The organism is Pseudomonas sp. JAI111 (assembly GCF_024809425.1).
Lineage (GTDB): Bacteria > Pseudomonadota > Gammaproteobacteria > Pseudomonadales > Pseudomonadaceae > Aquipseudomonas.
Genome location: NZ_JANUCB010000004.1, coordinates 517,247 through 574,007 on the forward strand (window position 1 = coordinate 517,247; position 56,761 = coordinate 574,007).

General features: G+C 56.7%; 52 protein-coding genes and 1 pseudogene (2 of these 53 cut by a window edge). 23 read left to right on the top strand and 30 right to left on the bottom strand.

Annotated elements, in window-relative coordinates:
- A protein-coding gene (gene hisC / locus HNR03_RS16525; RefSeq protein WP_259154662.1) for a histidinol-phosphate transaminase crosses the window boundary here: on the top strand, positions 1-715 show its 3' portion. Its footprint begins 422 nt before the window's first position; the window shows 715 of its 1,137 coding nt (coding positions 423-1,137); the start codon falls outside the window, past its left edge; the stop codon is at positions 713-715.
- Positions 715-1,452, top strand: coding sequence for a histidine utilization repressor (hutC, locus tag HNR03_RS16530; protein WP_259154664.1), 738 nt, complete (start codon positions 715-717; stop codon positions 1,450-1,452). The genes hisC and hutC overlap by 1 nt, the downstream gene beginning before the upstream one ends.
- Positions 1,453-1,585: 133 nt before the next feature.
- Here hutC and HNR03_RS16535 read toward each other — a convergent pair whose 3' ends face one another.
- The 3 genes from HNR03_RS16535 to HNR03_RS16545 form a co-directional block, all read right to left on the bottom strand.
- Positions 1,586-3,001: an amino acid permease gene (locus HNR03_RS16535; protein WP_259154668.1), complete on the bottom strand. Its 1,416-nt coding sequence runs from the start codon at positions 2,999-3,001 to the stop codon at positions 1,586-1,588.
- Between the two features lie 176 nt (positions 3,002-3,177).
- Positions 3,178-4,233: an ornithine cyclodeaminase gene (locus tag HNR03_RS16540; protein WP_259154669.1), complete on the bottom strand. Its 1,056-nt coding sequence runs from the start codon at positions 4,231-4,233 to the stop codon at positions 3,178-3,180.
- Between the two features lie 50 nt (positions 4,234-4,283).
- The gene (locus HNR03_RS16545) at positions 4,284-5,318 is read right to left on the bottom strand and encodes a histone deacetylase family protein (protein ID WP_259154670.1); all 1,035 of its coding nucleotides are present in this window, start codon (positions 5,316-5,318) and stop codon (positions 4,284-4,286) included.
- A 119-nt stretch (positions 5,319-5,437) separates the two neighbouring features.
- Between HNR03_RS16545 and HNR03_RS16550 the strand changes: the two genes are divergently transcribed.
- A complete protein-coding gene (locus HNR03_RS16550; protein WP_259154671.1) occupies positions 5,438-5,938 on the top strand; it encodes an Lrp/AsnC family transcriptional regulator in 501 nt (166 codons plus the stop codon).
- Positions 5,939-6,022: 84 nt separating this feature from the next.
- Here the strand turns inward: HNR03_RS16550 and HNR03_RS16555 are convergent, their stop codons facing one another.
- The 3 genes from HNR03_RS16555 to HNR03_RS16565 form a co-directional block, all read right to left on the bottom strand.
- Entirely contained in the window at positions 6,023-6,385 is a 363-nt protein-coding gene (locus HNR03_RS16555) for a DUF6124 family protein (protein WP_259154672.1), read from the bottom strand.
- Positions 6,386-6,961: 576 nt separating this feature from the next.
- Complete coding sequence (locus HNR03_RS16560; RefSeq protein ID WP_157695042.1) at positions 6,962-7,357, bottom strand: hypothetical protein; 396 nt, start codon at positions 7,355-7,357, stop codon at positions 6,962-6,964.
- A 65-nt stretch (positions 7,358-7,422) separates the two neighbouring features.
- A complete protein-coding gene (locus HNR03_RS16565) occupies positions 7,423-7,821 on the bottom strand; it encodes a hypothetical protein (RefSeq protein WP_259154673.1) in 399 nt (132 codons plus the stop codon).
- Between the two features lie 468 nt (positions 7,822-8,289).
- On the opposite strand from HNR03_RS16565, the gene HNR03_RS16570 reads away from it, so the two are divergent.
- On the top strand, positions 8,290-8,784 hold the full coding sequence (locus HNR03_RS16570) for a cupin domain-containing protein (protein WP_259154674.1): 495 nt from the start codon (positions 8,290-8,292) through the stop codon (positions 8,782-8,784).
- 22 nt (positions 8,785-8,806) lie between these two features.
- Here the strand turns inward: HNR03_RS16570 and HNR03_RS16575 are convergent, their stop codons facing one another.
- The 3 genes from HNR03_RS16575 to HNR03_RS16585 form a co-directional block, all read right to left on the bottom strand.
- On the bottom strand, positions 8,807-9,898 hold the full coding sequence (locus HNR03_RS16575; RefSeq protein WP_259154675.1) for an alkene reductase: 1,092 nt from the start codon (positions 9,896-9,898) through the stop codon (positions 8,807-8,809).
- Positions 9,899-9,919: 21 nt separating this feature from the next.
- Complete coding sequence (locus HNR03_RS16580) at positions 9,920-10,942, bottom strand: LLM class oxidoreductase (RefSeq protein ID WP_259154676.1); 1,023 nt, start codon at positions 10,940-10,942, stop codon at positions 9,920-9,922.
- A gap of 105 nt (positions 10,943-11,047) precedes the next feature.
- On the bottom strand, positions 11,048-11,959 hold the full coding sequence (locus HNR03_RS16585; RefSeq protein ID WP_259154677.1) for a LysR family transcriptional regulator: 912 nt from the start codon (positions 11,957-11,959) through the stop codon (positions 11,048-11,050).
- Positions 11,960-12,047: 88 nt separating this feature from the next.
- Between HNR03_RS16585 and HNR03_RS16590 the strand changes: the two genes are divergently transcribed.
- On the top strand, positions 12,048-12,458 hold the full coding sequence (locus HNR03_RS16590; RefSeq protein ID WP_090185372.1) for a cupin domain-containing protein: 411 nt from the start codon (positions 12,048-12,050) through the stop codon (positions 12,456-12,458).
- Positions 12,459-12,580: 122 nt separating this feature from the next.
- On the opposite strand, the gene HNR03_RS16595 is transcribed toward HNR03_RS16590, so the two are convergent.
- Together HNR03_RS16595 and HNR03_RS16600 are read right to left on the bottom strand one after the other, a co-directional pair.
- Positions 12,581-13,522, bottom strand: coding sequence for an AEC family transporter (locus HNR03_RS16595; RefSeq protein ID WP_222587313.1), 942 nt, complete (start codon positions 13,520-13,522; stop codon positions 12,581-12,583).
- Positions 13,523-13,626: 104 nt separating this feature from the next.
- On the bottom strand, positions 13,627-14,733 hold the full coding sequence (locus tag HNR03_RS16600; RefSeq protein ID WP_259154678.1) for a mandelate racemase/muconate lactonizing enzyme family protein: 1,107 nt from the start codon (positions 14,731-14,733) through the stop codon (positions 13,627-13,629).
- Positions 14,734-14,995: 262 nt separating this feature from the next.
- Here HNR03_RS16600 and HNR03_RS16605 point away from each other — a divergent pair, with 262 nt between their 5' ends.
- Complete coding sequence (locus tag HNR03_RS16605) at positions 14,996-15,730, top strand: FadR/GntR family transcriptional regulator (protein ID WP_259154679.1); 735 nt, start codon at positions 14,996-14,998, stop codon at positions 15,728-15,730.
- A gap of 155 nt (positions 15,731-15,885) precedes the next feature.
- On the opposite strand, the gene HNR03_RS16610 is transcribed toward HNR03_RS16605, so the two are convergent.
- Positions 15,886-16,290, bottom strand: coding sequence for a hypothetical protein (locus HNR03_RS16610; protein WP_259154680.1), 405 nt, complete (start codon positions 16,288-16,290; stop codon positions 15,886-15,888).
- 229 nt (positions 16,291-16,519) lie between these two features.
- Here HNR03_RS16610 and HNR03_RS16615 point away from each other — a divergent pair, with 229 nt between their 5' ends.
- Positions 16,520-17,728, top strand: coding sequence for a sodium:proton antiporter (locus HNR03_RS16615; protein ID WP_259154681.1), 1,209 nt, complete (start codon positions 16,520-16,522; stop codon positions 17,726-17,728).
- A 63-nt stretch (positions 17,729-17,791) separates the two neighbouring features.
- Here the strand turns inward: HNR03_RS16615 and HNR03_RS16620 are convergent, their stop codons facing one another.
- Complete coding sequence (locus HNR03_RS16620) at positions 17,792-18,664, bottom strand: DNA/RNA non-specific endonuclease (RefSeq protein ID WP_259154682.1); 873 nt, start codon at positions 18,662-18,664, stop codon at positions 17,792-17,794.
- A gap of 292 nt (positions 18,665-18,956) precedes the next feature.
- Positions 18,957-19,856: a LysR family transcriptional regulator gene (locus HNR03_RS16625; protein ID WP_259154683.1), complete on the bottom strand. Its 900-nt coding sequence runs from the start codon at positions 19,854-19,856 to the stop codon at positions 18,957-18,959.
- 139 nt (positions 19,857-19,995) lie between these two features.
- Here HNR03_RS16625 and HNR03_RS16630 point away from each other — a divergent pair, with 139 nt between their 5' ends.
- The 5 genes from HNR03_RS16630 (at position 19,996) to HNR03_RS16650 (ending at position 23,398) form a co-directional block, all read left to right on the top strand.
- Positions 19,996-20,610: an FMN-dependent NADH-azoreductase gene (locus tag HNR03_RS16630; RefSeq protein WP_222587319.1), complete on the top strand. Its 615-nt coding sequence runs from the start codon at positions 19,996-19,998 to the stop codon at positions 20,608-20,610.
- A 126-nt stretch (positions 20,611-20,736) separates the two neighbouring features.
- A complete protein-coding gene (locus HNR03_RS16635; RefSeq protein ID WP_259154684.1) occupies positions 20,737-21,234 on the top strand; it encodes a GNAT family N-acetyltransferase in 498 nt (165 codons plus the stop codon).
- Positions 21,235-21,291: 57 nt separating this feature from the next.
- Positions 21,292-22,107 (top strand): diaminopimelate epimerase, encoded by an 816-nt coding sequence (gene dapF, locus HNR03_RS16640; RefSeq protein WP_259154685.1) that lies wholly within the window; start codon positions 21,292-21,294, stop codon positions 22,105-22,107.
- Between the two features lie 130 nt (positions 22,108-22,237).
- Positions 22,238-22,669 (top strand): hypothetical protein, encoded by a 432-nt coding sequence (locus HNR03_RS16645; protein WP_310504546.1) that lies wholly within the window; start codon positions 22,238-22,240, stop codon positions 22,667-22,669.
- Positions 22,670-22,852: 183 nt separating this feature from the next.
- Positions 22,853-23,398 carry an NMCC_0638 family (lipo)protein gene (locus HNR03_RS16650; protein WP_259154686.1) on the top strand — a complete coding sequence of 182 codons (546 nt, stop codon included), beginning with the start codon at positions 22,853-22,855 and terminating at the stop codon, positions 23,396-23,398.
- A 49-nt stretch (positions 23,399-23,447) separates the two neighbouring features.
- Here the strand turns inward: HNR03_RS16650 and HNR03_RS16655 are convergent, their stop codons facing one another.
- The gene (locus tag HNR03_RS16655; RefSeq protein ID WP_259154688.1) at positions 23,448-24,458 is read right to left on the bottom strand and encodes an aldo/keto reductase; all 1,011 of its coding nucleotides are present in this window, start codon (positions 24,456-24,458) and stop codon (positions 23,448-23,450) included.
- Between the two features lie 92 nt (positions 24,459-24,550).
- Here HNR03_RS16655 and HNR03_RS16660 point away from each other — a divergent pair, with 92 nt between their 5' ends.
- The 3 genes and pseudogenes from HNR03_RS16660 (at position 24,551) to HNR03_RS16670 (ending at position 26,970) form a co-directional block, all read left to right on the top strand.
- On the top strand, positions 24,551-25,450 hold the full coding sequence (locus HNR03_RS16660) for a LysR family transcriptional regulator (RefSeq protein ID WP_259154689.1): 900 nt from the start codon (positions 24,551-24,553) through the stop codon (positions 25,448-25,450).
- A 165-nt stretch (positions 25,451-25,615) separates the two neighbouring features.
- Positions 25,616-25,921: pseudogene (locus HNR03_RS16665) on the top strand (hypothetical protein); the annotation flags it as partial.
- 65 nt (positions 25,922-25,986) lie between these two features.
- A complete protein-coding gene (locus HNR03_RS16670; RefSeq protein WP_259154690.1) occupies positions 25,987-26,970 on the top strand; it encodes an LLM class oxidoreductase in 984 nt (327 codons plus the stop codon).
- A gap of 107 nt (positions 26,971-27,077) precedes the next feature.
- Here the strand turns inward: HNR03_RS16670 and HNR03_RS16675 are convergent, their stop codons facing one another.
- Positions 27,078-28,085, bottom strand: coding sequence for a zinc-binding alcohol dehydrogenase family protein (locus HNR03_RS16675; RefSeq protein ID WP_259154691.1), 1,008 nt, complete (start codon positions 28,083-28,085; stop codon positions 27,078-27,080).
- 109 nt (positions 28,086-28,194) lie between these two features.
- Here HNR03_RS16675 and HNR03_RS16680 point away from each other — a divergent pair, with 109 nt between their 5' ends.
- A complete protein-coding gene (locus HNR03_RS16680) occupies positions 28,195-29,085 on the top strand; it encodes a LysR family transcriptional regulator (RefSeq protein ID WP_259154692.1) in 891 nt (296 codons plus the stop codon).
- 183 nt (positions 29,086-29,268) lie between these two features.
- Here HNR03_RS16680 and HNR03_RS16685 read toward each other — a convergent pair whose 3' ends face one another.
- The gene (locus HNR03_RS16685) at positions 29,269-35,106 is read right to left on the bottom strand and encodes a DUF3320 domain-containing protein (protein WP_259154693.1); all 5,838 of its coding nucleotides are present in this window, start codon (positions 35,104-35,106) and stop codon (positions 29,269-29,271) included.
- Positions 35,107-35,384: 278 nt separating this feature from the next.
- Between HNR03_RS16685 and HNR03_RS16690 the strand changes: the two genes are divergently transcribed.
- The gene (locus tag HNR03_RS16690) at positions 35,385-36,014 is read left to right on the top strand and encodes a LysE family translocator (protein WP_259154695.1); all 630 of its coding nucleotides are present in this window, start codon (positions 35,385-35,387) and stop codon (positions 36,012-36,014) included.
- Between the two features lie 941 nt (positions 36,015-36,955).
- Here HNR03_RS16690 and HNR03_RS16695 read toward each other — a convergent pair.
- From HNR03_RS16695 to HNR03_RS16735, 9 genes are all read right to left on the bottom strand, one after another.
- Positions 36,956-37,702 (bottom strand): fumarylacetoacetate hydrolase family protein, encoded by a 747-nt coding sequence (locus tag HNR03_RS16695; protein WP_259154696.1) that lies wholly within the window; start codon positions 37,700-37,702, stop codon positions 36,956-36,958.
- Positions 37,699-39,135: a dihydropyrimidinase gene (hydA, locus tag HNR03_RS16700; RefSeq protein ID WP_259154697.1), complete on the bottom strand. Its 1,437-nt coding sequence runs from the start codon at positions 39,133-39,135 to the stop codon at positions 37,699-37,701. Before hydA ends, HNR03_RS16695 begins: the two co-directional genes overlap by 4 nt.
- Before the next feature lie 110 nt (positions 39,136-39,245).
- Complete coding sequence (locus tag HNR03_RS16705) at positions 39,246-40,379, bottom strand: aminotransferase class V-fold PLP-dependent enzyme (RefSeq protein WP_259154698.1); 1,134 nt, start codon at positions 40,377-40,379, stop codon at positions 39,246-39,248.
- 176 nt (positions 40,380-40,555) lie between these two features.
- A complete protein-coding gene (locus HNR03_RS16710) occupies positions 40,556-41,452 on the bottom strand; it encodes an allantoinase PuuE (protein WP_259154699.1) in 897 nt (298 codons plus the stop codon).
- A 54-nt stretch (positions 41,453-41,506) separates the two neighbouring features.
- On the bottom strand, positions 41,507-42,376 hold the full coding sequence (locus HNR03_RS16715) for a MurR/RpiR family transcriptional regulator (RefSeq protein ID WP_259154700.1): 870 nt from the start codon (positions 42,374-42,376) through the stop codon (positions 41,507-41,509).
- A gap of 36 nt (positions 42,377-42,412) precedes the next feature.
- Complete coding sequence (locus HNR03_RS16720) at positions 42,413-43,648, bottom strand: cysteine desulfurase-like protein (RefSeq protein WP_259154701.1); 1,236 nt, start codon at positions 43,646-43,648, stop codon at positions 42,413-42,415.
- Between the two features lie 20 nt (positions 43,649-43,668).
- Entirely contained in the window at positions 43,669-44,403 is a 735-nt protein-coding gene (locus HNR03_RS16725) for an amino acid ABC transporter ATP-binding protein (RefSeq protein ID WP_310504547.1), read from the bottom strand.
- Positions 44,400-45,077, bottom strand: a complete 678-nt coding sequence (locus HNR03_RS16730; RefSeq protein WP_095057972.1) for an amino acid ABC transporter permease — start codon at positions 45,075-45,077, stop codon at positions 44,400-44,402. Before HNR03_RS16730 ends, HNR03_RS16725 begins: the two co-directional genes overlap by 4 nt.
- Before the next feature lie 64 nt (positions 45,078-45,141).
- Positions 45,142-45,918 carry a transporter substrate-binding domain-containing protein gene (locus tag HNR03_RS16735; protein WP_259154702.1) on the bottom strand — a complete coding sequence of 259 codons (777 nt, stop codon included), beginning with the start codon at positions 45,916-45,918 and terminating at the stop codon, positions 45,142-45,144.
- Between the two features lie 259 nt (positions 45,919-46,177).
- Here HNR03_RS16735 and HNR03_RS16740 point away from each other — a divergent pair, with 259 nt between their 5' ends.
- Both HNR03_RS16740 and HNR03_RS16745 read left to right on the top strand, forming a co-directional pair.
- Positions 46,178-46,717 carry a kinase inhibitor gene (locus tag HNR03_RS16740; protein ID WP_259154703.1) on the top strand — a complete coding sequence of 180 codons (540 nt, stop codon included), beginning with the start codon at positions 46,178-46,180 and terminating at the stop codon, positions 46,715-46,717.
- 3 nt (positions 46,718-46,720) lie between these two features.
- Positions 46,721-47,539, top strand: a complete 819-nt coding sequence (locus HNR03_RS16745; protein ID WP_259154704.1) for a helix-turn-helix transcriptional regulator — start codon at positions 46,721-46,723, stop codon at positions 47,537-47,539.
- A gap of 176 nt (positions 47,540-47,715) precedes the next feature.
- Here the strand turns inward: HNR03_RS16745 and HNR03_RS16750 are convergent, their stop codons facing one another.
- Complete coding sequence (locus HNR03_RS16750; RefSeq protein ID WP_222587337.1) at positions 47,716-47,985, bottom strand: hypothetical protein; 270 nt, start codon at positions 47,983-47,985, stop codon at positions 47,716-47,718.
- A gap of 216 nt (positions 47,986-48,201) precedes the next feature.
- Positions 48,202-48,924 (bottom strand): cytochrome b, encoded by a 723-nt coding sequence (locus HNR03_RS16755; protein ID WP_259154705.1) that lies wholly within the window; start codon positions 48,922-48,924, stop codon positions 48,202-48,204.
- Between the two features lie 777 nt (positions 48,925-49,701).
- On the opposite strand from HNR03_RS16755, the gene HNR03_RS16760 reads away from it, so the two are divergent.
- A complete protein-coding gene (locus HNR03_RS16760) occupies positions 49,702-50,106 on the top strand; it encodes a hypothetical protein (protein ID WP_259154706.1) in 405 nt (134 codons plus the stop codon).
- 61 nt (positions 50,107-50,167) lie between these two features.
- Here the strand turns inward: HNR03_RS16760 and HNR03_RS16765 are convergent, their stop codons facing one another.
- Entirely contained in the window at positions 50,168-50,899 is a 732-nt protein-coding gene (locus tag HNR03_RS16765) for an NADPH-dependent F420 reductase (RefSeq protein WP_259154707.1), read from the bottom strand.
- 32 nt (positions 50,900-50,931) lie between these two features.
- On the opposite strand from HNR03_RS16765, the gene HNR03_RS16770 reads away from it, so the two are divergent.
- Positions 50,932-51,828: a LysR family transcriptional regulator gene (locus HNR03_RS16770; protein WP_259154708.1), complete on the top strand. Its 897-nt coding sequence runs from the start codon at positions 50,932-50,934 to the stop codon at positions 51,826-51,828.
- A 23-nt stretch (positions 51,829-51,851) separates the two neighbouring features.
- On the opposite strand, the gene HNR03_RS16775 is transcribed toward HNR03_RS16770, so the two are convergent.
- A complete protein-coding gene (locus HNR03_RS16775) occupies positions 51,852-52,430 on the bottom strand; it encodes a DUF4337 domain-containing protein (protein WP_222587339.1) in 579 nt (192 codons plus the stop codon).
- Positions 52,431-52,703: 273 nt separating this feature from the next.
- Here HNR03_RS16775 and HNR03_RS16780 point away from each other — a divergent pair, with 273 nt between their 5' ends.
- Together HNR03_RS16780 and HNR03_RS16785 are read left to right on the top strand one after the other, a co-directional pair.
- Positions 52,704-55,904: a glycogen debranching N-terminal domain-containing protein gene (locus HNR03_RS16780; RefSeq protein WP_222587340.1), complete on the top strand. Its 3,201-nt coding sequence runs from the start codon at positions 52,704-52,706 to the stop codon at positions 55,902-55,904.
- A gap of 141 nt (positions 55,905-56,045) precedes the next feature.
- Positions 56,046-56,761: the 5' portion of an oxidoreductase gene (locus HNR03_RS16785; protein WP_259154709.1), read on the top strand. It continues 118 nt past the right edge of the window; the window shows 716 of its 834 coding nt (coding positions 1-716); its start codon is at positions 56,046-56,048; its stop codon lies off the right edge, out of view.

Sequence of the window (56,761 nt, forward strand, 5' to 3'; positions counted from 1 at the left end):
GACCGACGAAGGCACTTTCGACGTGGCGGGCATGATCGCCGCGCTTACGCCCCGCACGCGTTTGCTGATGTTTTCCTGCCCGTCCAATCCGGTGGGCTGCACCCTGAGCGCCGATGAGTTGCAGCAGTTGCTCGACGCATTGCCCGCACAGTGTTTGCTGGTGTTCGACGAGGCCTATTACGAATACGCCCGATGGGAGGCCGAATATCCGGATTGCCTGGGCTTGATTCAGGCCAGTGGCAAACCGTTCATACTGCTGCGGACTTTCTCCAAAGCCTATTCCCTGGCGGGCTTGCGAGTCGGTTACGGAATCGTCAGCGATCCGCTACTGGCCGACCTGATCAACCGTCTGCGCACGCCCTTCAACGTTAACCGCGTAGCCCAAGCCGCGGCGGTTGCTGCGCTGGCCGACGATGATTATCTGAACAGCTGTCTTTCCCATGTCGCCAGCGAACGCCGCAGGGTGGCAGCCGCACTGCACGAACAAGGCGTCGCGACCGCACCCTCCATGGCAAACTTTCTGTACTTCCACACACCCTACCCTGCCGAAGTCATCAACCAGGCACTGCTACGCGAGGGGGTCATCATCAAGCCCTGGCGCGAAGCTGGATATTCTCAGCACTTGCGGGTATCCATCGGAAGCTGTGAGGATAACGACCTTTTCCTCCAGGCACTGGCAAGCGTCCTTGCCGCCCAAGAAACACGGACCGACTAATGATTAAAAATGCACCGCAAGCGCTCTATCAGCGCGCGAAGGATTTTGTGCAAGGCCAGCTTCGCGCGGGCGTTTGGAAACCGGGCGACCTGATCCCGTCAGAGAACCGTTTGGTGCAAGAACTGGGCATGTCGCGCATGACCGTCAACCGGGCATTGCGCGAGCTGACCGAAGAAGGACATTTGGTGCGGATTTCAGGTGTAGGCACCTTCGTCGCTGAAAGCAAACCGCAATCGAACCTGCTGAGAATCACCAACATCGCTGACGAAATCCTCGCCCGAGGTCACAGTTACACGTGCCGAGTCCTGCACCTGGGACGCGAGGCAGCCTCGATGCCGGTGGCCGCCGCGCTGGCGCTGCCCACCGGCTCTTCGGTTTTTCATCTGGTCTGCGTGCATTGCGAAGAAGGCGTACCGGTCCAGCTCGAGGATCGTTACGTCAATCCCGAGCTGGTGCCGGATTTTTTACAGCAAGACTTCGGCGAGCACCTGCAACCGGCCAGATATCTGCTGCAGGTCATCAGGCCCGATGAAATGGAACATATCGTCGAAGCCAGCCACCCCAGCAGCGATGAAAGCAAACACATGCAAATCGATGTCAATGAACCCTGCCTGGTCCTCATGCGCCGGACCTGGAGCCAGAGCAAAATCGTCACCTATGTGCGCCTGATTCATCCCTCCTCACGCTATCGCCTCGGAAGTCGACTGCCGGTGAATGGTGCACACCGAGACAGTTAAGGCCGGTGCATTGAAACCAGCGTGTCACAACTTCTCTTCAGTCCCTGGTCGGGTCAGGTAATTGCAGTGCCTGCGCGAACACAGACTGTAGGCGCCCGCCAGAGACTTTTAACCAACTCGTGCTATCAGCGCATCAGCTGTATTGGCTTGCTGAATCAGCAGCGACTTTGGACTTCCTGGAATGGGTCAGTTGATAGGCAATTGCCAACCATATGAACCACCCCGGCATGACCATCAAGGCAATACGGGTGTCAGGTCTTAGTGCCAGCAAACAGAGAACAAAGCCCAGAAACGCCAAAGAGAACCAGGCCATTGGCACACCGCCAGGCATCTTGTAGACCGATTGCGCATGCAGATCGGGCCTGGCTCTGCGATAGGCAATGTATGACGCGAGGATGGTCGACCACGTGAAAATCACCAGGATTGCCGACACGGTAGAGACGATGGTAAACGCGGTCATGACCTCTGGAACGATGAACAGCAGCAGTACGCCCACCAGCATCAACAAAGTGGTAAACGCCAGGCTCAGCAGAGGCACGCTATTGCCCGACAAGCGCCGGAAAATCCCAGGAGCATTGTCGTGACTGGCCAATCCGAACAGCATGCGGCTGGATGAAAATACGCCACTGTTGGCCGATGAGGCGGCAGACGTCAGCACCACGAAATTGACGATACCGGCGGCGGCGGGAAACCCTGCAACCAGAAACAGTTCGACGAAAGGGCTCTTGTTGGGCGACACCTGTTGCCAGGAAGTCACCGCAATAATGCAAGCCAGTGCCAGCACATAAAACAGGATGATTCTCAGCGGAATCGAGTTAATGGCTTTAGGCAGGGTCTTTTCGGGGGCGCGCGTTTCGGCGGCGGCAGTGCCGATCAGTTCGGTGCCGGCAAAGGAGAAGATTGCCATCTGGAATCCGGCAAAGAAACCGAACAGACCGTTGGGAAAGGCTGCCTGTTTATCCAGCAGGTGGTTCAGGGATGCAGTCACGCCACTGGGTGAAACAAAGGAGCTGGCGATCATCACTATGCTGACGCCAATCAGGGTGACGACAGCAATGATCTTTATGATCGCAAACCAGAACTCCACTTCGCCGAAAAGCCTGACAGTCAGCACGTTCAAGGCGAACAGCGTCATTAACATACCGATGGCCGGGATCCACGCAGGTACATCGGGGAACCAGTACTGAAAGAATCCGCCGACCACGACGGCATCGCCTACCACAGCGACACTCCAGCTTAGCCAGTACGACCAGCCGAGGAAAAATGCCGCTCGCGGGCCGAGGTAGGCACCAGCAAAATCGGCGAAGGTTTTGAAGTTCAAGTTGGAGAGCAACAGTTCGCCCATGGCGCGCATGACGAAGTAGACGAACATCCCGATGATCATATAAATGAGGATGATCGACGTGCCTGAGAGGGCAATGATCTTTCCTGAACCCATGAACAGGCCTGTACCGATGGCGCCTCCCATGGCCATTAATTGAATGTGACGATTGCTGAGCGTGCGCTGCAGCGCGGGCTGTTCAACCCGCTCGGACGGAGTCGATTTCATTACAAAACCTCTTGATTTTATGTTTTTGAGTTTTGGCAGAAAGGTGGGTGTCTGGCGTTCTTGTTAGAGGTACAACGGCTAATACCGGTGTTGTTTTGGGAGTGGCAGTGTTCCTCATCCACTCAACCCCGAGCGCCCCCCTTGGCGCTTTGCTCAGGGGGCGCCATCGATGGCTATCAGCTGGCGGTGCGCAGGCGCGAGGGGGCGATTGCGGGCGGCTGATCAAGCAGTTGGTAAAGATTTTTTATGTTGGCAGGCGTGGGCACCAGATGGATGCGCTCACCGATGGCATGCTCCCGTGCCAGATCGTGCACGTAGCGCAGGGATGAAAAGTCTTCCAGAGCGAAGCCCACCGAATCGAATACGGTGACCTGCGTGTCGCTCTCGCGGCCCGGGACTTCGCCCTGAACAATCCGGAAAAACTCGACGACGGGAAAGTCAGGCTCCAGTTGTTGAATATCGCCTTCAATCCGGGTTTGAGGTTCAAACTCAACAATGACCCGGGCATTGCGCAGAATGTCGGCGTGCAGTTCGGTTTTCCCGGGGCAGTCACCGCCGACTGCATTGATATGCATGCCAGGCTCGATCATCTCCGGCGTCAGAATCGTCGCATAGGCTTTGTCGGCGGTGACAGTGGTGACGATGTGCGCGCCCTTCACCGCCTCCTGCACCGAGCTGGCCAGAATCACCTCAATGTCCGGGAACGCGCACAGGTTGTGCTTCAGCTTGAGTGAAGCGTCGCGGTCGATATCGAAAATGCGCAGTTGCTTGATCGACAGCATTTCGTGGAAGGCAAGTGCCTGAAATTCGCTCTGCGCGCCATTGCCGATGATTGCCATGATGCTTGCATCGGGCCGCGCCAGGGACTGCGCCACCAAGGCAGAGGTCGCGGCAGTGCGTACGGCAGTGGTCAGCGTCAGTTCGCTGAGCAGCGTTGGATAGCCACTCTGGACATCGGCCAGGACACCGAAGGCCATGACCGTCAGCAAATTCCTTTGACCGTTATCCGGGTGACCATTCACGTATTTGAACGAGTACTGTTGGCCATCGTCGGTGGGCATCAACTCGATCACACCGTCGGCTGAATGATTGGCGGTGCGTGGCGACTTATCAAACTGTGCCCAACGCGCGTAGTCGGTTTCGATATACCCCGCCATTTCGTGGATTGCGCGGCGGATTCCCACCTTGGCGAACAGGCGTGCGGCATGATCGACATCTATAAAAAGAGTCATGTTTTTATTCTCCGATTTAATGTTTGAAGCGCTGCCATTCAGGGGGCGGATCAGGCGCGCTTACTCTCGTAGCCATGCAGCACGTTGACCGCATTGATCCCGATTTCATCGACCATGTAGCCACCTTCCATCACGAACAGAGTGGGGCTGCCCACGCTCGCTATCAGTTCGCCGATGCCGATGAAATCGTCGCTTTCCAGCAGGAAGTGGCTGATGGGGTCGTCCTTGAACGTGTCGACGCCCAGTGAAATAACCAGCACTTCAGGGGAAAATTGCTGGAGTTTCTTGCAGGCGTGGAGCAAGGCGTTGCGGTAGCTTTCCCAGGTGGTGTTCTTCGGCATTGGATAGTTCAAGTTGTAACCTTCGCCGTGGCCCGCGCCGACTTCGTGGCTGAAGCCTGAGTAGTACGGATAGGACACCGTCGGTTCGCCGTGCAGCGAGACAAACATGACGTCACTGCGCCCGTAGAAAATGTTCTGGGTACCGTTGCCATGATGAAAATCGACGTCCAGTACCGCGACACGCTTGGCGCCTTGGGTAATGGCCCTTTGTGCAGCAATGGCGGCGTTGTTGAGATAGCAGTAGCCGCCCATGTATTCACGCGCTGCGTGATGGCCGGGCGGGCGGCACAGGGCAAAGGCACTGTCGTGGCCTTCATCGATCAACGCCAGGCCAGTGAGGGCTATGTCTGCACTGGTTTTAACCGCTTGCCATGTCGTCGCGGTAATCGGCGAGCCAGCGTCCATGGCGTAGAAACCCAGTTTGCCGTCGATGAAGGCCGGTACTTGTTCGTTGGACAGATCGCGCACTGGCCATACCAGCGGCAGGGCATCGTGGGTACGTCCGGTCGCGCACCATTCTGCCCAGGCACTTTCCAGAAAGCTGACGTAGCGCTCGCTGTGCGCGTTGACGTAGCACGCGCGGTCAAAGGCTCGCGGCTCTACGATCTGGCCAAGGCCTACCTGCTTGACGCGGTTATGGACGGTATCGGCCCGACTGGGCTGTTCGAACGACGGCTTGAGCACGCCGTCTTTCAATTCGGTGCCGTGGTGCAAACGGTGGGAATCACTGAAAACTGTAAACATTCTGCGCATCCGTTAATGTGAGCCAGTGCAAATATTCTGTTCCGGCAGGGATGCGCTTTCTTTGCTTTGTTTTCGTGGTTTACTAGATTTTTCGGGTTTTTATACTCAGGATTTGCCAAATGCAGAAAAAATCATCCAAACGCATCAGTCTCGACGAGACGGACTTGGCAATACTCACGTTGCTGCAAGAGGATGCGAGCATTTCCAACGCCGAACTCAGCGAGCGCCTGTCGTTAAGCCTGACTCCTTGCTGGCGGCGGCGAAAGAGAATGGAAGAGGCGGGAGTGATAAAGGGCTACCAGGCAAACCTTGATCGACGCATGCTGGGACTGGACATCATGGCGTTCGTGCACATCCGTTTTTCCACCCACGCCGACCACGCTCCCGACGCCTTCGAGGCGGTGATTGCGCAATTGCCCGAAGTGTTGTCCTGTCACAAGATCACCGGGGATGCTGATTACGTGCTGCAAGTGTTGGCAGAGGATCTTGATAGCTATAGTGACTTTATAGAGCAGGTGCTCAGGCGTCAGGTGGGTATCGCATCCATCCAGTCCAGCCTGGCATTACGCGAGGTCAAGACCAGTAGCCGTATTGCGATACCCAAATCGAGCAAAGACTGAATGGGCCGAAGCGCCATCCAAACCCTGCCGACTTACCCTCCCCTCTGTGACGACGGACTCACCACCGTCACACAGGGTGTGCTCTTACTCCTTCACTTCAACCTGATCCAGCGCCTGATTCACCGCCAATTCTCCCAGCATCACCACCTGCGTAATCCCCAACAAAGTCTTGCGGTGTGAGTTGTCCAGCAACGCCGCGAAGTTGTTGAGCATGGTGGTGGCCGAGCCCAGTGATTCGCTGGCGTTGGCCAGCAGGGATTCGGTGTCGTACTTGGGATTGACGAGGAACATGCGCTCGGGCTCCTTGGCCGCGGCCATGATGAGGGCGCCTGGGTTGAGGTAATGGTCGAGGGCGCGCTCGGCGGCGTCGTGGAATTTCTTGGAATCGACGGATTCGTACGGGGATGCCGGATCGGTATCCGGTGGGTTGGGTGTTGGTTTGATCATGAATGAAGCTCTCTAGTTAATGCTTAAAAAGGAGCCTTCACCCTCGCTACCAAACGATGGGTGGCGGCCATACGCGGGTTGGTAGACCGGTAACTAGATAAACCCGGCGCCCCCGAAGGAGCCCTGCGCATGGCCACCATAAAGCAGAGACCTGAAAGGATCTGCAAACGGCGCGCTATGCGTCTAGTTATACCGGGCTACCAAACCCGATCACTGTTTTTCAGTGACCCAGCCACGATAGAACCCGTGCCCTGGACGCACAAGCCGGCGGATTCTGGCGTACGCGTAGGTAACGGCGCAAGGCGTTGTAGCCCTTAGGACGTAACACTGAGTGTCTTTAAACAGGCGACTTGAAACCTGTTTAAGGCATCAAACGTTGGGCCAATATTTCTTGGCTGAAATTGATGGTGTTGGGTCTGACGCCATCGCGGGCAAGCCCGCTCCCACATTGGGGGACGGGTTCAATTGTAGAAACCGGGGACATCCTTTACGTTTTAATCGGAAACTTCGGTACTGGCGCGCATTGCGCGCTTCATATGACGCTCACGGCGCTCATGACGCCGGAACAGGCCACGATCACTGTGGAGTCAGTGTGTAGTGGTAGTGGACTGCTCCCGTCTGTGGATGTACCAGCCAGTAATCATCCTTGTCTTTTTTTAATCGATAACATTCTTTGGGGATTTTGGGCGAGGTGAAACAAATCACCCCATCCTTGACGGTCCAGTATTCCGTCTCGGGTGGTTTGCCGGACAGTGTGAATATTTCGGTCCCATCGGCATTGAAACTTAACGTATAGGGTAGGCCTGAAGGGCCGATATTATTGAGTTTGTTCCCGACCAAGGTGCTGCGCACTTGCTCATCATCAAGCGCCACCGCTGAAGGAGAAACCGGCTTCACTGTATTTCCACCAGACGTAGCACACCCGGACAAGGCAAGTACCAGGAACAGGCAACTCCAACGTTCAATATTCATACCTCACCTCCACTGTCCGCAAACCCCGATAAAACTCATCAGTCAAATGACAACAGTCACAGCCTTTATTTGACTTTGAATTTGTTATTGGTTTTGTTATTCACGCTATCGACAAACCAGATTGCAACCCCATCAGTGAGTACTTTATTGCACTCCTTGCCATATTTCTGATAGGTCACACAGATAACATCCTCCATAATCACCCAATGACCCGCCTGCTCAGGATCGCTGGAAATCTGGATTACTGCAGTCCCATCAGGGTTTAATGTTTCAGTAAAGGGATAACCGGTAGACGTCACACTCGAATGCTTGCGACCTATCACCGTCGAGTTAATCTCGCTCCCACTTAATTGTTTCGCGTTTGCCGGCGCAGCGGCGTGGGCATCAGCCGCAGTTTGATGACCAGAAGAAGAGCAGCCCGTCATGTACAGCACGACTAGTGAATAAATAATTACCTTATTCATAACCTTCACCTTGGTCTACGGGTCCAATGCTTTGATGGTAGCCACTCAACAACCCGCAAATATATTTATTCACGATAAAGTTAATAGCGCAAAACCATCGAAGATGAATCATTCGTGAGACAAAGTTTAGGCGATAGGAATTAGAGGACAGGTTTATTCTTTTCCAGTTCGCTTGCTACAGTTATTGTGAGGTCGCCTCACCGTCAACCGATAGATCAAGAGTCCATCTGTCTTGTTCGAGCCAGCCGGTCGAACGCCGAATGACGGCGGTGTTTCAATGAGGGGCAGGACATCAGCTATTGATTACATTATGGATCAACTGAAATACGCATCGGCGGCGTTATCACAGCAATGCTCTACCGATAGATTACGCAGGATTTTTGTGTCTTCAGCGGCGACTCGCCTCACGTGTTTATAGAGAACCGGTGTCGATGCCGATTTACAGATGACGTAGCCAAGGTGCCTCTCATGATTCACAGCATTATGAAAACTGCCTGCCTGACCACCCTTCTTGTCGCGTGCGCAGCAATGCCGTTCGTTCAAGCGCAACCCTTGCCGCTCGGCAAACCCGGGGCCTTGCATAATGAGGATGTGGAGTGGCGCAGCTTTCCAGCGTTCCCGAAGGAAGTGAAGCTGGCGGTTGTGGTCGGCGACCCTGGTAAGCCAGGCCCTTACGTAGTGCGGGTCAAAGTGCCTGACGGCATTAAATTAATGCCCCATACCCATCCTGAAGACCGTATCTACACCGTCATGTCCGGTGTGTTTTATATAGGTTTCGGGTCTGTCTTCGATCCAGACAAGTTGGTCGCTTACGGTCCTGGCAGTGTTGTAGTGCTCCCGGCCAATACGCCGCATTTTCATTGGGCCAAGTCGGGGGAGTACATCTCTCAGGTGTATGGAACAGGTCCGTTGGGGCTTGAGTATATTGATAGTCATGACGACCCTCGTAATTCGTCAAAATGAAGAACCTGCGCGGCGGGGTCCACTATGCGCACTCTGCAACTGGCGACGAGTACGCGGGATAGTCGATGTAGCCGTGTGCTTCCCCACCGTAGTAAGCCTCCCTTCCCGCTTCGGCCAGTGGCCAGCCGTGGCGCAAGCGATTGACCAGGTCGGGATTGGCAATAAACGGCCGGCCAAACACCACCAGGTCGCTTAATCCTTCTTCGATGGCCTGCTGTGCTGTTTCACGGGTGAATCCGCCCGACACCATCAAGGTGCCGTCGTAAGCGGCACGGAAATCTTTTTGGAAACCCGGCGTGCCGAGATGGCTCGCATGCAAGTAGGCAATCTGGCGTTGCGACAGTGCTCCGGCCAGGGCAAGCCAAGTGGCCTCTTCGCCATCGAACGGGTGCAGATCCGCCAGATGGGCGAAAGGCGACACGCGCACACCTACCTTCGAACTGCCGATCTGCGCACTCACCGCGTCGACCGTCTCAAGCAGCAATCGCAGGCGATTGGCAATCGGTGCTCCACCGTAACGATCTTCACGCGTGTTGAAGCCGCCATTGATGAACTGTTCAAACAGATAGCCGTTGCCGGCGTGAATTTCGACGCCGTCAAAACCTGCCGACATGGCATTGGCCGAGGCAAGGCGAAACTCCGCAATGACCTGCCGAATACCCTCGGCATCCAAAGCCACGGGCGCACTCACAGGAACCTGGGCAGGCTTGCCGTCGCTGTCGTAAGCATGCACCAACGTTTGAGTGGCGAGCGTGGCCACGGGCGCGACAGGTGAGCGTCCCTCCAGCAAGGAAGAATGCGAGACGCGCCCCACATGCCAGAGCTGAAGGAACATGCGTCCCCCGGCTTGATGAACCGCATCAGTCACGCGCTTCCAGCCTTGAATTTGCGCTGCGCTGTGGATGCCCGGGGTGTACAGGTAGCCACGTCCCTGTGGAGAAACCTGAGCGCTTTCACTGATGATCAGGCCGGCTCCGGCGCGCTGGGCGTAGTAGGTCGCCATGTCTTCAGACGGCACGGTGCCCTCGACGCGAGCGCGGGTCATCGGTGCCATGACGATGCGATTCGGCAGCGGCTGACCCGCGAGGTCATAAGATTCGAAAAGTGATGACATGAGTGATTCCTCCGCGTGCTCTCAGGAATGTGACGGGAAGTACGGCAGCACGTACTCGCCGAGTTCGTCGAGGATTTCGCCATAGGGTTGACGGCTGACCTTGGGGTTGAGCGCGATATGCGAGACACCGGCAGATTGCGCTTGCTCCAGGTAATTGCGCAGGCCGTTTCGCCCCGCCCGGAAACCGCCCTGGATGCGCTGAAACGGCTGATCCGGGTTGTCGCTGAGGTCCAGATAACCACCCAGGCCCAACGGTTTGAAGGCATTGCGATTCTCTGCTTCCTGCACGGAGGCGCGCCAACTCTCGCCCAACGATGCCAACCGCTCTGGGCTTTGGACGCCGGCGAGATAGCCATCGAGGTGCTGTGCCAACCATTCGATGCTTTGTTGCGCCTGGCCAACAGCAATCGAGGGAACGCGGCCATACGGCGCTTTCGGCACCAGATCGAGGTTGCCCGGCGAGCCACCGAATCGCTCGGAACGGAAACGCGGGAAACTCTGTTCGATCAGGGTTCGAAACACCGAAAAGGCATCACGGTAGCGATCGCCACGGGATTCATAATCGATGCCCAGCATCGGGTAATCGCTGTATCGATCGCCCGAGGAAAGGCCCAACACCAGACGACCTTCACTGAGTTGATCGAGGGACGTCGCTTGCTTGGCCAGGTACATCGGATCACGGGTCGGCAGCACAATACCCGTGGTACCGAGGACGATGCTGCGGGTGGCGGCGGCCAGGTAGCCGATGTAGACCAGTGGCTCAAAGATCTGCGCCACATCGCCATACTCCGGGTCGTAGAAAGGTATGTCGCGCATCCATAACGCACCAACGCCAAGCGCTTCGGCGCGCTGCGCCATCTCCACGTGATCACGCATGGTCGGAGCTGGTCGGCCCGGGTGGGTTTCGAGGGGCAAAATCAGGCCAACCGTTAGCGCCTCCGGTTTGAACAAGCGTTGAAACCCGGGATGACGCTCAAGCGAAGGATGCGCGGTCGGTAAAGTGGCAGGTTGAGCGGGTGGCGAGAAATGTGTGGCGGTAGTCATGATGGCAGTCCCGTAAGTGACGATGACTGACATATTTATTGATTCCTCAGGCTGGATAAACAGCAGTTCGCGCCCTTTACACGGTCCTCTGAGTCCCCAATGGCGTTATCTTTCCCAAGGCACTCCCGTTTCCCACCGCTCAATCAACAGATCAATGAACTGGCGAACGCGGGGGGACAAGTGACGCTTGCTGGTATAGACGATTCGGATGGGGTCGGGAGGTGCGCGAAACGGTTTCAGCACTTCCACTAACGTGCCGTCGCGCAGGTCGTTACCGGTAATGTAGGTCGGCAGGTGAATCAGGCCGATGCCTGCCAGCGCCGCTTCTCGCGTGGCTTCGGAACTGTCGATGTTCAGTCGCCCAGGCTCTTCGTACAGATGAGGGCCGGCAGGTGTCTGGTAACGCCAGACGGTCGGCTGCTCGCCATTGAATAAAGCGATGGTGTCATGTTCGATAAGGTCAGCGGGTGTTTGCGGCACTCCGCGCTGGGCCAGATATGTTGGCGAGGCGCACGTCGCAAACTGCTGCCAAGCCACGGTACGGGTGAATAAATTTGAGTCATCTTTGGGCGCACCGATCCGTACGGCGATGTCGATGCCCTCTTCGATCAGATCAACAAAGCGATCGGTAAACCAGACGTCCGCCCGCAGTTCAGGCCACTGTTTCAGATAAGCACCCAGAATCGGCAGAATGTGACGCTGACCAAAAGACAGCGGCGCGGTGAGTTTGAAGGTCCCGGTTGGCCTTCCACGGCGCAAGGCCATGGTTGCGTCCACCTCATCCAGATCTTCGAGAATCTGCCGCCAGCGCTCATAAGCCACCTGTCCTTCATCAGTCAGGCTCAGTTTGCGCGTCGTGCGATTGAGCAGCCGTGCGCCCAGCCGGCTTTCCAGGCGAACTATACTTTTTCCCACTGCCGATCGGGTCAGGCCGAGTGAGGCCGCCGCTGCGGTGAAGCTTCCAGCCTTCACGGCGCAGACAAATGCAGCGATGTCACCAAATCGGTTAGCTTCCACGGGTAGCTTTACTCCAGAACATGCAGATAGTGTATGCGGAGCATAAAGCTCGCTGCGTTTCCTTTTCATTCATCAACAGGACTGGACCATGATCCTCAAGCGCGCAGGCTCGCAGCCATCGATAAAAGCCCCGGAAGCTTACTTCACGGGCACCGTCCGCATGGACCCGATCAACACCCCTCCTGAACCGGCCCGAGCGTCCATCGTCAGCGTTACCTTTGAACCCGGTGCTCGTAGCGCCTGGCACACCCATCCGCTGGGTCAGACGCTGATCGTCACTGCAGGCTGCGGCTGGACGCAGTGTGAAGGCGAACCGATCGTGGAAATTCGTGCCGGCGATGTGATCTGGTGCCCACCGGGTCATAAACACTGGCACGGCGCGAGCGCCACCACTGCCATGACCCATATTGGGGTCCAGGAAGCGTTGGATGGTGTGAGTGTTGTCTGGATGGAAAAGGTCACCGACGAGGAATATAACGTCGGCCCGACGGGCGAATGATTTGACCTGTTGAGTGAACCGGCCAGTTGAAACCGAATGGATTCAGGGGAAGCGCGGCGTGGTATTCGGCACACATGCCGCAATCCACGCCAGCCCATCCCTACGTTTTGCGGAAGCCGCCATCAAGCGGCGGCGAGGCCTCCATCAATAAAGTAGATCGCCGCAGAGAACGTCACGATCGACAGCACGGTGCTGACCAGAATGGAGGTCGCGGCTTCACTTTGATAGGCGCCGGTCTGGTTCGCAAACATCGCCGGGATCGTCGCCGATGGAAGCGCGCAAAGCAGGATCATTTGTTGTGCGTACAGGCCACGAGTGCCCAGCAGGACCGTCGCGCCGAACATCAGCACAGGGTGAATGAACAGCTTGAGCCCAAGGTTGCCCCAGACTTCACCGGACATTTTCAGTTTCTCTGACGACATGATCAGCCCCAGGCACAGCAGGGATACGCCGGGCGTGGCCTTGCCGAGAAGAGTGAGGGACTCGGCAGCAAGCGGCGGCAACTTGACCTGCAGCACGGAAAGCAGAATCCCCAATGCCGGCGCCCACATCAGTGGACGACGTACTGCCCCTGAAAGGCTGGACACGAACGCCTGGCCGCCACTGGCCTTTCCATCGGCGATGGTGAGCAACATGGTCGTCAGCGGAATCATCACCAGGCTCGCGACCAGGTTCAGCACCAGCACCGAGTAAATGCTGCCCGCGCCGAACATTGCGCCCAGGATCGGGATGCCCATGAAGGCAGCGTCCGGATAACCGTTCACGAAACCTTTGAGCGTCGCCACCTTGAGATTGCGAGAGCTGAACCAGCCGATCGCCAACGCCATCGTGTACATGCCCATGATGCCGATGAAAGTTGCTACGATGAACTTGAAGTCGAACAGCTGTTCACGGGGCGTGCTCGCCATACCGACGAATAGTAACGCCGGGAATATCCAGCCAAGCACCAGCCGACTGATCAGCAGGCTGTCCGAATGGGTAAGTCGTCCACGCTTGCCGGCGATGTAGCCCAGCGCGATCACAAAGGCGACGGGTAAAATCGGTCCTACGATCCTGTCTAACATGTCATCAATCCTCGTATTTGTTTTTATCAAGAATGTCGTCATGACTGATCGAGGCCGACACTTCGGCTTCGATCAACTCGGCAATGAACAAGCGGCTTTTGGGGTCAAGGTTTGAAGCGGTAGTCCCGAATCACGTCCGGGTCCGGCTCGATGCCGAGCCCCGGCCCTTGCGGGACGTCGATGCGGCCGTTACGCGGAATGATGGCGTCGCCATAGAGTTGCGCTTCGAGATCGAAGTAACGCCATTCGACCAGTGACTTGGCGCCGCCCAGGGCCGCACTTCCATGCACCGCCGCCAGCAGGCCGGGGCCGTCATAAAAGGCGTGGACCATCACGGTGACGCCATGGGCGTTGGCCAGCGCATAGACTTTTTGCAGTTCGGTGATGCCGCCCATCTTGGCGGGGCTCGGCTGCACGAAATCCACCGCACCGGCCTCAAGCAGGTGCTGGAAGTCCATGAGCGTCGAGGCATTCTCGCCGGCTGCCACCGGAATCCCGCCGTGCGCGCGCACCCTTGCCAGCCCTGAATAGTCTTCCGGTGGCCACACCGGTTCTTCGATCCAGCGCAGGTTCAATGGGCGAAGTTTCTCGGTCATGTCCAACGCTTCGCGCACCGTCCACGGAGCGTTGACGTCGAGGGTGATTTCCACGCCAGGACCGGCGGCCTCACACGCCGCGCGGATGACGTTGATATCCACCTCGTGCAGCTTGAGGTGACGGAAACCGCTGTTGACCGCGCGCTGCACATTGATGCGGATGAGTTCGGGATCGGCGTAACGGATCAGGCTTGCATACGCCGCAAGAGACGTCGCCTCACTGCCACCCAGCAGTTGGTAGATCGGTTTTTCGGCGGCTTTGCCGGCGATATCCCACAGCGCAATGTCTATCGCCGAGAGGCCATAGATAAACGCGCCGCTGCGACCGAAAACGTGAAATTTCTTCTGCAGATCGCCCTGTAACTTCTCCCGTCGAGTGACATCACTGCCGATCAGCTCAGGCGCAAGGATCGTGTCGATCACCACTTTGACAGCTGGGATCGCGGTGAAGCCGAAGGTTTCGCCCCAGCCAACGATACCGTCGTCGGTGGTGATCTTGACCACAAGAGAATCGACCATTTGCAGGTCTTTCGGCCCCCAGACCCCGCCGGCTGACGGGCCACCGGTGGTGAAGGGAATACGAAGCGGAATGGTTTCAATGCTGGCAATTTTCATAAGACTGCGCCTCAAGCGGGTTGCGAAGCTGGCACAGCGATTTTTTGAATTCGCCCGTGTCAGGTTGAGAACAACGTACATGACGTCCTGTTGTCCTTCAACTGAACAACTGAGTGATTTCGACGGACTTTGGTCTATATTTCTGTCAACTCATTGTTTTTATTGATTTTTATATTTTATGCGTTTAGCGAAATTCAGTTTTAACTGTCAGGAACAAGTCTTCTGATGTAGATTAAGAAGACAAGTGAGGGGATGAAAAAGAATGAGTGAAATGAATGTGCAACCCGTAGCGCGGCGACCTCATCTGGCCGAGCACATCGCCCGCTCGTTGAGCGACGAGATCGCTTCCGGGCGGCTGCGACCGGGTGACCGCTTGCCCACCGAACAGTTTCTCTCGCAGAACTTCGGCGTCAGCCGCAACGTGGTGCGTGAAGGCATCGCCACGCTGCGGGCGCAGGGGCTGATTCAGTCACGCCAGGGCGTAGGTGTCTTCGTCTCCGAGCCCCCGCAATCGTCGGAGCCTTTGGCACCGCGCGCGAGTGCGCCGATGCTGGACGGTGACAACACCATTCGAAACATGTTTGAAGTGCGGGCAGTCCTGGAAAGCCAGGCCGCCGCCCTCACCGCCTCGCACATGACTCCCGCCAAGCTGAAAGTCATTCAGGCAGCGGTCTTGCGTATGCAATACGAAGGCGAGCCGACCCTGGAAACCGTCAACGCCGATCTCGATTTTCACAGGGCCGTGGCGGCAGCGTCAGGCAATGATTATCTGGAGACGATGATTCGCACGGTGCTCGAGCCGATGCGCGCGCTGATCACGATGACCTTCGCGCGCCGAGGCCCGGTGTTCAGCAACATTCCGCATGCGGCTCGCGGAGAACATGAACAGCTCGTACAAGCGTTCATCGATCGCAATGCGACGGCGGCACGCCAGATCATGGGGGAACATATCGTCAACGCAGCCTCTCGATTCGGCTACGAGATCAACTTTTTCTAGCAGAGCGTGCGGCAGGGCTCTTGTCTCGTTGTTCTACAAGGCAGGCACGTTGTTCTTTTGGTGGTGCGAGCAGCGAGTGAGCGAACAGTTAGCCGACAAAATCGTCAACTGCTCGCCGCGGGCACAACCAGGCGCGTATCAATAGATCCATCCCGTTACTTCGTTGATGGACTGAGCCTCAAATGCGCGTTGATTTTCCCGTTTGTGGGATCGACCAACCAGTACTCATTGTTAGTCACCTTCACTTGGCTGCATTCCGTTGGATAACCTTTCGCTATAACGCAAACAACACCGTCGTTAAGCGTCCAGCGCTCTGTCTCGGGCTTGTTAGGCGCCATCTCGAACACATCTGCTCCATCAGGAAAGAAGGTGATCGAATACGGATGACTGCCTTCTCGGGTGGTTCCGTATAGTTTCTTGCCCATGAACGTACTGTGGATCTGTTGATCATTTAACGTTGCTGCAGATGCCGGCACTGGCGGTGGTTGATACGGGGGGCTGGTTGCGCATGCGGCCAAAGAGAAGAAAAAGATGAACGTGCCGAACTTAAATAAATTCATGCCACACCTTCCTTGTATTTGCCGAAACAATTTCCGGTGAATCAAGCATAGATAACCGTGGCGGATGGCCTGATCGAGGCGCCGAGCGGGCAAGGCTCATGAATGTAATCGTCAACTGCTCGCTACGGGCTCAACCAAGCCAGCTAACCTTATGCAATAGAAAGCCCAGTAACACGCTCAAACCAAAGTATCTGAACAACTTGCCCTGACCTGAAAAGGTGGGTCGTCCATGTATCAGAACTTAGCCTTGCTTGCCGCCTTCCTCCTGGCCTACAGCATATTTGCCGGGAAACTCGAGTCACGTCTGCTAAATGGTCCGCTGATGTTCATGCTGGTGGGACTGATTCTGGGTCCGGCGATGCTGGGTGTTCTGCAACCCCGGATTGACAAGGAAGGCCTCAAGGTCCTGGCTGAGCTGACCCTGGCGATCGTTCTGTTCAGCGATGCGGCTAACGCCGACCTCAAGGTGTTACGGGCCTACGAAGGATTGCCACTGCGCCTGTTATTGATCGGTCTTCCACTGACCATCCTGAGCGGTTGGCTGGCGGGTATCTGGTTGTTTCCGCAGGTTCCTCTCTTGGAACTGGCCATCCTGGCGACTCTCCTGGCGCCCACGGACGCTGCGCTGGGCAAGGCGGTTGTGAGCAACCCCAAGGTTCCAGCGCCGGTTCGCGAAGGGTTGAACGTGGAGAGTGGGCTCAACGACGGGATCTGTGTTCCGGTGCTGTTGATGTTCCTGGCACTGCTGGTGGAAGAGCAAACGCGGTCTCCTCTCTCGCTGGGACTGGAGCTGTTTATCGAAGAGTTGGGCATCGGAGCATTGGTGGGGATTGCCATGACTCTCATCGCCTGGCAATTGCAGCGTTACTCCGAAAAACACCACTGGCAAACACCCTTGTGGTCACAATTGACCCTGCCCGGGCTGGCGCTTTTATGCTTCGCCACAGCACAGACACTCGGTGGCAGCGGCTTTATCGCCTCCTTCGTCGGGGGGTTGCTCGCGAGCTATTTGTTTACCGAGCAAAAGCACCATCTGCTCGAGGCCGGCGAAGAAATCGCCAGCTTGTTATCGGTCATTACCTGGTTCGTGTTTGGCGCACTGGTGATTCCCTGGGCCTGGGGAATCGTCACCCTGAACATGTGGATTTACGCGGTGCTCAGCTTGACCGCAATCCGCATCCTGCCTGTGTTGATCAGCCTGGCGGGAACCCGCTTCGATGGTGAAACCCGTCTGTTCATCGGTTGGTTCGGACCGCGAGGACTGGCCAGCATCGTCTTCGCCGTGATGATCCTGGACTTCCCCCTGAACGCCAGCCGTACGCTGGTGGCGACCGCGGCCTGTACCGTTTTACTCAGCGTGCTGCTGCATGGTTTAAGTGCCAATCCATGGGTTGCACGACTGGCCAGGAAGACGAAAAAGGAGACGGATATAGTTTAAGAAAACTATAAACCCATCCCCTTTTTTCAAGCTTTCAGGGTCCAGTCCGTCAAGCAGAAAGCATCAACTGCGACCCACGGAACCTGTGACCGGTAAATTACCCAGCAACTTGAGCCCCGTACTTTTTACGAAAGCGTCGTAGTCCATCGGTCTCTCAATACGGGTTTCTGCGTTGGGTAATACGTAAGCCCAGGCACGCTTGGACGATGCGTCGTAAACCAGCTTGAACAAGCGGGTCGGCACCCAGACGTTGTTGTCGCCAATGGTGGAGTGACCCGAGTCAAAGAGCGGCCCGGTAAACACAAAAACATCGCCATCGGCTCGCTTGGCAAATTTCCTGACATCGGATTCGACCTTGCTCCAGATCTTCCGGTTGTTGGTGGGGTCTTGCGGCACCATGTTCGACAGCGCAAAAGACTGCGCCATCGCATGTGGACTCGGTGCATCGGCAGCCGGAGATTGATGACCACGGTCCACGGCCGGATGCTGACTACGGTAGTCGCTCAACTCTGCCCGTCCACCCTTGGGGATGCGTGGGTCGGCATAGAACTGGTTAGTGCGCTCCTCCCCTTTTGCATCCTGAAGCTGAGCGGCTGTAAGACGCTCTACCACCACCAACGGTGTCTTGCTGGTTTGCGAGTACAGCACTGCAAAGTTGTCGGAACACAAGGCCAGCGGGTTCATTGTTGCAGGCACGGTAGCCATGTTGATCGGCTTGGCTGCCGGGAACAGATCGGCACAGCCCTCGAACGATGCCTGTTTCTGTTTATTTGAATAGAGGTCCAACGCTGCGTTCTGGCTGATCGAGCCGGAGCGGGATACGTGTTCCTGAGACTGGCTTTGCGGCTTGAGGAAATCCAGGAGACTGCGGGCTTCCGCGCCGGTTGAGAGCAAAACAAGGGCCGACAGCCCAACTGCAATTTTGCGTAGGTGCATGCTTTAGATCTTCGAATGGGATTGAGGAGTAAACGTAGGGCGAGTGCCGATTCAGGGAGACGGCTGCGGATTATGTTGCGGTGAGCATGCTTTCACTGTCCTTGATCAAAATACCCGTGCGGAACCGGTCGGCTCCAAACAGTACGACCACTAACGATCGTGCGCGTTATGACCACCATTAATTCCTTTAGTGCTGAGCAGCGTTGGCATTCTACCTGTCAATTCACGTCGACAAAGTGATCGGTACAGAACAGGGATAACCAAACCGCTGACGTCAATCGTATTCGCATCCTCACATGCACAGACGACGAGTCAGATCATCCAGAAGCCATCGGCCTGCTTTCCCTAAAGAGCGATTTTGCATGTGCGCTGCGTAGATCGTAAGCGTGTCTGGTGTGCGCTGAAGTTCGGCGGTTAACTCAAGCGGCACGAGGCGTCCTGACGCCAGATGATCCGCAATCAGATGCTCCGGCATTCGGCACCAGCCGAACCCGGCAAGCAAAAAATCCAGCCGTCGTGCCAAATCTACAAACCGCCACTGGTGGCTGCCCGTCACTCCATAACTTGGGCCGTCGGGGGTAACCGGATCGGAAAGTACCAGTTGCACATAAGGCTCGAGGTCAGCGCTAGTTGCCCGACGGCCTAACATCGCCAACGGATGCCCGCTGGCGACCACAGGCCGCAAGTCGACACTGAGCAGCGGCAACGCGGTGACATCGTCGGGCACTGTCGGAATCAATGTGCAAAGCGCCAGCGCGGCATCGCCGTTGCGCAATCGGCGCTCTGCACCGCCCAAGCCTTCGGTAGAAAAACTCACGGCCAGATGCGGGAAAGCCTCACGGATAGCGCGCAGGCTTTCGATGAGCGGTGCGCTAGGGACCAACGGGTCTATGGCGATCGCCAACTCCGGCTCAACCCCAGCTGCCGTACTGGCGGCCATTGCTTCAAATTGGGCAGCGCTTGCCAGCACTGCGCGCGCTTGAACCACCAGCACTCTACCCACCTCGGTGAGCGTGGGACGATGGCCGCTGCGATCAAACAGCCTCACACCTTGAACTGACTCGAGGGTGGCAATCGACTGGCTAATTGCAGATTGAGCGCGCCGCAGGTGACGTCCCGTTGCCGAGAAACTGCCTGTTTCAGCAATGGTTACGAGGATTCGCAACTGATCCAGGCTGAGATTTCCGATCATGACCCATCACTTAAACAGATGGACTCAATCATATTTACATCACTCCTGCTTAGAGATCGCGTTGGGTAGAGTGTGTCCCACATCGCCCAGAGCGACAACGCAAAACATACCGCCGCGTCAGCGCGCAGGAGTTACTTTTATGTCCAGGCTTCTCACCATTGAAACCAGCCCACGTGGAGAGGCTTCAATCTCCCGCCAGCTCACTCGCCAATTTGTGGCCGCGTGGGAAGCTGCAAACCCTGATGGCGTCGTCCAGATACGGGATCTAACGGACACTCCACTTACGTTTGTGACGGCCCCTTGGTTACAGGCTTACTTCACGCCGCAAGCCCAACATTCGCCTGAAATGAAATCCGCGTTGCAGCTATCCAATGAGCTTGTGGCCGAATTACTGGAAACCGATCATGTGGTTATCTCAACGCCGGTCTACAACTACAATGTCCCTGCGGCACTCAAGGCGTGGGTGGATCACGTGGTACGTAAGGGCCTGACCTTGGGCTTTGATGGTAAAGGGTTGGTGACCGGTAAAAAGGCAACGGTGCTGATCGCCTCGGGCGGTGTATACACCATCGACTCGCCAATTAGAGACCGTGACATTGCGACCCAATATTTGAAACTGATCCTGAACGTCCTGGGTATCACGGATGTCACCTTTATCGCCGCAGGCGGCGCTAAAGCTGTAGATCTCGGAGAAATCGGCATGCACGATTTTCTAGACGCATTTGATCATCAAATTCAACAGTCGCTGGTGTAACCAGACACGTAGCGCATCCATCGCTGGTGCCGCCTTTTTCTGACGCAGTGTGGCGTTCTGGTACATTCGACTTTTATAGGCGGAAACTCTGCGAACCATCCACATAAACAAGGAGAGTTACAACTCATGGACGAAGCCATTACTTACAGAACCGCAACGGTAGAAGACGCATTGAGCATGTGCGAGCTGGGGCAATTGCTTAACGCCGTGCACCACGCCGCCCGCCCTGATATTTACGCGGCAGCCACCGAAGACTTCTCTCGCGACCTTGCTCACTGGTCAGGTCTTTTCGAGAAACCGGGCCAGGTTGTATTCATTGCGAATGTCGGTCATCAGGCCGCAGCCTTCATTACTGCGAGCCTGTCGGCAAGCTCCGGTCCGCTGATGCAACCGCTGAATGTTGTTCGCATCGGATCAGTTTGTGTTGCCGAGCAATTTTGGGGAAAGGGTATTGGACGAAACCTGATTCAACTCGTTAAAGACTGGGCAATCGAAAATGACGCTCAGGACTTGAGATTGTCTGTATGGCCGTTCAATGCACGTGCAGCTCGCATGTACACAGAGTTCGGGTTTGAGACGCGTGCGTTCGAGATGGGAATGAAGGTGGGTAAAGCGCTTGAGTGAACGGCCGGTTTCGCTTTAAAACACTCTTTCATCTCATATCTCGTCCCAGGTCCATTTATGCCATTGAGCTTTTATAAAATGCACGCCAACGGCGATGATTTCGTTATCGTGGATTCGAGAAAATCACCCAATCCAGTCACCAGCCAATTGGCTCGGCGAATGGGAGATCGGAACCGGGGAGTCGGCTTCAATCAGCTTGCTGTCGTGCTCGACTGTGATGATGCAGATGCGCGTTTGATTTTTTGGAATGCCGATGGCTCGACGCTGCAAGTATGTGGCAGCGCCACGCGAGGGGCGGCGGATATGTTGATGCGCGAAGCCAACAGGATGTCGGTTGCTCTTCGCACCGACCGTGGTCTGCTGAACTGCGAACGAACTTCAACCGGCGCAATTTCCGTCAACATGGGGCAGCCGCTTTTTGACTGGACAGATATTCCTCTGGCGCTGGAAATGGATACTTCAGTGCTGCCACTTGCCGGCAGCCCAATAGCCTGCAGCATGGGAAATCCGCACTGCACCTATTTTGTCGATGATCTGACCGACGTTGAGATAGCAACGATTGGACCGGCCATTGAAACCAACACCTTGTTTCCCCGCAGGACCAACGTGCATTTCGTCCAGATCATTGACCGACAGCACATCCGGTTGCGTATCTGGGAGCGAGGCGGTGGCATTCCGCTAGGCTCGGGCTCCTGCTCTTGCGGCGCCGCGGTTAACGGGATTCGTCGTGGGTTGTTGGACAACTGCGTTGAAGTCGAATGCGACGGCGGAACTGTCACGGTGCAATGGGATGGCGTCGGCCCCGTCTTTCTCACTGGGCCTGTAAAGACGATTTTTTCAGGAGTCATCACGGACTCACTATTGAAGGCTTGATTTCAGCCAGGACGCGATTGGCCTGACGCCGCCCCTCATGGTAGTACTTGGCGATGTTTTTTTGCGAATGGCTTCAGGAAGCAAAGCAGTATGACGCTCTGATACATTTGCCTTTTTTTCAGGAGGAAAAATGATGCGAAGGATTATCGCAACCGGCGCACTTCTGCTCGCCTTGGGCGGGTGCGCAACATCACCTATGCAAGTTTCGGAAGCGCGGCCAGTGCCGGCCAGCGAGATGTACGCGATCAAAATCGAAGATGCGGAAGATGCGGGACGACTGACCATTTTCCGTGATGACGGGTTTGTCGGCGCGGGATGTGATGCGGTGTTCTACATTGATGGTCAGCGCGCCGCGAAGATAGCTCCCGGTCAAAAGGCATCGTTCGTTTTGCCTCCCGGTGAAGTGAATCTCGGTACCGGGCTCGCCGAGTCTGGACTGTGCGCAGGTGTCGCCATCAAAACTATCGCAGCCAACATCAAGCCAAGGAAGGAAGTGATCTACCAAATCAACTGGGATACGCAAGGTTTCTCCTTGGGTCCCTATGTTCAAGATGGGCGTTGAGCGCAGAGCGTTTCGGCCAGTTTCGCAGGCCACGCACAATGAAGTGGCTAGGCTAAAAAGCCGCCCTCGGAAAAAGCTAAACCACGAAACACCCGCGCACGGTTTATGGCAGTAAATGATCAGGTTGGAAACTCTTTGAAATCCTGCTTAGCTTGATCGTGATATCTCCAGGGAGGGGTTTGCATGTCCAGATTTTTCGTCACCTTACTTATGATCACTCTAAGTACGAATGCTTGTCTCGCGAGCGAAGGTGATGACCAAGCCAACTCGTTCGCCAAAATTTACGCATCGCTTTGCATGAAGAACCTTCCAAATCTGGAAGCACTCCGAGAAAAGCTGAGGCCAATCCCGAGCCTTCCTCCCGAAAAGGCAGCGCTGTTTCTGGCAGGTAATCCTGGAGAGGCTTGGTCCGTTCCAGACAAGTACGGAACGTTTGTGTTGGCGCTTCCTACCGCCAAGAATTTTTGCGCGGTGCATGTCCGCAGGGCAAGTACTGAGACAGCTATAAAGCTGTTCACTGAAATGGTCGCAAATCCACCCTCTCCGTTTACCTCAACACTGGTAAAAAACCAGCAAAGGCAAACACCCGCAAGTGGGCAAACTCAAACGCTTTCCTACGAATGGTCTACACCAAGCACGACGCGAAAAATAATGTTTACCCTCACAACCGCCGCATCGAAATCCGCGCAACTTCAAGTGCTTGGTTCGGCAGAAATCATCAGCCAATAGAATCGCAAGGGTCCGGCGAACACCTTCAGAATTCAAACCTCTTTGCCGATCAAGCCACACTGCTGGGCACATTCGTCCCCACGCCCTGCGGCAAGTATGGGCGTATTTCTTCCAACTCATTATCGCTAAGCCGGATCCTGGTGGCATCAATCAATCCATCCACTTGGTCGGGACGCCGAGCACCCACGATCGCACCAGTCACTACCGGTGCACGCAGCACCCAAGCGATGGCTACTGCCGCCGCACTTACACCATGTCGTGCGCCGATATTCGCCATGACTTCCACCAAAGCGAGATTCCTGCTTAGGCGTGGTTCTTGGAAATCGGCACTGCGCGATTTACGCCAGTCGTCTTCGGGTAATTTCGCGATACGCTCGCGGGTCATGCTTCCCGTGAGCAGCCCCGATTGTAAGGTGGAATAGGCGATTACACCGATCTTCGACTCCGCGCAATACGGCAGAATCTGCTCCTCAATTTCGCGCATCAATGCTGAATACGGCGGCTGCAAGGAAGCGACATCGGTTACCGCTTGGGCTCGCTCGAGTTGCGCAACATCAAAATTCGATACCCCGATTGCCCGGATTTTGCCTTGTGCCTTTGCCTTAGCCAGGATTGCCATAGCATCCTCGATACCCTCGCTGTTCCCATCGGCCGGGAAAGCCGGCCAATGAATCTGGTAGAGGTCGATTACGTCAACCTGCAGACGGAAAAGACTTTCCTCGATTTCCATCATCAGTGATTGAGGTGCGAGCGAATGAGAAATTTCTCGGGTCGCGCGATCCCATACCAAGCTGCCCTTAGTGAACACAAGTGGGCGGCGCGAAGCCGGTACCTGTCTTAGCAACTTCCCTGTCACCGTTTCGGCATGACCCAGCCCGTACACCGCCGCCGTGTCTATCCAGTTCACGCCCCGCTCCACCGCGTACTCCAGCGCCGCTAGACTATCGCCATCATCTTGCGCGCCCCAACTGTACTCCCATCCCTGCCCGGCAATGGCCCAGGTGCCCATTCCAATGAGCGAAATAAGCAAGTCGGATGTACCCAAACGATTTTTCTGCATGAAAACCTCACGTCAATTGATGCGCAAAGTATCGGCGCAGTCGTTACTGACGATAAGATGGGTAATCGTATTTGAACTACTGAATCAGACTCATGAAAAGCCATTGCGACCTATCCGAGCTGGACGCTTTTTCCGCTGTCGCGCGCCACTGTAGTTTTCGTAAAGCAGCTGACGAGCGAGGGGTATCAGCCTCGGCCCTAAGCCATGCTATGCGCGCGTTGGAGGAACGATTAGGCGTACGCCTGCTCAACCGCACCACTCGCAGCGTGACGCCGACCGAAGCCGGCCATCAACTGCTCGCCACGTTGCTTCCAGCCTTGGCGGACGTCGCTGACGCCTTGCACAAACTGACCTCCAGACAGCAAATACCCACTGGCACACTGCGATTGAACGTATCGCGACCTGCCGCACGCCTCGTCGTTGCGCCATTACTCGCGCCATTTATGACCGCCTACCCGCGCATCAACGTGGAACTGGCGGCTGACGACGGGCTGAGCGATATCGTTGCTAAAGGGTTCGACGCCGGCGTGCGCTTCGGCGAAAGTCTGGCTGGAGACATGATCGCCGTCCCGATTGGCTCGCCTCAGGCATTTGTCACCGTCGCGGCCCCCTGCTACCTCAAGAGACACGGTGTACCGAAGACGCCTCATGAGTTGCTTGAACACGTCTGCATCGGCAGGCGCTTTCCCAGCGGCAAACTGTACAAATGGGAGTATCTGGCAGAGGGGCAGCCCTTGCGCCTGGCAGTGCCAGGGCCATTAATACTGGAAGATGACGCGTTGATGATCCAGGCCGCGAAGGATGGCATAGGGATAGCGTATGTGTATGAGGAAATGGCGCGGGCAGACATTGCGCAGGGGCAGTTAGAGGAATTACTGGTCGACTGGAAAGCCCTATCCAGTAGTTTTTTCATCTACTACCCCAGTCGGCGACACGTGCCGCCGACGTTGCAGGCACTGATCGCGTTCGTACGCGAACGGAAGTCCCAATAGTAGTGGTAAAGATCTACATGCCGAGAACGGCCGGGATGCGTCGGCTTAAAAAAATACGCGGACACCATCGGACTTAATGTTGCAGTTCAGAAGGTGGGTTCCCGGAACGCTTCCACAGAATCAACCTCTTGCGTTCAATGGGTTTCACAGCGATACCCAGGCAGTCTCGAACTGCACTGTGCGAACGGCTACCTCGTGAACCCGTTCTTTTGCACCCACCCCCATCGTAGCGACGACGGACATGGCGGTTCACCGCAAACCGCCTATGCTTCTTGCATGAATCCCCACGCCCTTGCTGAGGCACTAGTATCGGGCTGGAGCGATCTGATTGCCTTTGACCACCCGTTCATTGCCAATCCGGACCTGCACGCGCGTATCGCCAACCACTGACCCCTCAATCCGGTCGACCCGACCAGCATGTACGGCGCAACGGGTAAAGGCTACACGGACTTCCCTACCTATCGTCCCTAAGCGACCGATGCGGCGCCTCTGGAAATGGGCGCTCGGTTCACGTTCTTCCATCGAGGAAGATGAGTATGTATCGGCCAAGCACGGTTCCTTATCAGGAGCATCGAGGGTTCAAGCGAACCTTCACTCAGGGTCATTTGAGCCTGGGATTGTTCTTTCCTCTGGAGGCCTTCGATAGGGACACTCCAAGCATGCTCAACCAGGTCGCATTGGCCAAACGAGCAGAGGAGCTGGGCTTCTCCGCGCTCTGGTTTCGCGACGTGCCTCTTCGCGACCCTAATTTCGGCGATGTCGGCCAAGTTTTCGATCCCTGGGTTTACCTGGGCTATATGGCCGCTCATACATCAGAGATAGCGCTCGGCACCGCATCCATTGCCATCCCTTTACACCATCCTCTGCACACGGCCAAGGCATCAGCCAGCGTCGATCAGTTGAGCGCAGGTCGCTTGATTCTGGGGGTAGCTTCCGGCGATCGCCCAGTGGAGTTTTCAGCCTTTGACGTCGATCCCGAAAGGCGCGGAGAAATCTTTCGAGAGCACTACGAGGTGATTCGTCGAGCCTACAGCACCAGCTTCGAACCCATCCGCTGGAGCGGTGGTGAGCTGCTGGGCGCAGACCTCATTCCGAAACCTACAACCCAAGTGATTCCAATGCTCGTCACCGGCCATAGCCGCCAGTCACTGGACTGGATCGCGCGCGAAAGCGTCGGTTGGATCAACTATCCACGCGCGCCGAAAATGCAGCGATTGATCGTGGAAGATTGGCGGATGGAGGTTATGAAGCAATGTGGTTCCGTCTATAAGCCCTTCGCTCAGTCGCTTTACATCGACCTCAGTGAGAACCCGTCCATGCCGCCCACTCACATTCATTTGGGGTTCAGCCTGGGACGTGACCATCTCCGGGCTTTGCTGGAGACGCTTCAGGAAATCGGGGTGGACCACGTCATCCTGAATCTCAAGTACGGAAAGCGCCCTGCCGAGCAAGTCATTGAGGAGCTGGGCACTCACCTCGTTCCGCAATTCGGAGTAAAGGCGCGTCCTGGAGCGAAATGATACGCCGACCGCATCCGCACCCGCTCCCGGCCGAGGGCGCGGTTCAGCAGGTTGAATGAGCAGGCCGATTCAACGGACCCGCAAGCGAGCCCGCCTGATGAGTGAAATCAGAAACCTTCGAGAACGATCTTGCCCCGAGCCTTGCCGCTCTCGACCAGCGCATGGGCACGACGCATGTTTGCCGCATTGATCGCACCAAAGTGCTCGCCCACGGTGGTTCGCAGAACACCTTGGTCAATCAGAGCGCTGACCCGATTGAGCAGGTGATGCTGGTTGATCATGTCCGCGGTTTCGTACAGCGAGCGGGTGAACATCAGCTCCCAATGCAACGACAGCGACTTGCGCTTGAGCGGCATCACGTCGAGGCTTTCGGGATCGTCAATCACACCCAGGCGCCCTTGTGGCTTGAGCACGTCGATCAGTTGTGCAAAGTGCTGTTCGGTGTGGGTCAGGCTGGCAACATAGTCGATCTGCGGCACGCCGAGCGCTTGCAACTGTGCCAACATTGGCTGGCTGTGATCGATCACATGATGCGCGCCCAACTGCCGCACCCAATCAGCGGTTTCCTGGCGTGAAGCGGTACCGATGATGGTCAGGCGGGTCAACTGTCGGGCCAGTTGCACCAGCATCGAACCGACGCCGCCAGCCGCTCCAGTGATCAACAGGCACTTGCCCTCCCCTGAACCCTCGACGACACCGAGCCGGTCAAACAGCAATTCCCAGGCAGTGATCGAGGTCAACGGCAACGCTGCCGCATCGGCTGCACTCAATGAACGAGGCTTGTGCCCGACGATCCGCTCATCGACCAAATGGAATTCGCTGTAGCTGCCGGTGCGGGCAATCGAGCCGGCATAGAACACTTCATCGCCCGGCTGAAACAGAGTCACTTCAGAGCCGACCTCGCGGACAATGCCTGTGGCATCCCAGCCGAGGATTTTCGGTTCTTTTGTGAAAGTTCCGGCGCGCACCTTGGTATCCACCGGATTGACTGATACCGCGTGAACTTCCACCAGCAGATCCCGTGGGCCAGGCGTGGGCACCGGGAGACTGATGTCAATCAATGCTTGTGGATCGTCGATGGGTAAGGCGTGTTCGGTAAAGGTGATGGCTTTCATGGACACTCGCTGTCGAAGGGTTGGTGCATTCACTTGCGGCCATCTTCGACTTCCCATGCACAAAGAAAAACAAGCAGAATGCGCCAACACTTTCACTGCAGGAGTGAAAATGATCCGCATCGATGATCTTGGTTTATTCATCCGCAGCGCCGCGCTGGGCAGTTTCACCGCAGCGGCGCTTGAGACTGATCTACTGCCTGGTCAGGTCGCCGCCGCAATCAAACGTCTGGAACGCGAGCTGGACGTGCGTCTGTTCGCCCGTACCACTCGCAGCCTGCGATTAACTGCCGAGGGCGAGCAATATCTGCCCACTGCCCACTCGGTGCTAGAGACCCTGAAACAAGGCAAGGAAAACCTGCGTGGCGAGAACGCCACGCTGCGGGGCGTGCTGCAAGTGACAGCGCCGTCCGATCTGGGGCGCAACATACTGCTGCCGTGGCTGACGCTGTTCCGCCGTCAGCATCCGGAATTGACGTTGCGCTTTTTCCTGTCGGACCAGATGGCCAATCTGTTTCGCGACCCGGTGGACGTGGCGATTCGATACGGCCCGAATGAAGACGCCAACTACGTGGCACTGCCGCTTGCACCGTGGAACCAGCGGGTGCTGGTGGCCTCGCCGGAGTATGTGCAACGCTGCGGTTCTCCCCAAACGCCGGATGACCTGAGCAAGCATCCCTGCCTGCTCTATCTGCAAAATGGCCGGGTTTACGACAAGTGGAACCTGGGCGGGCAAACCGTGCAGGTTTCGGGGCCGTTGTTCAGCGATGACGCCGATGTCGTGCGGCGCTGGGCATTGGAGGGTGAAGGTATCGCCAACAAATCCTGGCTGGATGTCAGTGCAGATATCGCCGCAGAGCGTCTGCTTGTGCTGCTGCCGGATTATCCTGGCGAAGCTTTACCGTTGAGTCTGGTGTGCCCGCATCGCAAGCAGATCAGCCCTGCGGTTTCTCAGCTTTATACGTGGTTGAGTGGCCAGTTTTCTACTCTGGAGCGCAGTTGAAGCGTGAAAACCGCACGCCGCTCCAATGATACTCACTGAACATCCCGCGCAAGGCGGCCTCAAAGGTTTCCCGCACGATGTAGTCGGCTTCGTGCTTGACCATTCCAGTGCGTGTTCGCGGTCAAAAGCGCGCACCACCAATTTCACCTGCGGGCAGTACGCCGCGTACGAATCAATCAGCCCCTATGCATTCAGTATTCGCTCAATGCGTTCACGTCCCACCCCTGTGAGACGCCTGACGCCTAATAACCTGGCAACCTCAAGGGCTCGGTCTCCAGAATCGATGATGCTCGCGGCGATACGCAACTCCTGCGCCGCGATCTCCTCGATTGAACGCGCGTCATTGACCGATGCCGGAACACGGTATGTCGACCACTCCATCACATCGCCCTCGGCGTGCCAGACGAATGCCTCCTCAAATTCTTCCTGCAGGACGTGATGGTGCTGTTCGGCGAGTTCCAGCACTCTGTCTCGAATAAGCCGTCCTGATCGTTGGAAACCGTGTGCGCGAGCGATACGCTGGACCAAAAGTGCGTCGAGAATTGGCGCTTCCTGGCGTAGTACCGCTTCAATGATCTGACGGAGCACCGGACTGTAATGCGGTAAGTGAAACTGCTCGGGTTGGATCATGTGCGCAAGCGTAGAAAGATCGGCAATGCGATATTCACCCTTCTGCCCCAGGGAAACAGTTTGATCGCTGTGAGCGTGAGCAATGCGAACGTCCGCAATCTCCGACGGCAATTCACTCACGGAGCTAATGGGCGCTTCTGGCGACTCATCACTAATGCCGGCGTCGGTTGAGAAATCGATAACGATTGGAGCGGCCGATGGTTCCTCGGTCACTTGGCTACCCACTGCCTCTGCTCGGGATTGAGCCAGAAGGTCGTTCAGGGCTATGTGCAGCTTCTGCAAAGCGCCTTCCTTGTCGACCCACCATTCCGTAGACCAAAGTCGCACCAGGTTCCATCCCAAGCCACTGAGAATCGCGCCTCGTACCTTGTCGCGATCACGAGCAGTGGCAGCACTGTGGTAAGTCGCGCCATCACACTCGACACCCGCCAAATAGTCACCCGGACGATCAGGGTGAACAATGCCCAGGTCAATGCGGAAACGCGACACGCCGATCTGCGGGACTACTTGCCAGCCAAGACGACGCAGCCCTTGAGCAACAGCTTCTTCAAACGGTGAGTCATATCCACCAACCGAGCCCTGTACCGCTTCTGCCAAAGCCTTGGGGCCACGCTGAGCAAACTCTATGAAGTGCTTCAGATCCCGGACCGCCCGAGCATTGGTCCGGTTCAGATCGATCATCGACGGGTCGAACGAGGTGAATACCAACATCTCTCGACGTGACCGTGTGATGGCGACGTTTAACCTGCGCCATCCCCCGTCCTTGTTGAGAGGGCCGAAGTTCATCGACATGACCTGCGCACCCGGCTCGGTTGGGCCATACCCTATCCCGAGCATAATCAGGTCTCGCTCATCGCCCTGGACCGTTTCCAGGTTTTTGACGACGACGGGTTCGGTCTGGGTATCCTGGAAAAACGGCTCGATCTGTGGGTGTTGCTTACGGGCAGCGTCCAACAGATCGTTGATCAGCTTTTGCTGGTCAGAGTTGAGCGTGATGATCCCGATTGAATGACCCGCAGCGACGAACGCAGGATCGGTTAGACGTTTGACTGTCTCGCTGACAATGGCTTCAGCCTCAGCTTGGTTGTAACGCCCTTTTCCTTTCGCATATACGCCCTCAACCCTGCGCCACTCAACAGCACTTGCGCGAGTTTCAGCGGCTGGGAAGGTAATCAAATTACTATCGTAGTAACGATGGTTGGAGAACGCGATCAGGCTTTCATGGCGACTACGGTAGTGCCAACTCAAACTGTGGCTCGGCACCCCGGCGCCCAAGCATTCGTCCAGGATGCTTTCCATGTCTTCGGCCGTGTCGTCGTCGCCAGCATTAGGGCCACGGCTGAAGAAGTTCGTAGGTGGCATCTGACGAGGGTCACCGGCGATAACAACTTGCTTGCCCCGAGCTATCGAACCGATTGCGTCCCATGGAGCAATCTGCGAAGCCTCGTCGAAGATGACCAGATCGAATGGGGGCTGATCGGCAGGCAAGAACTGCGCAATCGACAACGGGCTCATGAGCATGCACGGTGCGAGGCGATTCAGCGCGTCCCCCATCTCGATAGCCAGCTGCCGGACTGGTTTGTGTCTACGGGACTTCTGCAATTCATGCTTGAGAATGGCAAAGCCGCTGCTCTTGGGAATGTCATTCTTTGAAGGGATCAGGCCACATAGTTTCGCCCGAATATATCGCACCGTCAGTTTAGCCAGTTCGTCGTCCAGGCGAACGAAAGCTCCAATGTCACTCATGTGCTCGGCCGCGACAAAATTCCTCAGAAGCGGCTCGCTGTCGATGCCCTGTGTCGCAAACCAATGGGCATAGGCCGTGACAAACGTTTCCTCGCTGGCTGACGGAATCAGGCTTCCTGCTTCCAAAGCCTGGGCGAGGCTTGCCAGGCCGGCTTCACCGGCCTGCTCACGTACTCGACACCAGTCGCACCAGGCCTTGAGTTGTGATTCCTGCTGCTGGATAGAAAGTGAAGTAGCCCGCAACGCCGCATCACTCGGATGCGCGTCTGTGTCCGTTGCAGCCAATCCAGCGAATAGCCGAGCTGCTTCGTGATAGCGAGACAACGCCTGTTGCAATGCCGACAACGCTGCGCTGATTTGCCCACCCGGCGCCAACATCTCATTCGCATCGACGACCAGACGCGCGACTGCACCGCGCAATGAAACCAAGTGGTCGGGGGATTCGGCCAAGCCACTCAGCAGCCCGCGCAGCGTTTCAGCCAGTGTGATAGCTCGCAGTGTACGGGCGGTGTCGCTGGCCAGACCTTGCCAGCCAGGGATCGACTGCATGTCACTTGCCAACGCGTCCAACTCCGTCAACTGCGAATGCAGGCGCTCGAAAATGGCGAGGTCACCCAGCGTGTCCGGAAGGCCCGCCGCGCCACCTAAAGAGGCTAGTTTTTTCGCCACCTTTTTCTTGGCGAAAGTAGCCAGGAACCAGAACTTGCCCTCGGCCTCTCGCCATTCGCTGTGCATTGCCTCAAGGGGGATGCGACGGCAGGCTTCATCGGCATAATTCAGCGACAGGCTTTGCTCCAACTCCCGGTAGCTCTCTAGCAACTGACAAGCACGCCGGGCTGCTTCGATACGCGTGACAACATCGGGGGCAAATGCGAATGAAAGGTTCATCCCGCAGGATTCCACGATCAGGCTCGTCAAATCGTGAAGCTGCTGTACCTGTGAGGCTTCAGCCACAGGCAACGCCAAGTGCGTCAGGCCAAGAAGCCTCTCACTTGCCGTATTTAGCGCGTCAAGGGCCTGTGGCAACTCACGCGAGGCGCTTGCAATTTGTGCCTGCCAGGCGTTCGACCATTGGGTCTGTGCCAGAGCGCCAAACTTGCCTGACAAGTCGCGCGCCGCAACGCCGTTAAGTCCAAGCCGACGCGCGAGATCGAGCAACTGGCCATACTCGGCAGCATCGTGCTCCTTGCCTGGTGGCCATGCCAGTCTCGGCGTCTGAGGACAGTGATCACGAACGACGCGACCAATCGCCTGATGCAGGGAAAGACCGTTGCTCCAACGTCGATGAAGGACTTCGACCAACTGGTTAAGTCGTGAACGCAGCGTTTGCAATCGAGCAGCCTCACGCTCCCACTCCTCGGCGCTCAATGTGTCACTCACATCCCATGCGCGATCCAACTGCTTGAGCACTTCAACTTTGGACGCTTTGCTTGAGTGCAACTCCAGGCAGAACTCGCCTAGCCCCTTCTCCGCCAAGCGACGATAAACCACGTCAAGGGCAGCACGCTTCTCTGCCACGAACAAAACGCGACGGCCTAGTGCAAGGTTATGAGCAATCATGTTGGCAATGGTCTGCGACTTACCGGTTCCCGGAGGTCCATCCATTACGAAACTATGAGTGCCAGCCGATGCCACCACGGCAGATAGCTGCGAAGAGTCAGCTGGCAATGGCGCAAAAAGCTGAGCAGGCGTTACCGACGAGTCCAGGCGCTCAGGCCTGGGAAACTCGTCCGAGCCAGAGAAGCCTTCACCTGCTTCTTTAGGCGCCAGCAAATGCTTGACCAATGGGCTTTGCAGCAGCTGTGCCCCGTTGGCATTCAAGTCTTTCCACATCAAATATTTGGCAAATGAGAAAGTGCCCAGAACCAGTTCGGTACTCACCTCAAATCCGGGCACATCGCGTACCGCTCGCCGCACCATGTTCCAGATACCGGTCACATCGATGCCGCTTTCATCACTTGGTAGCTCGCCATCGAGCCCGGGTATCACCAACTCAAAATCATGACGCAGCAATTCAAGTAGAGTCAGGTTGAAACGCGGCTCCTCGTCGAGCAACGTCAGCGTCACCCCGGACAAGGCACTTTTGCGCTCAAGTTTCACCGGCAGCAAAATCAGGGGGGCGGAGTAGGTCTTCGGGTCTTCGGCGCTTTTCTTCCATTTAAGAAAGCCGATTGCCAAAAACAGCGTGTTGGCTCCGCCCTCCTCCAGATCGCTGCGCGCCTTTCGGAATAGATCAATCAAGGTTGCTTCAAGCTTGATCTTCTCCAGGCTGGCGAGCACTTCACCCCGCGCCAGCGCTTGACGGGCGACTTCGTCTACCAGGCTTTCATTATTCTGCTGCTCGTACACGGCCACATCGCGGCCGCTGCTATTCAGGTCAGGTACCGGCACCACTCGAATGCGCTGGCCACTCGAAAGCAGGTCTTCAAGAGCGGCTGGATCCGGGCAGAGAAGACGCACGCCTTTAGCGCTGTCTGGCAAATGCAGTAGACGGTTGCGAGTAGTCAGATCGAGGAGTTTGCGTTGCCAGAGCGTTAATTTACCGGCAGGACCTTCGTTACCCTCGTTGATTTCGACATCGAACCCTGGCAGTGCCGGGGCTTCCTCCAGGCTTTCAGCGGCTGGCGGAGTATCGTCTGTCAGATCGGATGGATTGACTGCTGACACAAGCGCCATTGGGCGGATCTTCTGCATCCGGGCACGGTGCAAATCGATTGCCATGATGAACTGCTCATCATCGAGTTGCCGCTGCGCAGCTGCGACCGCCTGGCTAAAATTCGGTGCCGGCGATTGGGTCGCCAAGGTGGTCTCGAAAACCACCATCTCCTTCAGATCCAAGCGCTTGCGTACTGCCGACGCTTCGTCAGTCAACAGTTGGGAAAACTCTTGTGGCTGCAACCAAACGCCTGCAAACGCGTGCCCCTTTGTCATGATAAGCAGGGCATTCAATCCAGCCTGTTCCAAAGCCGCAGCGAACAGCAATGCCATGTCCAGACAGGTCGCTACGCCGTTTTCCAGAATGACGCTTGGCGGCCTGATCTTCTGGCCCTGTTGCTCAAAACTGGCTGGAGGCAATGCATAGCTCAATTGAAAGCTGCACACCCCCGACCAAATGGCGGAGGCAAGCTCCCATGTGCGGGTGCGCGACTTGCTTTCATAGCCATCAATGCCATCTTTCTTTCCTGCTCGCCGCAAGACTTGAGAAGCGGCTTTGAGCACTCGGTCTACCGATGGGTCATTGGGCATGCAGAAAGCTGCCAGCAACTCTGGCATGGCACTCAAACCACCCCATTCGGTGCGAGAAAGCAGCTCAGTGGGAAAGCGCTGCTCGACGAGCAGGTTTTCGCCTTGGGACAAGCGCAATACCACATCGGCACTCAGGCTTTCACTCAGCCCGGACAGATAGCCAGCGTTGAGCTTGATGTCGCGCTCAGAAATACTAAGGCGATCACCCGCATGAATCCGGTCAATATGCCAAGACCGGCTTTCAACGAAATCCGGGTCGGTGCTTAAAGTCAGTATCAGATTTTCAAGATTTGTTTCTTCCTGGTTCCAAATGCTCAATTCTCGTATAAGCGGAATGGCGTTCTGGTGGGAAGCGAAGCCGATCTTGCGAGCGATCAGCGCCTCAATCTTGATGTTCATCCACGGGCTCCCGAAGCTACCAGTGCTTGCCTCATAAAGAGGCAGCTAAAAAAGCCCCTATAGTCCATGACTAATCACCGGTTGGGAATTTCTTTATCTCGCAATCCAGTCGTATTGTTCAGGCAATAGCAGTCGCTCGAATTGTTCCACCATGCTATCGAACGAACTATTTTGCATCTCTACACCCCACTGTTGCGGCCAAATCCATCCCGACTGTATCTGCTTCTGCCTGACGACTACCGGTTAGCATTACTCCTCATCCAAGGAGGTATTGCTCTATGCCGGACGCCACTAACCTCTACCTGTTCATTGTTGCCGCCCTGCTGTTGCTAATCGTGCCTGGCCCTAACATGGCTATCGTCAGCAGCCATGCAGTTGCTCACGGCTGGCGCGCCGGCCTCGCCGCAGCAGTGGGAATAGCCCTGGCCGATGTGCTGATGACTATCATGGTCAGCGCAGGCCTCGGTGCGCTGGTGATGAGTTGGGCGCCGGCGTTTGACTTGCTACGGTGGGCCGGGGCCTGTTATCTGATGTGGTTGGCCTGGCAGGCATTGAAGACTCCTCCTGCGGATACTGATACTCAAGCTACACAGGCTCCGTTTCGGAAAATCTTTGTCCGAGCCACGCTCAACAGTCTGTTAAACCCCAAGGCGCTGTTGTTCTTCATGGTATTTCTGCCGCAGTTCGTCACCGTAGGTGCCAGCAGCGTCACCGCGCAATTGATGTTCTTGGGTTTGTTGCTTGCGCTGATCGCATTGATCTTCCATTCCCTGCTCGGATTTTGCGCCGGACGGCTGCATGGGCGCCTGCGCAAAGGCTTGATATCCAAACGGCTTGGGGCTTACGGTTTCGCTGTGGTGATGACAGCTCTGGCGGCACGTTTGCTGGTGCTGAACCGGCCGCTTTGAGGCTAGAAAAGATGGCCCATCCACGTGGTCTCGACGTCATGGAAAACTAATCCGAGTGGTGCTCATCGTATGCTGGCCCCCCTTCGGCGCGTAATGCTGTTCACTTAAGAACGTTTTGGGGTTGGGTGCATATCCGTTTCTGCGGTAACGGCGGCTTAGGGTTCCGCCCTGACGGCGGGTCACTTGGAGAAGCGCCAAGTAACCAAGCGCTCTTGCCCCTGACGTTCGGTGCCTCGCTAGGGGGCGTGCACCGCCAAAGCAAAGCGAGGCGGCCTGCGGGCCGACCTGGTTCTTCAACGCTTGCGCGTCCTGATCCCGACCCTGATCGTTCCCACGCTCCGCGTGGGAATGCATCCCGTGACGCTCCGCGTCACCCTTGCGCAAGACTCATGCCTGGTGTCGACAGCGGAACGCAGAGCGTCCCCGGCGGCATTCCCACGCGGAGCGTGGGAACGATCAACACAGCAATAGCAACAGCATCGCGAGCAGGCTCACTCCCACATAAAGCAGAGCAGACCGGCGCAGAGCTTTTGCTCCTCACCACTCTTCAGGCCGAGCGTTAGCTCGCCTTTAGCTTTTGATCTTGATCTTGATCTGCCCCGTCGGAAGGCCGAACGCAGGTTCTGCGTAGTGGGCAACCCGGCATGGATGCCGGGTTAGCCGCCCCCGGCCATGGATGGCCGATGGCGGCGGGCCCACGGAGCAGGACCGGAGTGAGGGAATGCCGAGCCTAGGCGAGGCACCGTACGTCAGGGGCGCAAGCGCTTGGTTACTTGGCGCTCTTCCAAGTAACCCGCCGTCAGGGCGGAACCAATAGCCGCCGTTACCAAAAAAACGGATATGCCCCCAACCCCAACCCAAAAACGGTCTTAAGTGAACAGCATTACCCTTCGGCGCGGGGCTTGTGATTCCCTTGACCATTTGGCTTAGCCACCTGCGCATCAAGTAGACAAGGCAACCCGCCCTATCCCGGCAAACTCTACTTCCACGTGCACCCCGGCCGACGCCCAGTAGATACCGGTCCAGCTACCACAAGCCACCAGGTCACCGGCTCGCAAAGGGCTGCCGAGTGCTGCAGCGTGACGCGCCAGCCACGGCAGCGAACTCAGCGGCTCACCAAATGGATGGCTGCCAACGCCGACGAATTCTGGCTTCCCGGCCACCCGCAACGCCACCTGTTGTTTTGACCAATCCGGCATTTCTCCCAGCGTTTGCGGTGCACCGAGTACCAGCGCGCGGTTGAGTTGCTGGTCGGCCAGCCGCAGCAGTGGCCCGGCCTGATCGCCCTGCAGCCAGCGTGTGCCACACAGTTCGATGCCCGGCATCCACACATCGACCGCCGCACGGGCCATGGCCAGATCGGTGTGCTGGTCCAGGTCGCGCGACAAGCGCACGATCAGTTCTCCCTCGATCCCGAAACCGAAAGCATCGCCCGACGGGACCTGCCAACCCGACGGGTGTACCGACGTTGCCGGTACTCCGGCGGCGCTGATTAGCCCTCCCGGAGCGCCGCCCAGTTTCCAGGCCGTTGGCGGCCCGGAAGTGAACCAGCCGAGGGCATCCGCTACCCGGTGCTGCACGGCATAGGCTTGGGCTTCGCTCGCCAGTTGCAGGGCTGGCAACGGTTGTTGACGCCCCTCACGCCAGCCACGAATCAGCGTGGCGGCCACCTGCGCGACCGCACTCACAATGGCAACTCAGTCTTACGTCGGCGCAGTTGCGCGGGCGCCGGGCGCTCGCACGCCAGAAACCGGCCGCGACCAGCCTGACCGCGCGGCTCGCCGTCCCAGACCACCTCACCGCGAGACAGGGTCATGGCCGGCCAGGCGCTCAGCGTCATGCCGGCATAAGGCGTGTAATCAACGTTGTGGTGCAGCATTTCGTTGCACAGGTGCACCGACTCGCCTTCATTCCAGATCACCAGGTCAGCATCAGCACCAATAGCGATGCTGCCCTTGCGCGGATACAACCCATACATCTTGGCGGCATTGGTGGAGGTCAGCGCAACAAAGCTTTGCGCGGTGATGCGCCCACTGCGCACGCCTTCGGACCAGAGCAGTGCCATGCGGGTTTCGACACCGGGAATGCCGTTGGCGATCTGGTCGAACGACACCGCTTCACCGTGAGCCTTCTTGCCATTGGGGCCATCGAAGCGAAAGGGCGCGTGGTCTGACGAGAAAATCTCGAACGTGCCGTTCTCCAGGCCATCCCAGATCACCTGCTGGTTTGCGGCATCGCGCGGCGGCGGGCTGCAGATGCACTTGGCACCTTCGAAGCTGTCGTCACACCCCAGCGAGTCGGCGGTCAGGAACAGGTACTGCGGGCAGGTTTCGGCGTACACCTTCAACCCGTGGCTCTGGGCCCAGCGAATCTGCTCCACGGCCTCGCGACCCGATACGTGCACGATCAGGATCGGCACATCCACCAACTCGGCAAGGGCGATGGCACGATGGGTCGCTTCGCGCTCCACCAGCATCGGCCGCGACGCGGTGTGGTAGCGCGGCGCAGTCAGCCCGGCCGCCAGTAGTCGCTCGGTAAGCCAGGCGATGCAATCGCTGTTCTCGGCGTGGAGCATCACCATGGCGCCCTCACGGCGCGCGACCGACAACGTCTCGAGAATCTCCCGATCGCCCAGCTTCAGCGCATCGTAGGTCATGTAGATCTTGAACGATGTATAGCCTTCAGCAATCAAGGCCGGCAGTTCTTCACGCAGCACCTGCGGGGTGGGGTCGGTGACGATCAGGTGGAAGGCATAATCGATCACCGGCTTGTTACCCGCCCGACGATGGTAGTCATCGACGGCAGAGCGCAGGCTTTCGCCCTTCTGCTGGCAGGCGAACGGGATGACAGTGGTGGTACCGCCGCAGGCCGCCGAGACCGTGCCGCTGAAAAAGTCATCGGCCATCACCGAGCCGTCGCCCGTCGGCTGGTCGAGGTGCACGTGACTGTCGATGCCACCGGGGGTGACATGCCGGCCTGCCGCGTCGATTTCCTGGTGACCTTGCGGCAGGTCCAGGCCAAGGGAGACGATGCGCCCATCACGGATACCGATATCGCTGGTAAACGTGTCCGCGGCGGTTACCACACGGGCGTTGCGAATCACCGTATCAAAAGGTTGCATATCAGGCCTCTTCCAGAAGCAACCGGCCCCAGCCGGTCAGGCGGCGCGTGTCTACGCCCGTGGTTTTCAACATGTCCCGGCCCCATGTGGTAACGGTGTCGAATACCGGTTTAGTTAACCATCACCTCGTCCAGTGCCTGCTCAAGGGTGCTGACCGTACGATCGATATTCTGCAGCTTTTCGAGTCCGAACAGACCGATGCGGAAGGTCTGGAAGTCGGCCGGCTCGTCGCATTGCAACGGCACTCCGGCGGCGATCTGCAGGCCGTGGTCGGCAAATTTCTTGCCGTTCTTGATGTCGGCATCTTCGGTGTAGCTCACCACTACGCCAGGGGCTTGAAAGCCGGATGCGGCTACGCTTTTGAAGCCTTTGCCGGTCAGCATTGCGCGCACCCGATCACCCAGCTCCTGTTGTTCGCCGCGGACCTTGTCGAAACCGTAGGCTTGCGTCTCTTTCATCACTTCGTTAAATCGCGCGAGGGAATCGCTGGGCATGGTCGCATGGTAGGCATGTCCACCCTGTTCGTAGGCCTGCATGATCTGAAGCCACTTCTTCAGGTCGCAGGCGAAGCTGCTGCTATGCGTCTGCTCGATGCGCTGGAGGGCCAGAGCACTGAGCATCACCAGGGCGCAGCAAGGGGACGCGCTCCAGCCTTTCTGCGGTGCGCTGATCAGCAGGTCGACTGCGCATTTGTGCATATCGACCCAAATCGTGCCTGAGGCGATGCAGTCCAGCACGAACAGGCCACCCACCGCATGCACGGCGTCGCCGACGGCCCGCAGGTAGTCGTCGGGCAGGATAATTCCTGATGAGGTTTCAACGTGGGGAGCGAAGACAATCTGCGGCTTCTGCGCCGCAATGGCTGCCAGCACTTCGTCCAGAGGCGGTGGGGCGTAGGCAGCCTGGCGTCCAATCTCGACCGGCCTGGCTTTGAGCACCGTGGTGGCTGCCGGGATGTTGCCCATCTCAAGGATCTGGCTCCAGCGATAGCTGAACCAGCCGTTGCGGATCACCAGACACTGCTGGTCGGTGGCAAACTGCCGCGCCACCGCTTCCATGCCGAATGTGCCGCTGCCGGGGACCACCGCAACAGCCTGGGCGTTGTAGACCTGTTTCAGGGTCGTGGAAATGCTCTTCATCACGCCTTGAAATGACCGGGACATGTGGTTGAGCGAGCGGTCGGTGTAGACCACCGAGTACTCGACCAGCCCTTCAGGATCAATACTGGGATATAGCTTTGACATGGGGTTACTCCTTTGGCAGAGATGTCAGTTGTATCGACCCTGCCCCAAGCCTTGGCAAATGACAAGATTGCCCGGGATTGAGCGACTTCTGTCGAACGGCTGGCTGTTCCCTTGAACTCTTTCACCACAGTGGGGAATAGCCCATCATTTTTTGCTCTGACGTGATTGCCACGCAATCAAGTTCGTTCAAGCCAGGCACGGGCGATTTCTTCGCGCGTAGCAAACCAGACACCGCTGTGCTCGTTGGCATACTCGATGAATTGCTTGATCGCCCTGACCCGCCCGGGACGGCCCACCATGCGTGGATGCAGCCCGATCGACATCATGCGTGGTCCTTCAGCGGACTCCTCATAAAGGACCTCGAAGCTTTCTTTCATGTACTCGAAAAAGTCCGATGCCTGCGAAAGCCCCGGAGAATTCCAATAACGGAAATCGTTCACGTCGGCGGTGTAAGGCACCACGAGATGGCGCTTGCCCTCGACCTCGACAAAATAGGGAACATCGTCGTTGTAGGCATCGGAATCGTAGAGAAAACCGCCCTCCTCAGCCACCAGGCGACGGGTGTTGACGCTGGCGCCATAGCGGCAATACCAGCCAACAGGACGCTTGCCACAGGTGCGTTCAAATGACTCGATGGCCAAACGCATGTGTTCACGTTCCTGCTCTTCAGTCAGGCGAAACACTTCCTCCCAGCGATAACCGTGACTGCAAATCTCATGGCCCCCCGCGACTGCGGCGCGTGCAACATCAGGGTTCTGCTCAAAGGCCACGGCGCACGCATGAAAAGTCGCACGAACCGACTGCTGGTCGAGGATATCCAGAATTCGCCAGATCCCCACGCGCGAGCCGTACTCGTACATGGATTCCATCGCTAGATTTCGTGTGCCGTCGGGTATTGAATAGCTGCCCCATTCGGTCATTGACTCCTGGTCCGGATCGCCCATGGCGAGCGAGCGCTCGGAGCCTTCTTCGTAGTTGATCACCAGGCTAACGGCCAATCGTGCGCCATTCGGCCAGGTGCCTTGCGGGCGTTTTCTACCGTAACCCACTAAATCGCGTGCAGGTGAAACCATCGGGATCTTCTCCTGAAGTCACTGGTTAAATAAGTACGTAGCGAAGGTAGCGACTTAGCAGTCGATATCTTTGAGCCGGTCATGATTGAAGGTGCTATCTGATTGCCACTCGCTGAAGGCCAGCCCCATAGCGAGGGTTTGCGCAATACAGAACGAAGCGGTGAGTGAACGAAAGCCCAGCAATTCGGCGTCGTTGACCTCAATCACCGTGTCGGCCATCTGCCCGATAGGGCTCAGCACGCTGTCAGTGATTGCCACCAGCGTCACACCGGCTGCCCGCGCCTGACGACACGCCTCTACGGTGTCATTGGCGTAAGGCGGAAAGCTGACGGCTATCAATAAGTCATCATCGGCAATGGCGCTGACCTGCTCCGGCAACGTGCCGCCAGCACCGCTGATATGCACGGTTCGCCGGCCCACGCGACTCAACGCATAGCTCAGATACGCCGCCACCGGAAAGGCGCGGCGCATGCCGATAACGAAAGTCGTGCGCGCGACTTGCAGATGGGCGATGGCTGCCTCGATGTTGGCCTGCTCGCCGCCCTCGGCCAGGTGTTCAAGAGAAACGATATTGGCTTGGCTGAACTCACGCAGAATGGCGCCGACGTCACTCGGGTCTTCCAGCAACTTCTCACCGCCGTAGTGCCGAATGCGCTCGCTTTGTGTGTCGGCAGCCTGTTGCAGCGGCGCACGGAACAGCCGCTGCAAATCCTTGAAACCTGCAAAGCCAAGGGCCTGAGCCAGCCGAATATAAGCGGCAGGCGCGATACTCGAGCGCTTTCCCAGTTCGGCGACCGTATTGAGTGCAATCTCATGCGGGTTGTCGATCAGGTATCGGGCAGCATCGCGCAGACGACCGGTCAGTTGTTCGTGCTGGGCCGCTATACAGTCACGCAGCTCTGCAAGGGTTTCAGGTAAGGCCATGATGAAGGCTCGTGAAATTAGAAGTGTGTACGCCTGTCAACGCAACGCATTGATTGCTTGATCCAGCGCAGTGATGAGGCGGTCGACTTCTTCCAGCGTGTTGTAATGCGCCAACGACACCCGCACTACCCCGCCAAACCGATCAAGCCCTAGGGCTTCGATAAGTCGCCGCGCATAGAAGTCACCAAAGCGAATGCCGATACGGTGATCATCGACCCTGCGCACAACAGCTTCGGACTGAACATCCTCAACCACGAAACTGATCGTTGGCACTCGATTTCGGGTATGCGCTTTGCCGATGATCCGAACACCCTCGCGCTGGCGCAAAAATGCCAGCAGGCGCTCGGCGAGCAAATCTTCCTGCACCTCGAAAGCATCGAACGCAGCTTGCATGCACTGGCGCTCGCTGCCTTGCGCGCCGAGCCGGGTACTGACGTCGAGCAGGTAGTCGGTGATACCGATGCAACCGAATGACAACTCGTAGTTGACGTTGCCAGGCTGCAATTTGTAAGGCACCACATCCTTGCCGATAAAGAAGTGGTTAAGGCTCGGCAGCTCCAGCAACAGATTGCGACGTCCCCAGAGCACAGCGAAGTGCGGGCCGAACGTTTTGTAGAAGCTGTAGACGTAGAAATCGGCTCCGCTGGCCTGCACGTCCACCAGACGATGTGGCGCATAAGCAACGGCGTCCACGCACAGCTTGGCGCCCACCGCATGGACACGCCGCGCAACCTCGGCGACGGGATTGACCGAACCGAGAATATTCGAAGTGTGCGTCATCGCCACATAGCGGGTTTTGTTACTCAGCAAGACCTGCAGGTCATCCAGCTCGAGTTCACAACTGTCGGGATTGACCTGCCACACACGCAAGGTCGCGCCGCGGCTTTCGCACAGCTTGATCCATGGGCCGATGTTAGCCTCGTGATCGCAATTGGTGACGATGATTTCATCGCCTGGGACGATTGACGGGGCAATGGCGCGACACAGTATTTGCAACAAGTGGGTGGTCGAGCCGCCCATGATCACTTCGTCGGGATGCTCGGCGTTGATCAACTGCATGACCGAGTGACGTGCCTGCATCACTCGCTCGCCAGCGTCGACGGAAGGTTGGTAGGACGCGCCCAGTTGCACACTGCTATTGAGCAGATAATCGCTGACCCGCTGCGCCACTGCGCTCAGCACCATCGACCCACCGGCGTTGTCCATGTAGGCATAGCCACCGGCCAGACCTGGAAATTGCTTGCGAACGTAATCGATATCGAGAGGATTCACTCTACTTTCTCCAGCCGGATTCAATGATGCAGGATGGCTTGCAGGAACGCTTGTGTGCGAGGTTCCCGGGGTGCGGTAAAAAACGGTTCAGGGATGTTCTGCTCAACGATGCGCCCACTTTCCATGAAGATCACCCGGTCGGCGACCCGACGGGCAAAGCCCATTTCATGAGTGACCACGACCATCGTGACGCCGGAGCGAGCGAGGTTTTGCATGACATCGAGTACCTCGCCAACCATTTCCGGGTCCAGCGCCGAAGTCGGTTCATCGAACAAAATCGCACGAGGCTCCATGGCCATGGTGCGAGCAATGGCAACACGCTGCTGCTGGCCGCCAGACAATTGGCTCGGGTATTTATGCGCGTGGTCGCCCATCCCGACTTTCACCAATAGTTCCTTGGCCCTGGCATGCGCTTCACGCCGGCTCAGTCCGCGAACACGAATCGGGGCCAGCGACACGTTGTCGAGAACACTGAGATGCGGATAAAGGTTGAAACTCTGAAATACCATGCCGACTTCACTGCGGATGGCCGACAGTCGCGGGCCGTTTTCAACCCGCTCACCCGCCACGCGGATGTGACCTTTCTGGTAGTCTTCAAGCAGATTGATGCAGCGGATCAAAGTAGATTTCCCCGAACCGGACGGGCCCAGAATCACCACCACTTCTCCTTCTTCAACCTGCAGGTTGATGTCACTCAACGCTTTGAAGCTACCGTAGTATTTGTCGAGCTTTTCAATGTCGATCAACGTGCTCATGCGGTTTTTCCTCCAGAGGCGTTACGACGCTCAACCCAGCTGACCATTTGCACCAGCGGCAACAGCAGCAACAGATACAGCAAGGCGGCCCCAACCAGCGGTGTCGGGTTAGCAGCCAGTGCCTGAGCCTGGGTCGCCTGCTTCAGCAAATCAGGCATCGCTACCACCGAGGCGAGCGCCGTATCTTTCATGACGTTGATGCAATTGCTGGTCATGGGCGGCATGACTATGCGAATGGCTTGCGGCAAAACAACGTCGCGCATGGTGTTGAAAAAGCTCATGCCTTGAGAAGCCGATGCTTCGAACTGCCCACGGGGAATAGCCTCGATACCCGAACGAAAAATCTCCGCGCTGTAAGCGCATGACACGAGCGAAAGCGCACTTGCAGCGGCAGCAAAAGACGACAATCGGATGCCGACAAAAGGCAATGCGTAATAGATGAGTACCAGCAAAACCAGCAAAGGAATGGAGCGCATGATATCGATGTAGATACGTGCCAGCGCTCGCACGGGTGCGTAGGAATAAAGCCGCAACAAAGCCAGCAAAAGCCCACCCACCAGGCCCAGGGCAATACTTACCACCCCAAGCACAATGGTCACGCCCAGACCACGCATCATCAGCGGAAGCGACTCGACGAGTACATTCCAGTTAAAAAATGTCTGCAAAAGATCCATGGGATACCTCGGTCAATACAAGTGGCGAACGGGCGTCGCCACTTACCTGCAACAGCAGCAAGGCTTACTTGAGAACAGCGGTCACTTGCAGAGTGCTCGAGTCTTTAGCTGCTTCGGTGCCGAACCATTCCTTGTGGATCTTTCCGAGTGTGCCGTCTTCTTTCATCTTGCTGATGATGTTGTTGACCTGATCGCTCATCGCCCAGCCTTTGGCGTGCATCAACGAATAGCGCTCACCGGTGGGAATACGCGCCACAATGGTGTATTGCGGTTTGTCCTTGATGTAGTAGAGCACCGCGGGAATGTCGCTGAGGTAGCCATCGATGCGCCCGGAAGCCAGATCAAGCATGGCGGGCGATAGCCCTTCATAACGCGAGACATCGGCGAACTTGTACTCGTCCTTGTGTTGGCCGATCCACATGTCGCCGGTCGAGCCGGTATCGACGCCAACCACCTTGCCATTCATGTCGGTCAGGCTCTTGACCTTGGACGTAGTCAGCGAGGTCAGGGACTGATCGCTGTCGAAGTAAGGCTGTGCGAAGGCCACCGACTCCAGGCGTTTAGGGGTGATGGTGATCGATGAAATAGCTATTTCGACACGTTTTGATTGCACGGCACTGAACAGGCCGTTGAAAGGAATATTGACGAACTCGACGGTTTTCCCGGCGCGCTTTGCCACTTCTTTTACAACATCGACTTCGAATCCGACGAATTCACCTTTGGCGTCCTGAAATTCCCAGGGCACGTTGCCAACGTTAGCACCTACAGTCCAGTCAGCTGACCATGCTGGCAGGACAACTGCGGCGGTCATGAACAATCCCAACATCACTTTCGCTTTCATGTTTGCTCCCGATTGTTTGTTTTTTTAGGTGCTAACAGCGGTTGATCTCGTACAACGTGGGATCGAGAGTAAATCAATGGATTGTTTATTTCAATACCGCTTATCTGTGAATTTTTTACTCCACTGCCGTATCTGGCCCAGTCAATCGTTCGCCTGAGCAATAGAGCATTTCGGCACTGTTATCGAGCATTTCGGCACAGTACCCACTCTTTGCTCATCCTAGACTCGAGCTTCACTTTAAGACCGTGATGGAGTCGCGATGAATATCAGATTAATCCTGCCAGCACTTTCCATGGCCGTGACATTCAGTGGATACGCTGCCGATTTCTCACTGACCAGCCGGGATATTGCTGACAATCGCCCGCTGACCAGTCGCGAAGTGTTCCAGGGCTTCGGTTGCGAAGGTGGCAACACTTCTCCTGAGCTTTCCTGGATAAACGCCCCCGCAGGTACTAAAAGCTACGCGATCACCGTTTACGATCCCGATGCTCCAACCGGTAGCGGTTGGTGGCACTGGACGGTGGTTAACCTGCCAGCCTCCACCAATAGCTTGCCAAGAGGAGTGGGGGCGAACCTGCCTGCCGGTGCAGTACAAGGACGAACCGATTATGGTCAGCCGGGATTCGGCGGAGCTTGCCCACCTGCAGGAGATAAACCCCATCGCTATCAATTCACCGTATGGGCATTGAAAGTCGATAAGCTACCGCTCGACAACCAGGCAAGCGGAGCCTTGGTGGGTTATATGCTCAACGCCAACGTCTTGGCCAAAGCGACCATTACTTCAACTTACGGACGTTAAGCGATGCGCCCTTGTGACGGCATACAGCACCGGGAAAACATTATCGATGCATGTGTCATACGGGCGCGACAACCCCTTACCTTGCCGAGGGTGCCGGTGTTCGTGAGCACCTTGTGTCGAGTGCGACAGGGGGAAAAACTGCTGCAATGGGATGACCGGGAGATGCGCGCAGGGCCTAATCATCTGATTCTGATGCCGGCCGGGCGCGAGCTTGGTATCTCCAACTTCCCCGGCCCTCACGGTCACTACATCGCCGATGCGGTGACCTTTCCCGTCTCGACATTGCGTAACTTCAGCACCCGATATAGCCAGCAGATCATGAGCTGTCGCGGTGTACCGAAGACCGACCTATGCGTTCCCTTGGACAGGCACACATCCCAGGCATGGGAGCAGTTGTTGGTCGCCATCAATGGGAACGCCCCGCAGGCACTATGCACACATTATGGGGAAGCGGTTCTTCTGAGCCTATGCCTTGGCGGCCAGGCCGGACCGCTGCTAATGGGACGCAACGATCCACTGTGTGAACGTGTGCAGCAACTGGTAATGGCCAGCCCGGAGAGAGACTGGACGGTTGCGAGCATTGCACAACACATGAACCTGGGTGAGTCGACATTGCGTCGCCAACTGGCGAAAGAGGGTAATAGTTTCAGGAATATCCTGGAGGGTGTTCGACTGTCGACAGCATTACAACGGTTGCAGACAACCTCTCGCCCGATCGGTGAAATTGCCGGTGCCTGCGGTTACGCATCGGCCTCACGTTTTGCTGTGCGCTTTCGCTCACACTATGGCCTGTCACCACGTGAATTGCGGGCAGCGATTTGAGTGTTTCCCGTGAGGTCTTCCCTATTGTTGCTGCCCTCGACGGGATTGACCCTCGCGCTCGACGTAACATGGGCCACCGTCGATATCTTCGGGCTGGCATTCCAGTCAAAAATCATGTCTGCGTCAAAGCTCACTGAATACGTCGAAAGCAGAGTCCGTTAAACCACCCCACTTATCTATTTCAGCTCAGTTCGAATCTCGGTTCCGGGCACAAAATATTTACCGGGATCCTTGGCCTCCTTCAGGTCAACCAAGGCTCGGCAAATACAATGGGAGAATTGTTTCTGTAACGCTTTGGGGTCTTTCCATGCTATTTGCGATGCTTGCAAAGCTTGTCCCTCGGCGGTTTTATAGCAGACACAATTGTCGATTTGGGTGATGCCGTTATTGCTCTGACAAGCAGTGGTCAGCAAAGATATGGCGATGAGCGTTACGAAGCGTTTCATTGGTTCCCCTCCGAGGCTTGTTGTGAAGGGCTAGCTATAAATAGACCGCAATGGGTCGATAGTGCCTTTGCAGGGTTGGTCAATCGCATGCAAAGCCCGATCTGTTCAATAAGCCCGACAGTAGATGAAAGCTTAGCGCTCATTTTCCATCGCTCCATCCGCTGGATGCTTTTGTCTCGCTGGTACTACCCTGCTGCTCTTTGAGTCCAGCCACCGCTAGTGCCTGCGAATGCGCCGGCGATCTTGAACATCATCAGCCATCGCGGCCATTGGATGTCGCGCATTGCCTGTTAACGGCGCGGCAGCAGGTGGTGTCCACATTGAACTGTGATCGGTGGTGGACTGGCGACTGATATCCTCGCGAGCATGCAGTGGCGACTCCCAGGCCGATGTCTGAAAGCTCATCCGCTTCAAAATCCGGTTGCCACTCAACTCATGTTTGACCACCGCCAGCAGATGCAACAACACCAGCCCCCCCAGCATGGCGGTACTGTCCTGATGCGCAGCATGGAAGTCGCTCAGCAACTGAGGGTTGGTGATCAGCGGCGGCATGCTCAGCGCGCCAAATACCGTAATCGATCGATCCATCATCAGCACACCCGTGAGCAACACCATCCCCGTTATCAGATAAATCAGGTTATGCACAAAAGTGGCCAATAATTCACCCGACACGACCGTGTGGTGGCGTAGATGATTGATACGCAAAACCACCCGCATCAGGAAAAAGGGAATGAACAACGTCGTCATCGAAATATTAAAGGCCGTCATTATTGATTTCATGTGTGGTGACACATTGAACAACGCGACATAAGAGCCCGTGCATAACGACCATAGAATTACAAACGCCGACAGCCAATGCAGTGCGACTTGCGCACATGTATATTTTTGATGACTCATGACGGCTTCCTCAAACTCGAACTGAGAGAGATTTTTATTCATGTCGCCCTACGATTCATGTCAAACCAGCGCGATACATAAATGCCATTGCCGCCCAACTTTTTTGGACGGGACAACCTCATCGAGCAATTACTACGCCAACATTCAATCAAACAGTCTCGATGGCTGAGAGTCTTGTTAGCCAAGGGTTCCAGCCGTCATCGCGTTTCGTTCGGGACGAAAACCTTGCTGGGGACTGACCCATAATCGGGATAGGTTTACACCGAAAACGAGGGGTAATTGGGTGCTTATCCCCGAACGTATACTTTTATACAGCCAATTATATAAAAGGGCTCTAGATCAATGGATACGAGTTCACATACCTGTCTGACAATAAGATATCGAGCCAACAAATACTGACGAGCTAAAAACTTGCCTTTGAAATCCACGACTCATGGACGGGAGACAATTTATATCACCCGCAGCCAGTTGATAATCGCGACTTACAGTAAAGCAGCCAACGGGGTAAATATTAACCAGTAGCAGAATCACCCTGCTTACAACCTGTTCAGTTTGTGGCAGCAAACCGCTTGAGTCCACCGTCGGCTGCCGTCCTCCCATGACGGACAGCAATCGGCCAGAAGTGGGCATCGAGAGAACAAACCTTAAAGGGGTTGAAGACCAAGGCCGTCAGCTATTTTAAAGCAGCGGTCGTCTAGAACTTTTCCTTATTTATCGGTCTATGTGGATAGGCACATCTGCTCGTTAAGCGCGAACCCGCAGGCTTCCCGCAACCAGATGGCCATAAGTCCCAATGTCAATCAGAGGTTGTCTTCGCTCATGAAATTCCATGACCCACGAATGATGCTTTTAGGCCTGTTCGCGCTCGCGGTAGTGGGCTCGGCATCAGCAACACCGATGAAGACCTCAACCCCTGCTTTCACAACAGTAGTCAAAACTGAATTCACAACCGCTCAGGCCCAGGCCGCCGACAACCCGTGGCCTTCCTTGGCCAGCATGGCCGGCAAACCGTCAGGGCCATTGCTGGCCCACGACGATGGATACTGGCGTGACGGCCGTTGGCACGATCGTAGAGACGATTGGCGTCGAGACGACTGGCGCAGAGATCAGTGGCGCAGAGAGCAAGCCTACCGAGAAGCCGAACGCCGTCGTGAATGGGAGCGCCGCGAAGATCGGGCCATGCAGCACCGCTACGAGGACGATCACCGCTACTATCGTCGCTAGTGCGATGCCACGGGAGCAATCCGCGGACAACATGGACGTCCGCACAAGCCTTTCAGGCTATTCAGCGGCGCCACGATCCGTCGGGCAACTCGACCTGCCGCTGGGCCGCAGCCAAGGCAACCTTCAGCCCTTCCTTATCCAGCGGTATGCAGTAAGCGGGTTTAGCCCGTTCGAACCGCCAGCTTTCATCAAGACCGCCTGCATCTAACGCGTCGAACCCAATCTCGTCGAGCAACTTGATCACCAGGTCTTTCGCTGCCGGATCATCCGCAGCGATCGGGAGTGCGCGTCGGTCGTGCGCTGCTTTCGGACGTGAGTCCTGCACCAGGTCCTGGGCGAGGATCGCATTGAACACCTTGACCACGCGGGAGTGAGGCAGATGCTCGGCAAGCAGGCGGCTGGTGGTGGTTTCGAATCGGTCGAGAGCGGCAATGTGGCCGTCGCGCTGCGGGTAATAATTATTGGCGTCCAGCACGATTTTTCCCTCTAGCCACTTCGCCGGCACGCTTCGGTATTGCTCAAGAGGAACGGCGACGAGTACAACGTCGCCAAATTGTGCGGCCTCCTCGATAGTGCCGACCTGACTGCCAGGAACGCCACTCAGCACGCTGCTCATGGTCTGTGGCCCACGTGAATTGCTGAGCATTGCCTCATGTCCCGCGGCGATGACCAATTGCGCCACTGCCCGTCCGATGAAGCCTGCCCCGATAATACCGATACGCATGTTCTTGCACCGCTGGTTGAGTAAGAGGAAACCATGATGATTGCCAACCAATGGCAGATAAATAATCATCGGCTACTTAGTCTCGTTACCAGGAGTGTTGAATGATGGACCGTCTGACGAGCATGGGCGCGTTTGTGATGGCCGCGGAATCCGGCTCCTACGCCAGCGCTGCCGAGCGATTGGGCCTGTCGCCGCAGATGGTGGCCAAGCATGTGGCCGCGCTTGAGCAGCGGCTCGGCGCGCGGCTACTGAACCGTACCACTCGACGCCAGAGCCTGACTGAGTTGGGCAGCGCCTACTACGAACGCTGCAAACACATTTTGAGCGAAGCTCAGGCTGCCGACTCCCTTGCGCAGATCATGAACGATACCCCGCGCGGAAAACTGAAAATCAGTGCTCCCGTAACATTTGGCTCCTACAGCCTCATGCCCTTTGTGACGGAGTTTTTACGTCAACACCCGGAAGTTGAAATCGATCTGCATTTGACCGATCGCTTCGTCGACCTGGTGGAGGAAAGTTACGAAGTGACCTTCAGAATTGGCCCACTGACCTCATCCAGTTTGACCGCCAGACCGTTGGCGCCTTATCGATTGGTGGCCTGTGCGGCACCGAGCTATCTGGGCGAGCGCGGAGTGCCGCAAATACCGGATGATCTGCAGAACCATGAGTGTCTGGGGTACGCCTATTGGTCCCGCCCGGCCGACCGCGAATGGGTATTCTGCAAAGACTCCGTCGTTGAACGGGTACAAGTCGCCAGTCGATTGCAGGTCAACGAGAGCAAAGCACTGCTGTCGGCTGCACTGGACGGGTTCGGGATTGTCCTTGGACCCGAAGACTTTCTTGAGCCTTCGTTGCGCAGCGGCGAGTTGGTTCGAGTGTTAGCCGATTACGAAGCACCGAGTCGACAAATGCATTTGCTCTACACGGCCAATCGTCAGAGAACCGCCAAACTCCGACGATTTGTCGATGCTGCACTCGCCCGCTTTGGTTCTGCTTGAGTGGTTCGCAAGCAGACGTTCGCTCAGATATGCAGCCAGGCAAGCGAACCCAACATGACACCCACACCCGCAGCCCCAAACGAGAGGCGCTTGAGCCATTCCTTACGCGTCAGCAAGGTAATGGCCGCCAGTGAAATGGCGATTTGAATCGCGGTCATGGCCTGGGCCCAGCGGTGATGCTGATGCAGCACCTGCTCTGACTTCTCGTCCCACTCTCGCGCCTGTTGCTCAAGTGCTTCGGCCTTCTTGCGCGCCTCCTCTTTCTGCTCCCCGTAGCGCCGCACCTCGGCAACATAATGGGCGGAATCCAGCCCTGGCAGATGGCTGGCCAGCTCTGACAGGTTCTGCCGGCTGGACTTGGCCTGGTAGTAGTTCCATTCGTTGGCGGCTTCGGTCTTCTGGATGGCTGCGTTGTTTTTGTCCATGGCCGCCTCGCTCTCCGTCGAGCCCGCCTGATAGCTCATCATGGCGCCCACAGTTGCCATGATCGCCGTCATGACCGCAACCCTGCTGGCAAAGCGATCGCCTTTTGCATGGGCATGATGAGTGGTGTGCTCAATATGTTGCTCGTGAGGGCTGGGGACTTCGAACTCTTCAGTCATGGCTGTCGGCTTTGGATGGGTAAATAGAGAGGGTCGGTATTATGAATGGCGGCTGGTTTTTTAGACACAGGTGACCGGCGGCTTCTGCCTGATGTTGCCTGTCGTCAACGGCAGCAATCGGCTGTTTTCGACCAGTGAACACTGAAAGCTTCATATCGAGTTGAACTGTCGCGGTGGAAGCACCATCAACCGTGGATAAAGCGAGCAAAGGAAATCGTAAGAAGCCAGGCACAGGAGGCCTATTCATTCGACTCAACAACGGAGATCATCTCCATGAGAATCGCTCAGATTGCGCCGCTTACCGAATGCTGTCCGCCGCGTCTGTACGGCGGCATTGAGCGGATTGTTTCTTACCTGACTGAAGAACTGGTTCGGCAAGGTCACGATGTAACGCTCTTTGCCAGCGGGGATTCACAAACTTCGGCACACCTGCAGCCAGGATCGCGGCGAGCCTTGCGGCTGGACCCGGACGTCAAGGATGCGATTCCTCATCACATCCTGATGCTGGATCAAGTGATCAGACAGGCGGATCAATTCGATGTGATGCACTTTCATGTCGACATCTATCATTTTCCGTTAATTCGTCGCTTGGCCGGCCGCAGTGTAACCACGCTTCACGGACGTCTGGATATCGCAGACTACCAATCGTTTTACAGCCATTTCCCCGAGGTACCACTGGTCTCGATTTCAAAAGCCCAACGCGAGCCGTTGATCGGCAACGTCAATTGGACGGGCAATGTTTATCACGGGATTCCAGCCGATCTTTTCCCATTCACCCCTGAGCCCAAAGGCGACTATTTGGCATTCCTGGGCCGTATCTCCCCCGAAAAACGTCCGGACCGCGCCATCGAAATTGCCACCAGGGCGGGCCTGCCGTTGAAGATCGCAGCCAAGGTCGACAAGGCGGATCAGCTTTACTGGGACGACGTTATTGCTCCGTTGATCGCGACGCATCCGAACGTCGAATTTATCGGCGAGATCGATGATCACCAAAAGGCCGATTTTCTTGGCAATGCCCGCGCTCTGATTTTCCCCATCGATTGGCCTGAGCCTTTCGGCATCGCGATGATCGAAGCCATGGCGTGTGGGACGCCTGTCGTGGCCTTTCGTCATGGCGCGGTCCCGGAAGTGATTGATGACGGAGTGTCCGGTTACATTGTCGATGACATCGAAGGCGCGGTAGCGGCTATCCAGCGAGTCGATGAGCTCGACCGTCGCAGCGTTCGGGCCGCGTTCGAGGGACGGTTCACGGTCGAGTGCATGACTAACCATTATCTGGAGCTGTATCGTCATCTGACGACGGGCCACAGTACGGGCCAACCCAACACACCTTTCGATGTTCCTGCCTCGGCGTCGTTGCAAGAATTGCGCTTACGCACTCTTAAACATAACGATACTTTTGCGATATTCGACCCTAACGGGGACGTACTGGTTACAGAAGAAAGCCCCCAGGGGCTTTTCCATACCGATACCCGGCATCTGTCGGGGTTCTATCTGACGCTTAACGGGACGCGACCACTGTTGCTCAGTTCCACGCTGCGCGACGATAACGCGATGCTCACATGCGATCTTACCAACGCAGATCTGTTCAACACCCAGGGCCAAAAAATCCTGCACCATGATTTGATCCACCTGCGCCGCTCACGTTTTTTGTGGGAGGGAACATGTTACGAACGACTGACATTGCGCAATTTCGACGAACACCCACATCGCCTGCAACTCAGAATCCAATTCGTGGCCGACTTCAAGGATCTGTTCGAGGTTCGCGGTGCTCGGCGCCCGCAGCGCGGAGAGAGTCATCGGGCGGAAATCACGGGTGAGCAAGTCCTTCTCTCCTACACCGGGCTGGACCACAAGCGGCGCACCACCCGATTACGATTTGACCCGTTGCCAGCCAGTCTTTCCTGCGATCAGGCACTGTTCGACATCGAATTGGCGCCCGGTCAAATCCAATCATTGTTTATGGATATCAATTGCGGCGTTCAAAACCCACCCTATTCAGTGCGTCACGGGTTTTTCGTTTCACTGCGCGATGCCCGGCGCCAGTCACGCACGTTTTCTTCGCGCGCGGCCGCGGTCGTGACGTCCCATGACGTGTTCAACGAAGCGGTCAGTCGGAGCGTTTCCGACCTTTACATGCTCATGACCAAAACGCCCGAGGGCCTGTATCCATACGCAGGTATCCCTTGGTTCAGTACAGTCTTTGGACGTGATGCTTTGATCACCGCGTGGCAGATGCTCTGGCTCGACCCTGGTATAGCCCGGGGCGTACTGGGACATCTGGCGGCCAATCAAGCACTGACCGTCGACCCTGGCGCCGATGCAGAACCCGGGAAAATCCTGCATGAGATCAGGCTAGGGGAAATGGCTGAGTTGGGTGAGGTGCCCTTCCGGCGTTACTACGGGAGCATCGACTCCACGCCATTGTTTGTAATGCTGGCCGCGGCTTATCTGGAAAGGACCAATGACCTGGATACCCTCCGCCGACTCTGGCCAAACATTGTAGCGGCGCTGAACTGGATTGATGAATACGGCGACCGCGACGGTGACGGTTTTATCGAATATGGTCGGCAGTCCGCCGAAGGTCTAATCAACCAGGGATGGAAGGACAGTCATGACTCGGTGTTCCATGCGGACGGTCGATTGGCCGTCGGCCCGATAGCGATCGTTGAAGTGCAGGCTTACGTCTATGGCGCTTTTAATGGTGCCGCCCAAATTGCACGACGGCTTGGTGAACCAACCCATGCTCTACGCTTGAAAGAAAAGGCTCGACACTTGCGCCAGCAGTTCGATGCTCACTTTTTCGACGAGGAACTGGGCACGTATGTCCTGGCGCTGGACGGCAAAAAAATGCCCTGTCGAGTGCGCACCTCCAATGCGGGCCATGCGCTTTTTGCCGGCATCGCGTACCGCAAACGCGCGTCATCGGTCGTGGCGGCGTTGATGGATCGCTCCTCTTTTTCAGGCTGGGGCGTGCGAACCGTCGCTTCCTCGCAGCCACGCTATAACCCGATGAGTTATCACAACGGATCCGTCTGGCCCCATGACAATGCCTTGATCGCGGCCGGGTTCGCCCGGTACGGCTTCCGGCAGGAAGCCGCGCGAATTTTCGAAGGGATTTTTGCCGCATCCACGTACATTGATCTTCGACGGCTTCCGGAACTGTTTTGCGGCTTTCCCCGGCAGCGCACCCAAGGACCGACGTTTTATCCAGTCGCCTGCATGCCGCAGGCGTGGGCTGCTGCAGCGCCGCTTTCGATGATTCAGTCGTGCCTGGGGCTTAGCTTCAGCCCGACCAAACTCAACATCATGTTTGACGAGCCCATACTTCCGGCATTTCTGGACACCATCGCCATTCAGCGCCTGACAGTGGGGACGGAATCGGCTGATGTGATGCTGAGACGTTCAGGAAAGAACGTCATGATCGAAGTCCTTAACCGTCATGGCCCTGTTCGGATTATGAGTACCAGTTAGAGCGCCGATGGGATGAGTGCGGCTCTGTAATGGGCCGACCACCCTGATAGAATCAGGCAATACTAAAATCCAATCCGGCATAGCCCCTCACCCCTGCTCGTCCTAGCATGGCCTCACCTTGTTTCTTCAGGAGTGCGCCACATGAGTGCAGCAAAAACGCTCTTCATCACCGGCGTCAGCAGCGGCTTTGGCCAGGCACTGGCTACGGAAGCTCTCGCCCAGGGCCATCGTGTGATCGGCACCGTTCGCAGTGAATCCGCTCTGGCAACCTTCGAGGCACTCTCGCCTGAACGGGCTCATGGGGTGGTGCTGGACGTTACCCACTTCGATGCCATCGACGCAGTGGTCGCCGACGTTGAGGAACGGCACGGCCCGGTGGATGTGCTGGTAAACAATGCGGGTTATGGCCACGAAGGGATTTTCGAGGAGTCGTCGCTGGAGGAAATGCGCCGCCAGTTCGATGTGAATGTATTTGGCGCGGTGGCAGTTACCAAGGCGTTTGTGCCGTATTTTCGCCAGCGGCGGGCGGGGCATATCCTCAATATCACTTCCATGGGCGGCTATATCACCATGCCGGGCATTGCCTATTACTGCGGCAGCAAATTTGCGCTGGAGGGCATTTCTGACACGCTGAGCAAGGAGCTTGCACCCTTCAACATTTTTGTCACGGCCGTGGCGCCGGGGTCGTTTCGCACGGACTGGGCGGGCCGTTCGATGCAGCGCACGCCACGCAATATCAGTGACTACGATGCGAGCTTCGACCCGGTACGCAAAGCCCGCGAGGAAAAAAGCGGGCATCAACCGGGCGACCCGCAGAAAGCCGCACGCGCCATGCTGACGATTATCGCCAGCCCTGC

What these genes read in the sequence shown, in the direction of transcription:
- hutC (WP_259154664.1), top strand. Translation starts at nt 715, where the DNA reads ATGATTAAAAATGCACCGCAAGCGCTCTATCAGCGCGCGAAGGATTTT.
- HNR03_RS16535 (WP_259154668.1), bottom strand. Translation starts at nt 3,001, where the DNA reads ATGAAATCGACTCCGTCCGAGCGGGTTGAACAGCCCGCGCTGCAGCGC.
- HNR03_RS16540 (WP_259154669.1), bottom strand. Translation starts at nt 4,233, where the DNA reads ATGACTCTTTTTATAGATGTCGATCATGCCGCACGCCTGTTCGCCAAG.
- HNR03_RS16545 (WP_259154670.1), bottom strand. Translation starts at nt 5,318, where the DNA reads ATGTTTACAGTTTTCAGTGATTCCCACCGTTTGCACCACGGCACCGAA.
- HNR03_RS16550 (WP_259154671.1), top strand. Translation starts at nt 5,438, where the DNA reads ATGCAGAAAAAATCATCCAAACGCATCAGTCTCGACGAGACGGACTTG.
- HNR03_RS16555 (WP_259154672.1), bottom strand. Translation starts at nt 6,385, where the DNA reads ATGATCAAACCAACACCCAACCCACCGGATACCGATCCGGCATCCCCG.
- HNR03_RS16560 (WP_157695042.1), bottom strand. Translation starts at nt 7,357, where the DNA reads ATGAATATTGAACGTTGGAGTTGCCTGTTCCTGGTACTTGCCTTGTCC.
- HNR03_RS16565 (WP_259154673.1), bottom strand. Translation starts at nt 7,821, where the DNA reads ATGAATAAGGTAATTATTTATTCACTAGTCGTGCTGTACATGACGGGC.
- HNR03_RS16570 (WP_259154674.1), top strand. Translation starts at nt 8,290, where the DNA reads ATGATTCACAGCATTATGAAAACTGCCTGCCTGACCACCCTTCTTGTC.
- HNR03_RS16575 (WP_259154675.1), bottom strand. Translation starts at nt 9,898, where the DNA reads ATGTCATCACTTTTCGAATCTTATGACCTCGCGGGTCAGCCGCTGCCG.
- HNR03_RS16580 (WP_259154676.1), bottom strand. Translation starts at nt 10,942, where the DNA reads ATGACTACCGCCACACATTTCTCGCCACCCGCTCAACCTGCCACTTTA.
- HNR03_RS16590 (WP_090185372.1), top strand. Translation starts at nt 12,048, where the DNA reads ATGATCCTCAAGCGCGCAGGCTCGCAGCCATCGATAAAAGCCCCGGAA.
- HNR03_RS16595 (WP_222587313.1), bottom strand. Translation starts at nt 13,522, where the DNA reads ATGTTAGACAGGATCGTAGGACCGATTTTACCCGTCGCCTTTGTGATC.
- HNR03_RS16600 (WP_259154678.1), bottom strand. Translation starts at nt 14,733, where the DNA reads ATGAAAATTGCCAGCATTGAAACCATTCCGCTTCGTATTCCCTTCACC.
- HNR03_RS16605 (WP_259154679.1), top strand. Translation starts at nt 14,996, where the DNA reads ATGAGTGAAATGAATGTGCAACCCGTAGCGCGGCGACCTCATCTGGCC.
- HNR03_RS16610 (WP_259154680.1), bottom strand. Translation starts at nt 16,290, where the DNA reads ATGAATTTATTTAAGTTCGGCACGTTCATCTTTTTCTTCTCTTTGGCC.
- HNR03_RS16615 (WP_259154681.1), top strand. Translation starts at nt 16,520, where the DNA reads ATGTATCAGAACTTAGCCTTGCTTGCCGCCTTCCTCCTGGCCTACAGC.
- HNR03_RS16620 (WP_259154682.1), bottom strand. Translation starts at nt 18,664, where the DNA reads ATGCACCTACGCAAAATTGCAGTTGGGCTGTCGGCCCTTGTTTTGCTC.
- HNR03_RS16625 (WP_259154683.1), bottom strand. Translation starts at nt 19,856, where the DNA reads ATGATCGGAAATCTCAGCCTGGATCAGTTGCGAATCCTCGTAACCATT.
- HNR03_RS16630 (WP_222587319.1), top strand. Translation starts at nt 19,996, where the DNA reads ATGTCCAGGCTTCTCACCATTGAAACCAGCCCACGTGGAGAGGCTTCA.
- HNR03_RS16635 (WP_259154684.1), top strand. Translation starts at nt 20,737, where the DNA reads ATGGACGAAGCCATTACTTACAGAACCGCAACGGTAGAAGACGCATTG.
- dapF (WP_259154685.1), top strand. Translation starts at nt 21,292, where the DNA reads ATGCCATTGAGCTTTTATAAAATGCACGCCAACGGCGATGATTTCGTT.
- HNR03_RS16645 (WP_310504546.1), top strand. Translation starts at nt 22,238, where the DNA reads ATGATGCGAAGGATTATCGCAACCGGCGCACTTCTGCTCGCCTTGGGC.
- HNR03_RS16650 (WP_259154686.1), top strand. Translation starts at nt 22,853, where the DNA reads ATGTCCAGATTTTTCGTCACCTTACTTATGATCACTCTAAGTACGAAT.
- HNR03_RS16655 (WP_259154688.1), bottom strand. Translation starts at nt 24,458, where the DNA reads ATGCAGAAAAATCGTTTGGGTACATCCGACTTGCTTATTTCGCTCATT.
- HNR03_RS16660 (WP_259154689.1), top strand. Translation starts at nt 24,551, where the DNA reads ATGAAAAGCCATTGCGACCTATCCGAGCTGGACGCTTTTTCCGCTGTC.
- HNR03_RS16670 (WP_259154690.1), top strand. Translation starts at nt 25,987, where the DNA reads ATGTATCGGCCAAGCACGGTTCCTTATCAGGAGCATCGAGGGTTCAAG.
- HNR03_RS16675 (WP_259154691.1), bottom strand. Translation starts at nt 28,085, where the DNA reads ATGAAAGCCATCACCTTTACCGAACACGCCTTACCCATCGACGATCCA.
- HNR03_RS16680 (WP_259154692.1), top strand. Translation starts at nt 28,195, where the DNA reads ATGATCCGCATCGATGATCTTGGTTTATTCATCCGCAGCGCCGCGCTG.
- HNR03_RS16685 (WP_259154693.1), bottom strand. Translation starts at nt 35,106, where the DNA reads ATGAACATCAAGATTGAGGCGCTGATCGCTCGCAAGATCGGCTTCGCT.
- HNR03_RS16690 (WP_259154695.1), top strand. Translation starts at nt 35,385, where the DNA reads ATGCCGGACGCCACTAACCTCTACCTGTTCATTGTTGCCGCCCTGCTG.
- hydA (WP_259154697.1), bottom strand. Translation starts at nt 39,135, where the DNA reads ATGCAACCTTTTGATACGGTGATTCGCAACGCCCGTGTGGTAACCGCC.
- HNR03_RS16705 (WP_259154698.1), bottom strand. Translation starts at nt 40,379, where the DNA reads ATGTCAAAGCTATATCCCAGTATTGATCCTGAAGGGCTGGTCGAGTAC.
- HNR03_RS16710 (WP_259154699.1), bottom strand. Translation starts at nt 41,452, where the DNA reads ATGGTTTCACCTGCACGCGATTTAGTGGGTTACGGTAGAAAACGCCCG.
- HNR03_RS16715 (WP_259154700.1), bottom strand. Translation starts at nt 42,376, where the DNA reads ATGGCCTTACCTGAAACCCTTGCAGAGCTGCGTGACTGTATAGCGGCC.
- HNR03_RS16725 (WP_310504547.1), bottom strand. Translation starts at nt 44,403, where the DNA reads ATGAGCACGTTGATCGACATTGAAAAGCTCGACAAATACTACGGTAGC.
- HNR03_RS16730 (WP_095057972.1), bottom strand. Translation starts at nt 45,077, where the DNA reads ATGGATCTTTTGCAGACATTTTTTAACTGGAATGTACTCGTCGAGTCG.
- HNR03_RS16735 (WP_259154702.1), bottom strand. Translation starts at nt 45,918, where the DNA reads ATGAAAGCGAAAGTGATGTTGGGATTGTTCATGACCGCCGCAGTTGTC.
- HNR03_RS16740 (WP_259154703.1), top strand. Translation starts at nt 46,178, where the DNA reads ATGAATATCAGATTAATCCTGCCAGCACTTTCCATGGCCGTGACATTC.
- HNR03_RS16745 (WP_259154704.1), top strand. Translation starts at nt 46,721, where the DNA reads ATGCGCCCTTGTGACGGCATACAGCACCGGGAAAACATTATCGATGCA.
- HNR03_RS16750 (WP_222587337.1), bottom strand. Translation starts at nt 47,985, where the DNA reads ATGAAACGCTTCGTAACGCTCATCGCCATATCTTTGCTGACCACTGCT.
- HNR03_RS16755 (WP_259154705.1), bottom strand. Translation starts at nt 48,924, where the DNA reads ATGAATAAAAATCTCTCTCAGTTCGAGTTTGAGGAAGCCGTCATGAGT.
- HNR03_RS16760 (WP_259154706.1), top strand. Translation starts at nt 49,702, where the DNA reads ATGAAATTCCATGACCCACGAATGATGCTTTTAGGCCTGTTCGCGCTC.
- HNR03_RS16765 (WP_259154707.1), bottom strand. Translation starts at nt 50,899, where the DNA reads ATGATTATTTATCTGCCATTGGTTGGCAATCATCATGGTTTCCTCTTA.
- HNR03_RS16770 (WP_259154708.1), top strand. Translation starts at nt 50,932, where the DNA reads ATGATGGACCGTCTGACGAGCATGGGCGCGTTTGTGATGGCCGCGGAA.
- HNR03_RS16775 (WP_222587339.1), bottom strand. Translation starts at nt 52,430, where the DNA reads ATGACTGAAGAGTTCGAAGTCCCCAGCCCTCACGAGCAACATATTGAG.
- HNR03_RS16780 (WP_222587340.1), top strand. Translation starts at nt 52,704, where the DNA reads ATGAGAATCGCTCAGATTGCGCCGCTTACCGAATGCTGTCCGCCGCGT.